Origin of the sequence: Rhizobium sp. WSM1274 (genome assembly GCF_025200775.1) — a bacterium.
GTDB classification, from domain to species: domain Bacteria; phylum Pseudomonadota; class Alphaproteobacteria; order Rhizobiales; family Rhizobiaceae; genus Rhizobium; species Rhizobium leguminosarum_I.
In genome coordinates this window covers 3,063,286-3,119,043 of record NZ_CP104138.1, presented here as the reverse complement: position 1 = coordinate 3,119,043, position 55,758 = coordinate 3,063,286, and the positions used below count along the sequence as shown (strand labels likewise).

The following is a 55,758-nucleotide window of genomic DNA, read 5'->3' as shown; positions in this document are numbered from 1 at the left end:
TGCGGATCGCGGTGGAGGCGGCAAGGCGCAAGGGCTCGGAAGCCGTCATCCTCGTCGGCGACCCGCCCTATTACGGCCCGCTCGGTTTCGAGAAGGTCGCCTACAATGCGCTTTCTTTTCCAGGCCCGGTCGATCCCGGTCGTGTGCTTGTCGTTCCGATTGCCGACGGCGTGCAGGCGCGGCTGAAGGGCACGATCGCTTGGCGTGAATGATTTAGAGCGCTACGCGTCCTTTTCGGACGCACAAAGGACGCTCTAACACTTTGACTCTACGCATCGTGCTTTCCGAAAATCGATTCCGGCTTTCGGGCCGATGCGCCAGAGCAATTCCAGCAAAAGTGCACAGCGTCCAGAATTGCGTGAAAACAAAGAGATAGAGCACTTTCGTGGTTCGACGAAAAACGGAAAGTGCTCTAGAGCGTTTCAGGTTTTGACGGAAGCGTATCCGGCATTGTCGAAGTAGTTGCTGCATTCGCTGGGCTCGATGGTTGTGACGAGGTGTCCGATGTGGCGCCAGGTGTCATCGATGGTTCGCTTCTGAGCCAGGCGCATCCAGTGCTTGATTTTGGCGAAAGCCTGTTCGATCGGATTGAGGTCGGGGGAGTATGGCGGCAAGTACCAGAGCCGAGCACCAGCGTTGCGGATCATCTGACGGATGGCGACCGACTTGTGGGAGCCGAGATTATCCATCACGACGATGTCGCCGGGTTTGAGCACCGGTACGAGTTGCTGCTCGACATAGGCGCGAAAGCACTCACCGTTGATCGGTCCATCGAAGACACAGGGTGCGGTAAGCCGATCGCAGCGCAACGCGCCGAGGAAAGTCAGGGTGCGCCAATGTCCGTGCGGCGCGAAGCTGCGCAGGCGTTTGCCCTTCGGCCCCCACCCTCGAAGCGGCGCCATGTTGGTCTTGATCCAGGTTTCATCGATGAAGACCAGCCGTCTTGGATCGAGGCCAGCCTGCCAGGATCGCCAGCGCTGTCGCCGTCGCGCGACGTCAGCGCGCGCCTGCTCAAGGGCGAACAGTGTTTTTTTGAACCGCAATCCCTCACGTCGCAGGAACTGCCATACCGTATCGTGGGATACCTTCACCCCTCGCGCGGCCAGCTCTTCCTTCAACCTGTGCAGTGACACATGCGGCGTCTGGTTGATCCGCTCCACGATAAACGCCCGATGCGGCTCCAGAACCCGCTTGCGGTGGCCGCCCATCTTCCCAGGCGCGACAGATCCGCTCGAACGATAACGCTGCGACCACTTTACCGCTGAAGACACGGCAATACCGAACCGCGCCGCAACCGACCGGCAGCTCTCACCGGCTTCGATTGCAGCAACAACACGCTCACGAAGATCATTGGAAAGAGGTCGCGTCATTCGATGCTGGCCTCCACTCCAGCCAGCATCTTGAATCACAAAACACACAAAAACGGAATCCCTTCCGATTCAACTAAATCCGGATACGCTCTAGAGACTTTTCCGGAGGAAGCTGCGCGTGCGGCCTTCCGGGAAATCCTCAAGCTCCCCGAAGACCTCATAACCCTGGCTGAGGTAGGCGCGCAGAGCCCGCGGGTTGAACGTGTCGATCCAAGCGCCGCGGCACCCCCGGGCTCTCGCCTCTTCTTCCGCCTTTGCGAGGATATTGCCTGATATACCGGTGCCGCGCAGTGTGTCGGGAATGTAGAGCATCTGGGTGAAAAGCCAGCCCCAGGCGGTAAAACCGGAAAGACCGCCCGTCACCTTGCCGTCGGTATCGCGGATGAGGACCGCAAGCGGCCGGCGATCCGAGGGGCCGACATCGCTGTTGTTGAACGCCGAGAGCGCGTCGGTGATTGCCGCGAGCTCTTCTGTCGAGGGCGCGGCGGTGAGCTCGAATTCCGGCATGAGATTACCGCCCTTCGCGCCACCACATGGCGCCGAAGGCGAGCAGCAGGATGCCGACGCCGGCGAAACCGGCAAAGAGCGGCAGCGTGTTGATGCCCTTCAAGACGGTCTCGCTGGTCATGCGGATCATCATGCGATCGTTGTCGGAGACGCGCACCTGGCCGCGCACCGGCAGGATCGGCGGCACCGAGATCGCGCCATTTGCATTGGAGACGCGGGCGACGAGACCCTTGCTTCTGTCGGCGACCGGTTTCAGCAAATCGGTCGTCGAGATCATCGCCTTGAATTCCGGTGCATCGACGGCGCCGATATGGACAAGCGTCGACAGATTGCCGTTGCGAATTTCGAAGAGACCGATTTCGTCCATCCTCTTCTCGGCCTTGTAGAGGCCCGGCTCGGACTGGGTAAGCGGCAGAGTTTCGGTCTTGCCGGAAGGATAACGCACGGTGGCGTTGCCGGGATTGTCGCCGATCGTCTGGCGCGTGATCTCAAGGGTCCGGCCGGAGGCGCGCGCCGTCAGCGCTTCTTCCTCGAGCGCCGGCTCCTTCATCAGCCAATGGGCGATACGGCGATAGAGCGAAACGTTCGGACCGCCGCCTTCGAAGCCGCGCGCCCAGAGCCAGCCCTGATCGGAAAGCAGCATGGCGACGCGGCCCTGACCAGCCCGGTTCAGAACCAGCAGCGGGTGATTGTCGGCGCCGAGCATGATCGTCTCGCCCTGCGGCCGGTCGACATCGACGCTGCGGAACCAGCGGCCCCAATGCGGCGGGTCCTCGCCCGACCCGTCAAGGCCGCGCGTGACGGGATGTTTGCGGCCTTCCTCGGAGAGGCGGGGATAGAAGGCCTTTTCGATCATCTCTCCAGTCGGCGTTGCCGGCAGGACCGAGGAAAGTGGCGTCAGTGCAATGGAATCGGGGCCAGCGTGCTCGGGACCGGCGGCGATCAGCAGCGCGCCGCCGTTGTCGACATATTGCGTGATGTAATCGTAATAGAGCAGCGGCAGCACGCCGCGGTGTTGGTAGCGATCAAAGATGATCAGGTCGAAATCCTTGATCTTGTCGACGAAGAGCTCACGCGTCGGGAAGGCGATCAGCGACAGCTCGTTGATCGGCGTTCCGTCCTGTTTTTCCGGCGGACGCAGGATGGTGAAGTGGACGAGATCGACCGACGCATCGGATTTCAGCAGGTTGCGCCAGGCGCGCTCGCCGGCATGCGGCTCGCCGGAAACGAGCAGGACGCGGAGATTCTGGCGGATGCCGTCGATGACGTGGACGGCACGGTTGTTGGCGGTGGTGACTTCGCCGGGAAGGGCTGCGACCGAGAATTCGAGCACATTGCTGCCGCCACCCGGCACCTTGAAGGAGAAGGGCGTATCCTGCCCGGGTGTCGCCTGCAGGGTGGCGATCTCGTCACCATTCAGCTTCACCGTGACATCGGCCGTGCCGCCGGGGCTCGGACCGTCGTCGAAGACGCGCAAGATTACCTGCTGCTCTTCGTTGACGATGCCGAAGCGCGGCCCCTTGATGACTTCGATGCGGCGATCGAATTCGTTGGCCTTGCCGGTTACGAGACCATGGATCGGCGCGTCGAAACCGAGCGCCTGATTGGCGGCCGGAACATCATGGACTTCACCGTCGGTCAGCATGATGGCGCCGCCGATACGGGCGGGCGGGACATCGGCAATGTTGGCCGACAGCGGGTCGAACAGGCGCGTGGACGGCACGTCGGAATTGACGTCGCCTTCGACATCGACGAAGCGGGGCTCTATCTGGGGGAAGCGGGCGAGCTGTCCTTTGAGGGCAGCAAGCGCATCGTCGGTCATCTTGACGCGATCGGGCGTCTGCTGGCTCTGGCTTCGATCGACAAGAACGGGGACGATCGTCGACAACTGATCCCTGTCTTCCTGCAGGAGCACAGGATTGGCAAGCGCGGTCAACATGGCGAGTGCTGCCAGCGTTCTGATCCAGGCGCCGCGGATGCCGCGCCAGATCGCGAAGACGGCGACGATCGTGCTGACGGCAGCCAATGCGGCCAAAACAGGCCAAGGCAGGAAGGGCGAAAAGTCGAACGTCATCTCATTGTCCTAACCGTTCGAGGAGGTCGGGAACATGGACCTGGTCGGTCTTGTAGTTGCCGGTCAGCATATACATCATGATGTTGACACCGGAACGGTAGGCATATTCGCGCTGCGTTTCATCCGACGGCACGGTTGGCAGCATCGGTACGCCATTGTCGTCGATCGCCCAAGCGCCGGCGAAATCATTGCCGGTGATCAGGATCGGCGAAACGCCGTCGGCTGTCGCCGCCGATTTTTCGCTCGGCCCCTGACCGCCCTGCCGGGACTCGATCCAAAGCGGGCTGCCGGTATAACGACCGGGAAAGCTCGACAGGAGATAGAAGGACTTCGTCAGCACATGGTCTGATGGTACCGGTTCGAGCGCCGGAATATCGAGATTGGCGAGGATTGTCTGCAGCCTCTCTCCGTTGGCGCTGACATTGCCGCCATTGTCCAATGCGCTGATCTGATCGCGCGTATCGAAAAGCACAGTGCCGCCATTGCGCATATAGGCGTCGATACGGCTGATCGCTGCCGTCGACGGCATCGGCGCAGTCGCCGAAACCGGCCAATAGATGATCGGATAGAAGGAGAGCTCGTCTTTGGTGAGGTCGATGCCCACGGGCGGTGCCGGCTCCAGCGTCGTGCGAAAAGTCAGGAACTGGGTCAGTCCCTCGAGACCGCGCTCGGATATATTGTCTACCTCCTGTTCGCCGGTAACGACATAGGCGAGGTGTGTATTATCAAGCCTCTGCAAGATGAGGTCGTCGCCGGGCCGGGAGTCGTCGGCGTGAAGCGTGCCGGGTTGGATGAGAAAGCCGGCGCCGACGGCGACCGCGATCATCGCTGTGGTGCGGACAGCCGGGCGCAATCGCGAGAATGCGCCATTCATGAACAGAACGATCAGGCTATCGGCCAAGAGCAGCAGAAAGGCTGCGAGAAAGAGTGCGGGTTTTGCCGACCAGCTTTCGCCGCCGATCAGGCCTTCGCGCACGGCATTGGTCCCTGTTGTGTCGAGCGGCGTCAGTTCGGCGTTCTCGGGCAGCACGTTCAGGGAGGTGAAACCGTCCTCCGAACCGTAGAGCCCGGGCGGGTTGTCGAAATTCGCCGTCGGTTCGGCTCCGGCTTGCGGGATGAGCGGCCGCGCCGAACCCGTCTCGGAGACGAGCGTGCCCTTGGCCGTCAGCATACGGAATGGCGGCAGGGTTTCGGAGACACGCGCATTGCCGCGCGCTTCCGAAGTCACGCCGCCCGAGCGCGATATCTGCAGGAGGTGACGCAGCATGTCGACGAAAGTGCCTGAGATCGGCAGATTGGACCAGGTTGCTTCCGCGGTGACGTGAAACAGGACGATCTGGCCGGATGCGAGCTGCTTCATCGTCACGAGCGGCGTGCCGTCAGCCAGGTTCGCCCAGGTGCGTTCGGCAAGATCGGGTGTCGGTTCGGCAAGCACCTGCCGCTTGACGACGACATCGGCAGGACGCGCTATTCGGGCGAAAGGTCCGAAACTTGGAAATTCGGCAAGTGACTGCGGCTCGCTCCAGGACAAAGTGCCGCCCAGCGCCCGTTCTCCCTGGCGCAGGATGACGGGGATCAGCGGATCGTCCGCAGGGGCTGCCGCCATGCGCGGGCCGGCAAAACGCAGGAGCATGCCGCCATTCGATATCCAGCGCGTCAGAGGCTCGTAGGTCTCCTCCGGCAGCCGGCCGATATCGGCCATGATGATGATGGAGGGATTGCTGGCGAGAAGTTTTGGTATTGCGACCGAAAGATCGGAATCGGCGGGTTGGATCAGATCCGCGTAGGGCTGCAGCGCTCGCTGGATATAATAGAGCGGCGAGAGCAGCGGCTGGAACTCATCCCCTCCTTCGCCCGACAGCAAGACGACGCGACGGCGCTTGAATGCATCGTCGAGAAGGTGGACGGCGCCTGCGGTGGCACCGTTGTCGACGCTGACGCGTGCGAAATCGTTGCGCATCTCGAAGGGTGCGGTGATCGAACTCGTCGCGACGCTCTGGCCGGGGCGGAAGTCCACCCTACCGTTGGCGATCGAGCGGCCCTGGGTATCGACGGCGTTCAACGCCACGGATGCGGCATGCGAGGTATTGAGCCGAGTGACCTTTACGGTCATGGCGTCTGCCGCATTGTTGGCGGCGGTGATCGCCACTGTCCGCGCGGCATCGCCTTCGATCAGGCGCAGATCGGCGGGCTGGAGTTCGGCGAGCCTGCGCACCGTCGGGTCGTCTGGCTTGGCGGCGGCGCCGTCGGTCAGGAAGGCGAGGGTACCAGGCTTGATGCCATTCATCGCGGCGCGCAGCGCCTGGAAGGCGCGTTCGCGGTCCGGCACAAGCGGTCGTGGCTCGGCGGCGCGCAGCTTGTCGCGGGCGGCAGCGGCGGTGCCGGGCACGGCGTCGTTGGTCGGATCGGCGGTGAAGGCGATCGACACAGGCGTGCCGGCGGATTCGGCATCGTCTATCAATGCGTCGGCGGTCTGGATGCGGCGCTCCCAGTCCGGTGCCGCCGCCCAGCTGTTGTCGACGAAGAGGACGAGCGGGCCACCTGATGCGAGCGAACTGGTGCGCGGATTGAAAACCGGATCGGCGATCGCAAGGATGATGGCGGCGGCGAGCAGCATGCGCAGCAGCGTCAGCCACCACGGGCTTTGCGCCGGCGTCTCCTCGCGCTTCAGCACGGAGGCGAGGATCTTCAGCGGCGGGAAGACTTCGGTCTTCGGACGTGGCGGCGTCAGCCGCAGCAGCCACCAGATGACGGGCAAGGCAAGGAGCGCGCCTAGAATGGCGGGATAGGCGAAAGCGAAGGGAAGGGCGTTCATAGCTGCCCTCCATGCGTAGCCTTGGCCGGCATGCCGGACAGATACACGTGCACCGCGACCAGCGCCTCCGACGCAAGGTGATCGGTGCGGTGGCTCGCGAAGGTCCAGCCGAGATGGCGCAGCGACTGGCCGAGGCTGTCCCTGCGGGCGAGATAGGCGGTGCGATAGGCCTCGCGGATATGTTCGGCGCGGCCGGAGATAAGCTTGGCGCCGCTCTCCGGATCTGTGAATTCGGTGCGGCCGCTATAGGGGAATATCTCTTCGGCGGGATCTGATATCTCGACCACGTGGCCGCGCAGGCCGCGGCGGGCAAGCGGGCCGAGCCGTTCCATGATTGCCGGCGCATCGTCGAGGAAATCGCCGATGAGGACGAGGTCGCTCCAGCCGCGGATCATCGCCGTTTCCGGCAGGCCGCCGGTCAGCGGTGTGTGCATGAGCGCGGCTGCGAGGCGTTCTGCGGCGTTGCGGGCGGAAGCGGGTTCCATGATGCCGGGGCAGCCGATGCGTTCGCCGGAGCGGGCGAGGATTTCGGCAAGCGCCAGCATGATGACCAGCGCACGGCTTTCCTTAGAGACGCTGCCATAGCTCGACTTGTACATCATCGAGGGCGACATGTCGCACCAGAGCCAGATCGTGTGCGCGGCCTCCCACTCGCGCTCGCGCACGTAGGTATGGTCGTCGCGGGCGGAACGGCGCCAGTCGATGCGGGACAGGCTCTCGCCTTCAGCATAAGGGCGAAACTGCCAGAAATTCTCGCCGATGCCGCGCTTGCGGCGACCATGCCAGCCGGCGATCACAGTGTTGGCGATGCGCTTGGCTTCCACCAGGCAGTCCGGCACCAACGCGGCCCGCTGCCTGGCGCGGGAAAGGGCATCGCTGCCGGGTGTCGGATTGACGATCTGTCCGATAGATGCCACGCGTCCGGCTTCCTTATCCCTTTGCCTGCTTGACCAGTCCGGCGATGACATCGCGCACCGACATGCCTTCGGCGCGGGCGGCGAAAGTCAGCGCCATGCGATGCTGGAGAATGGGTTCGGCGAGCGCGAAGATATCGTCCAGAGACGGTGCGAGACGGCCTTCGTAGAGCGCGCGGGCACGCGCGCAGAGCATCATCGCCTGGCCGGCGCGCGGGCCTGGACCCCAGGCGACGTTCTTGTCGGTCGAGGCATTGCCTTGTCCTGGGCGGGCGGAGCGTACCAGCGCCAGGATGGCATCGACAACCGTGCCGCTCACCGGCATCTGCCGCACCAGGGTCTGGATTTCGATCAGCCGCTGCGCATCGATGATGGCTTCCGGCCGGGTTTCGCCCAAGCCCGTCGTCTCGAGCAGGATCTGGCGCTCGGCCGCAAGTTCGGGGTAGTTGACATCGACTTGCAGCAGGAAGCGGTCGAGCTGGGCTTCGGGCAGAGGATAGGTGCCTTCCTGCTCGAGCGGGTTCTGGGTGGCAAGCACATGGAAGGGCGCGGGCAGGTCATAGCGCTGGCCGGCGATCGTGATGTGATATTCCTGCATGGATTGCAGAAGGGCCGACTGGGTACGCGGTGAGGCGCGGTTGATCTCGTCGGCCATCAGGAGCTGGGCGAAGACCGGACCCTTGACGAAACGGAAGGAGCGGCGTCCACTGTCGTCCTGGTCCATCACCTCGGAGCCGAGAATATCCGAGGGCATCAGATCGGGCGTGAACTGGATGCGGTTGGCGGCAAGGCCGAGCACCTCGCCGAGCGTCGTCACCAGTCTGGTCTTGGCAAGGCCGGGAACGCCGACGAGCAGGGCATGACCGCCGGACAGCACGGCGAGAATGGTGTTCTCGACGACGCTTTCCTGACCGAAGATCACCTTCGAGACTTCCCCGCGGATGGCGGCGATATCGGAGAGCGCTTTTTCGGCGGCGGCGACGATCGCCTTTTCATCGAGGCTGGCTTCGGTCTTCATCATACCCACGGGCATCTCCAACGGCTGAAATCATTCGGCAGCGAATCGGCGGACTTATACATGTGCCTCATACCCGATAGAGTTATGGAGATGTGACGGGCTGACAAGTTCGTTACGAATGACTATCTCATGACTTTACTTCGTTAAGGACAAACCGGGACGGAAGAATGGCAGCCGAGGAAATCAGCGGACAGGCGGATGCGGCGGGACTTGCCGCGCTGATTTTGCGTGCCTCTGAGGAAAATGCCGGCAAAAAACGAGGATTACCGCCAGTCGAACGGTGGAATCCGCCTTTCTGCGGCGATATCGACATGGAAATCCGGGCGGACGGCACCTGGTTCTACATGGGCACGCCGATCGGCCGACCGGCGCTGGTGCGGCTGTTCTCGACGGTTTTGAGGAAAGACGACGACCAGAAGACCTATCTCGTAACTCCTGTGGAAAAGGTCGGTATAAGGGTCGTCGACGCGCCTTTCATCGCCGTGGAGATGAGCGTGACGGAGGGGCAAGGCCAACAGGTGCTGACTTTTCGTACCAATGTCGGCGATGTCGTGGAGGCGGGAGGAGAGCATCGGCTGCGCTTTGCCATTGCGGGCGAGAATGCCGAATTAAAACCCTATCTGCATGTGCGCGGGCGGCTGGAGGCGCTGGTATCGCGTGCAGTGATGTATGAACTGGTCGCGCTCGGCGAGACTTTCAAGGTGGAGGGGCAGACGATGTTTGCGATACGCTCCGCCGGCGAAGTCTTCCCGATTATGCCGGCCGACGAACTGGATGCTCTTTGCCGATGAATGATGCGATCACCCACCGCTACCCGCTGTTTTCCGCAGCCGAATTCCGCCGCCGCGCGCTCAACCAGAATGGCGGGCCGGTCGACCATGCCTGGCGCGATCACGGGGACCACATCCTCAATCCCGATATCGTGGCCGAGGTCGAGACCTTCAAGCTGCGCGACGCCGCCGTGCTCGTGCCCGTCGTCGATGACGGCGAGGAGGCGTATGTGATCTTCACCAAGCGCACGACGACGCTGCGCAAGCATTCCGGGCAGATCGCCTTTCCCGGCGGCTCGATCGACCCCGCCGATATCTCGCCCGAAATGGCAGCGATCCGTGAGACGGAGGAGGAGATCGGCCTGGCCGGTTCTTTCGTCGAAACCGTCGGACGACTGCCGAATTACCTTGCCTCGACGGGCTTCCGCATCACGCCGGTGCTCGGCGTCGTCACGCCGGGCTTTGCGCTGACGCTGAACCCGACCGAGGTGGACGACGTGTTCGAGGTGCCGCTTTCCTTCCTGATGGATCCTGCCAATCACACCCGCGACAGACGTGTCATCGACGGCATCGACCGGCATTTCTACCGCATGCCTTATGAAACCAGAATGATCTGGGGCATCACCGCCGGCATCGTCCGTACGCTTTACGAAAGGCTTTATGCATGACCGGCCTTGCCGACCAAGCATGGTTCCGCGATCCGGCCCTCGGTCGGATCCTAGCGCTTCTCAACGCCGATGGCGGGGAAGGGCGGGTGGTTGGCGGTGCGGTGCGCAACAGCCTGATGGGCCTGCCGGTCAATGATGTCGACATCGCTACGACACTCAGACCGGAGGCGGTGATGGAGCGGGCGGCGGCGGCTGGCATCAAGGCAGTCCCAACCGGCCTGGAGCACGGCACGGTGACGCTCGTCATCGACGGCAAACCTTTCGAGGTGACGACGCTTCGCACCGATGTCGAGACCGACGGGCGGCATGCCAAGGTTGCCTTCAGCACTGACTGGAAGGCAGATGCCGAACGGCGGGATCTGACGATCAACGCGCTTTATGCCGATGCCGAGGGCGAGGTGGTGGATCTCGTTGGCGGACTTGCCGACATTGAGACGCGAAACATCCGCTTCATCGGCGATCCTGCAAGGCGAATTGCCGAGGACCATCTGCGCATCCTGCGTTTCTTCCGCTTCTTTGCCTATTACGGTTCCGGACGGCCGGATGCCGAAGGGCTGAAGGCATGTTCCCTCGCACGTTCGAAACTGAAGACGCTTTCGGCAGAGCGCGTCTGGTCTGAACTCAGAAAGCTGCTTGGCGCCGGCGATCCCGGCCGGGCGCTGCTTTGGATGCGGCAGGTGGCGGTGCTGACGGAAATCCTGCCGGAGTCGGAACGATGGGGGATCGATGCAATCCCTTCGCTGATTACCACCGAAAAGGCGCTCGGCTGGACGCCCGATCCACTGCTGCGCCTTGCGGCGATCGTGCCGCCGGATGCTGCGCGCATGGAGCTGCTTGCAGCCCGGCTCAAGCTCTCGAATGCGGAGACGGCCACCCTCAAGGCCTGGGCAACGGCAGCGCCTGTTAACGACGATATGTCGCCGGCCGCCTTCGAACGGCTGCTTTACCGCAACGGCGCCGACGGCATCACGACGCGGCTGAAGCTGGCGCTTGCGGTTGCGCGCGGCAAGGCCGAAGGTGATTTCGACGAGATGGCGCGGTCGGCGCGGCTCATCAAGCTGCTGGACAAGGCAATGCACTGGAAGAAACCGCAGTTTCCGCTGAACGGCGGCGATGTGATTTCGGCGGGAATCGCGTCCGGTCCGCGTGTCGGCGAGCTGCTTGCCGCTCTGGAAAACCAGTGGGTGGAGGAAAATTTCGTTTCCGACCGGGCGGCGCTGCTCGCCCGGCTGCAGGAGCGCGTGCAATAATCAGGCTGCGTTCACCTCGTCGCGGATGCGAGCCTTGATATTATCCACCATGTTTTCGCGGATCGTGGTTTCGCCGTGAGCATTTTTCAGGTGCTCGACGGCACGGCGGACCACCTCGGCGTCGCTATCCGCCCTTGTATGCCAGGCGCAGCCCGGAACGAGAGTGCCGCATTCGAAAAGTCGCATGATCTTCTCCTCTGTTCGAAACACAATGACGGTCGCGATCGTACGCGGTTTATGAATGTGCGGGGGGAGGGAAGGTTCCGGCCGGCATCGACATGCCGGCCAGCAAAGGCAAAGTCAGTCGGGCATCGCCCAGGCTTTGTAGGTATCCAAGAGATGGCGGGGCATGTTGCTGTTGGCGGCCGCTGCTTCATTCTGCAGCTGTTCCGGCGACTTTCCGCTGGCCAGTTGCAGCTTGACCTGCTCGACGAAGCAGGACAGCGGCAGATCCGAGCCGCTCTTGGCCCGCAGTTTCTCCGCGATGCGCGTTAAAAACTCAGGCGTGTCGATCGCGCGGGATGTTTCCTGGACATCCGTGGACGCAGGCGAGCCACCTTGTATCGTCATGACAATCCTCCTCGATTGTTACGCACATACACATAAAGTTAGGACGCACTGAATTTTCGTGAAGGTCTATCAACTCGAATTTATCGACGAGATCTCACAGTTTCATGGCCAGCGGACGACGGGGGGCAACGATGAGAGAATGGATTCAACGTTGCCGCCGGTCTTCAGGCCGAAGATCGTGCCGCGATCATACAGCAGATTGAATTCGACGTAGCGGCCCCGGCGGATCAATTGTTCGTCGCGGTCGGCCTCCGTCCACAATTTATTGAAATTGGAGCGGACGATCTTTGGATAGACCATGGAGAAGGCCCGGCCGACATCGCGCGTGAAGGCGAAATCGGCATCCCAGCCGCCGGCTTCCTCGCTCGAATGCAGCCAGTCGTAGAAGATGCCGCCGATGCCGCGGGCCTCGTTGCGGTGTTTCAGGAAGAAATATTCGTCGCACCAGGCCTTGTAGGCATCGTAATCGGCGACGGCATGATTGCGGCAGGCGATCTCCATGGCCTTGTGGAAAAGCTGGCTATCCTCATCCTCCTGCGTGCGGCGGCGCGACAGCACCGGCGTCAGGTCGGCTCCGCCGCCGAACCAGTGGCTTGATGTGACCACCATGCGGGTGTTCATATGCACCGCCGGAACGTTTGGGTTGACGGGATGAGCGATCAGGGAAATGCCCGAGGCCCAGAAACGCGGATCGTCCTTGGCGCCAGGTATCTGGCCACGGAAATCCGGAGAGAACTCGCCGTGGACTGTGGAGGTGTGGACGCCGACCTTCTCGAAGACGCGGCCTTCCATCATCGACATTCGGCCACCGCCGCCGGCGCCGTTTTCGCGTGACCAGTCCTTGGCGACGAAGCGGCCAGGCTGCTGGTCGGAAAGCGGCCCTTCCAGCTCATCCTCGATGGCCTCGAAGGAGGCGCAGATCGTATCGCGCAATCCCTCGAACCAATTGCGGGCAGCGGCCTTCTTGTCTTCGATGTCGCCGGGCAAGCCGATCGGCAGTTCAGGTCGTTCCATTTGCGCCTCCGGCGATCGACATCTCCTTCGGAGGCGACTCGCTCATTGTTGATTGCACGCCATAATTAGCAGTTGGTGCTGCATCTCGCCAAGCGTGGCCAATCACCGTCCGTGCGCTTCCAAGATTCGACTCGCAAATCAAGAATTTCGATATTACCTTTTCCAAGGAGGTAAGTTTGATGAAAAAAGTTCCAGGGCCTCCGTCCTTCGACGGCCTGAAGCGCAGGATAGCGAGACATCGGGCGGAAAATCCTCCGCGCAAGAAAGACCATTTCGTGCGTGAGACATATTGCCTCGGCCTCATGGACGCACGCGCCAAGGCGCGCGAATGGTTCGACGAATATCCGAAAGCCGCCTATTGGACCGAGGTGGAGAGTTGGCGTCAGCTCGACGGCGACCAGATCGAATTCACCATGCGCCGCCTGCCTTCGGCCGACTGACCGTCACTTTGCGGTCGCCCGCACGCGGCTTTCGATCAGCAGGCCGCTTTCATCCATGATCGGATGCGCCACCGAGACGATGTGGGCGTTGATGCGCTTCAGGTCGCGCAACATGTCGAGATGGAGCGAACTCGTCTGCAGGCTGTCGGTGCGGCCGTCACGCAGACGTTCGAGATGGCGCTCGGCAGACTGCTTTTCCATGCGGCGCACCTCTACTTTTACCTCCATCATCTGACGCGCGAGATTGAAATCGCGGGTGACGAAGATCGTCTGGGCGACCCGCAGATTGTCGATCGTCAGGTCGAACAGCTTGCGCAGTTCCTGATAACCGTCCTCGGAAAATTTCAGGCCAAGGGAGATCTTCTTCGCCACCTGCTCCGCTAGGCCCTTCTCGATGATATCGCCCATATGTTCGAGGTTGATCGCATAATCGATGACGACGATCGAGCGGCGGGCGTTCTCGTCGCTGAGACCCTCGCGGCCGAGCTTCGAGAGATAGACCTTCACCGCCTGCTGCAGCCGGTCGACGCGCTCTTCGAGGGCGGGAATCTCGGCAAGTTTGGAGGGATCACCGTGTTCGAAGGCTTCGGACACCCGGATCAGCATGCGCTCGATCAGGTCGCCGACGCCGAGCACTTCGCGGGTAGCGCTGGCCAGCGCCACGACCGGCGTCGAAAGCTCCTGCGCATCCAGATATTTCGGAGCGCTGTCGGGCTCGGCTTGATCCGGCACCAGCCGGGCCATCAGGGCAGCGAGCGGCCGGGAGAATGGCCAGGCCAGCGCCGCCAGCAGAAGGTTGAAGGCAAGATGGGCATCGACCGGCAGCTTGGCAGGGCCGAAGGGCAGCATTTGAATGAGTTCCGCGCCATATCCTGCCAGCGGCAGGGCGATAAGGCAGCCGAGCGTGCGGACGGCGAGATTGCCGAGGGTGACGCGCCGCGCCGAAACCGGGCCGGACAATGTCGCGACGACAGGCGGTATTGCGCCGCCGAGATTGGCGCCGAGCACGAGCACGATGACGAGTTCTGCGGAAACCACGCCGGCCGAGGCGAGTGACAGGATGAGCACCACCACCGCAAGGCTCGACGAAGATGCGAAGGCAAGTGCTGCCGAGACGATCATCGCCACGGGCAGGGCGCCGTCCAGCAGGCCGATGAAAGCGGCAAGGGCGGGAGAGGCGCGCATCGGTTCCGTCGCAAGGCCAAGCAGGTGCAGCGACAGCAGCATCAGGCCGATGCCGATCAGCGCTGTGCCACCACCCTGGCTGGCGCTTGAACGGCCGCGGCAAAGCACGATGCCGGCAAGAATCAGGAGAGGAGAGAGCCATTCGATGCCCGTTGCCACGATCCAGGCGGTGATCGCGGTACCGACATTAGCGCCGAGCAGGACGATCTGCGCCATGCGCGGCTTGATCAGGTCACGCTCGACGAAGGAGGCCGTCATCAGTGCCGTTGCCGTCGAGCTCTGCAGCGCGATGGTTGCGACGAGGCCTGACAGGAAAGAACGAAGGCTGCCGCGCGTGCCGGTCGCCAGACCTGTTCTCAGGCGGGCGCCGAAGGCTCTGGATACGCCATCCTTTACCTGCGCGAGGCCGAACAGCAGCAGAGCCACGGCGCCGAACAGGTTGATCATGATAATTGTAGAGTCCATTTTGTTGTTTTATTCTTCTTTCACGTCCTAAGAGCGTGGTTTTTCTAAATAAAACTTTCCAAGCCGTTGGAATCTTAGAGGTCGGGGAGCAGTTTTTATTGTTCGGCTAATAAATATAAACCGGTTTGACGGCTTGGCAATGTCAATTTCCGACAATGCGGAGCTGATTTACGATTGCGCCGGATTATTCTCCGCCAGTCTGATGTGGTTCAAGCCCAGACAGTCTGGCGCATCGCCTCGCCGACGATCATCGCGGCCGAGACTGCGACGTTGATCGAGCGCTGGCCTTCGACCATCGGGATCAGGACGCGCGCATCGGCCCTCTCATGCACCTGATCCGGCACGCCGGCGCTTTCGCGACCGAAAAGCAGGATATCGTCCGTGCGGTAGGCAAGATCGGTATAGCGATCCGCCGCCTTGATCGAGGCGAGGATCAGGCGGCGGCCGGTGATCAGACGCCACGCCTCGAAGCGGTCCCAGCTGACATGGCGGGTGAGGGCGGCAGCGGCGATATAATCCATGCCGGCCCGTTTCAGGTTGCGGTCGGAAATGTCGAAGCCGGCGGGCTCGATCAGATCGACCGCGAAACCAAGGCAGGCGGCAAGGCGCAGGATCGTGCCGGTATTGCCCGGAATATCCGGCTGATAGAGTGCCAGTCTGAGTGAAGTCATGATGCGCCATCTTTCCGCTTTCACCGCCAAAGGCCTAATGCAACTGTGATTTCGAAGCAACATGACGCGTTTGGGCCCGAAAAGATGATTTCTCTGGCAGAATAGGGCTGGAAAATTCGTCGTTTTCGCGTTATCGGTGCATATCTTCAATCGCCAGCAAGGAGCGCCAGAATGAATATTTTGCTGTATGTGCGCCTCCCGGCCGTGATGCCAAGCGGTGCGATTTTCCGCCGATAGTGCGGCTTGCTTCCCTGAATTTCCTTTCTGATCCATTGTGCGGCTGTCTCAGCCTCGCCCCTTGAACGTTCGGTTCCCATGTGTGCTTGCGTAGCGCTGGGATGGCGCGAAGCCGGGAGCCGGAACGCTGACGTTTCGGAGCAATTTCATGTTTGGCTGGTTCGAACAGCGACTCAATCCCTTTCCAAGCGAGGACCCCGTCGTCCCGCCGAAAGGCCTTTTTGCCTTCTGCTGGCACTACAGCAAGCCGGCCGCGCCCTGGCTCGGCCTGATGGCCGTGCTGACCGCACTGATCGCGATCGGCGAAGTGGCGCTCTTCCAGTTCCTCGGTGACATCGTCGACTGGCTGACCAATGCTGACCGCGCCACCTTCCTGGAGAGAGAAGGTCACAAGCTTTTCTGGATGGCGGCGCTGGTGCTGGTCGGCCTGCCGCTGACTGCCGGGCTCGATTCTCTCATCATGCATCAGATGATGCTCGGCAATTATCCGATGATCGCACGCTGGCAGATGCACCGCTTCCTGCTGCGCCACAGCATGTCGTTCTTTGCCAATGAGTTTGCCGGACGCGTCGCGACCAAGGTGATGCAGACGTCGCTTGCGGTGCGCGAAACGGTGATGAAGATCCTCGACGTCTTCGTCTATGTCGTCACCTACTTCCTGACGATGATCGTCGTCATCGCAGCGGCCGACTGGCGGCTGATGATCCCGATCCTCGTCTGGCTGGCGGTCTATATTAGCATCGTCGCCTATTTCGTGCCGCGGCTTCGCAAGATCGCGGCGGCGCAGGCGGATGCGCGCTCGATGATGACGGGACGCGTGGTCGACAGCTATACCAATATCGCGACCGTCAAGCTGTTTTCGCATGCGGGGCGCGAGGAGGTTTACGCCAAGCAGGGCATGGACGAGTTCCTGCAGACCGTGCACAAGCAGATGCGCAAGGTGACGCTCTTCCATATCAGCGTCTACATGAACAACTGCATCGCGCTCTTCGTCATCTCGGGCCTATCGATCTGGTTCTGGCTGAATGGAGCGATCTCGGTCGGCGCCATCGCCATCGCCATCGGTCTTGCCATGCGTGTCAACGGCATGTCGCAATGGATCATGTGGGAAGTCTCGGCACTGTTTGAGAATATCGGCACGGTCTATGACGGCATGGAGATGATGAGCAAACAGCACGACATCGTCGACAAGCCGGGCGCACCCACCCTGACGGCGAAGAAGGGTGCGATCCACTACGACCGGATCCGCTTTCACTACGGCAAGAGCAAGGGCGTCATCGACAATCTTTCGCTCGACATCAAGGCGGGCGAGAAGGTCGGGCTGGTCGGCCGCTCCGGCGCCGGCAAGACGACACTGATGAACCTGCTGCTGCGCTTCTATGATTTGGAGGCCGGCCGCATCACCATCGACGGGCAGGACATCGCCGGCGTTTCGCAGGAAAGCCTGCGCTCGCTGATCGGCGTGGTGACGCAGGACACCTCGCTGCTGCATCGCTCGATCCGCGACAACATCGCCTACGGTCGCCCCGATGCAACGGACGCCGAGGTGATCGAGGCCGCCAAACGCGCGAATGCCTGGGAGTTCATCGAAGGTCTCGTCGACTTGCAGGGCCGCGAAGGGCTGGACGCGCAGGTCGGCGAACGCGGCGTCAAGCTCTCCGGCGGCCAGCGGCAGCGCATCGCGATCGCCCGCGTCTTCCTCAAGGACGCGCCGATCCTGGTGCTCGACGAGGCGACCTCGGCGCTTGATTCGGAAGTTGAGGCGGCGATCCAGGAAAACCTCTTCGCCCTGATGGAGGGCAAGACGGTGATCGCGATCGCCCATCGGCTTTCGACGCTGACGGAGATGGACCGGCTGATCGTGCTCGACAAGGGCCGGATCATCGAGGCCGGTTCGCACAGCGAACTGATCGCGGGAGGCGGCATCTATGCCGACCTCTGGAACCGCCAGTCCGGCGGCTTCCTCTCCGATCATGCCGAGGAAGCGGAAGTAGCGGCGCAATAAGATGCAATGAGGCCCTCTCCACGGAAGTGGGGAGGGCCTCTTGAATTCTTAGGGTGGCTATGAGCTTGCTGGACGGTTGCTGAAGACCTGACCGCGTTTGCTTCTTAGACGTTCAAAGGCTGTCGGCCCAATCAATCGCGCGGTGATGTTCGATGAGGACGATGTTGTTGGCGGCGGCGATCGTGCGCAACGCTGTGATGCGGCGGCGCTCCTCCTGGTCGATCCAGGCGGTGATGGCCTCGGTGACGATTTCATCGCGCGGCAGCGCCAGGTCGATGGCCAGGGCATCCAGCCTTTCTGCAAGCGGAAGCGGAATATGCGCATCGAGCATTTTCGTTTCCATGGACGTTGTCTCCGGTGAAGCGCGATTGTAACGTCAGATTGTGACCGGTTGAGGGGCAGTCAATGCCGATGCCGCCGATGTTATCGATAATTACCAAAATATAACATTCTGTCCGCTTTTCATTCCCTTTGCCGGGTCGGCTAATCCGCCTATATCGCTTCTATGTTGCTGAAGCCCATCCTCCGCCGGTTCGAAACCTGGATCGACCCGTTCCGCCCACGCGCCAATCTCCAACCGCCGCGCTCGACGCTCGGATTCATCTGGTTCTATATCAGCCAGGCGAGGATGCCGTTTATCGCCATGCTCGTTCTCGGTGGGACATCGGCGGCAATCGAGGCTGCACTATTCTGGTTCGTCGGACGCTTGGTCGATATCCTCGGGAGCATCACGCCGGGTGCCGGCTGGAACGGTCTTCTCGCCGCCCATAGCGGCGAATTGTTCGGCATGCTCGCCCTTATCGGGCTCGTACGCTTCGTCGTCGCCTTCCTGATCGCACTCGTCGACCAGCAGGTGATCACACCGGGCTTCTACAATCTCGCTCGCTGGCAATCCTATCTCTACGTCTCCAGGCAGTCATTGTCGTTCTTCCAGAGCGATTTCTCCGGGCGCATCGTCACCAAGGTCTGGTCGGCGGGGCAAGCGACCGGCGATCTCGTCACCTCGCTGATGGAAAGCGTCTGGTTCGTCGGCATTTATGCCGTAACGACGCTCGTGCTCGTCGCCCGGCTGGACTTTTCCCTTGCCGCCGTCGTGCTGTTCTGGCTTGGCGCCTTCAGCCTGCTTGCGCGCCACTTCGTTCCGCGCATCCGCCATCATTCCCGCGAAACGGCGGAAGCCGGATCGATGCTGAACGGCAGGATGGTCGACTCCTACAGCAACATGCAGACGCTAAAGCTGTTTGCGCGCGATGAGGAGAGCGACCGCTATATGCGGCAGGGCTTCGATATCTTTCAGGATACGGTGCTGCGCTTCACGCGGTTCATCACCGGCGTCAGGGCCTCCATGGCGCTGCTCTCCGGCCTGATGATCGTGACGATGGCCGGGCTGAGCGTCGATCTCTGGCTGCGCGGCCTGGTCAGTTCGGGCGCGGTGGCATTCTCTCTGGCACTGGTGCTGAGGTTGAATTTCCTGCTCGGACGGCTGATGACGCAGTTCAACGGCATCATGCGCAATCTAGGCACCATCCAGAACGCCGCCGAACTGATCTCCCAACCTCTAGGGCTCGTCGATCGGCTTGATGCGAAAAACCTGGTGGTCCGGCAGCCGGGTATCCGCTTCGACAATGTTTCCTTCCGCTACGGCAAGGGTCATCAGCCGGTCGTCGAGAATTTCTCCCTGACCATTCGGCCCGGCGAGAAGGTCGGGATCGTCGGTCGTTCGGGCGCGGGGAAATCAACGCTGATGAACCTGCTGCTGCGCCTCTACGATATTCAGGACGGCCGCATTCTGATCGACGGCCAGGATATTGCAGCCGTGACGCAGGAATCGCTCAGGATGCAGATCGGCGTCGTCAGCCAGGACACCTCGTTGCTGCATCGTTCGGTGCGCGACAATATCCTGTTCGGACGGCCGGATGCCGGCGAGGACGGGCTGGTGGAGGCGGCGAGGCGCGCCGAAGCCATCGACTTCATCGCCCGCCTGCAGGATCAGCAGGGCCGTAGAGGTTTCGATGCGCATGTCGGCGAACGCGGCGTCAAACTGTCAGGCGGGCAGCGGCAGCGCATCGCCATTGCCCGCGTCATGCTGAAGGACGCCCCAATCCTCGTTCTCGACGAAGCGACGTCGGCGCTCGATTCGGAAGTGGAGGAAGCGATCCAGTCGAATCTCCATCGAATCATGGAAGGCAAGACGGTGCTTGCGATCGCCCATCGGCTGTCGACGATCGCCGCGCTCGACCGGCTGATCGTCGTCGATCTCGGCCGGATCATCGAGGAAGGCAGTCATGACGAACTGCTTCGTCACGGCGGGCTCTATGCCGAACTTTGGGCGCGCCAGTCCGGCGGCTTCCTCGCTACGGATGAGGACACGGGCTCAAGGATCGACGACAAATTCCGCCATGAGGCCAAAATGATTTGATCCGAAGCCGTTCTCGATGCGGCGCACCGATTTCAGCCGCAGCGGCGCCCGGGTAAAGACGTGATCGATCGGAATACCGAAGGCGCCGGCCCGGATCGGCCATGTCGCGGGCTCCAGCGATACCGTGCCCAAGCTTTGGGTGCGCATGAGATACTGCACGTCTGGCGCCAGAATCGACGTATTGAAATCACCGGAAAGGACGAGCGGTCCCGAAAGGGAAGGGATGATCTCCGCGAGATCCCAGATTTCGAGGCCGTGGAACTCATCGTAATAAGGTTTTGTCAGGTGCGCGGTGAGGAAATTGACCTTCTGGCCGTCGAAATCGATCGTCGAGATCGTCAGCCGATTGCGCCAGAGCAGGCCGAGATTGCGGATGTGGGGTTCGATCAGCGGACGTTTCGACAAGACCAGCGTATCGCATTGCTCCATGCCGACGCCGCATCCGATGTAATAGGGATAGGCCTTCAACAACCGCGGCAGTTCAGACAGCAGCGGTTCGGCCTCCAGGATGTTGACGACATCGGCGCCCGAGGCGATGACCATGTCGGCGATGTCAGGGCCGTTTGCGAAATTATCGTTCTCGATATTGAAGGACATCAGCCTGAACAGGGCCGGGCGGCTCTCCTCGACTGATGGTTCGATGAACTCGCGCATCATCACGACGCCGTGGACGGCAAGGACCACCGATACCGCGAAGGTCAGCAGCGCATACCAATGCCGCTTGACGAGAAGGGCTGCGACGGAGGCCACCACGCCGGCCACCGCCAGATGGACCTGGAAGCTGTAAAAGAACGACAGCAGATAGAAATCGGCAACGTATCGCAGAGAGACGATGGCGAGAACGAGGGTCGTGAGGACGCTGAATACGCAAAAAATCGTGTCTCTCATCCGCTCCGGTCCGGCTCGCTGGCGTGGCTGCGACTGCGCCTATCACGAGGCCGTTTTTGTTGCAATGCAACATAATGGCAAGGGCGTGTTTGCCTTAAAAAATTCCTCCGAAATTTCCCGCGACATTGTGCCCTCATCCCCTTGCCAAGGCTGGACATAATTTGCGATCAAGCATAGAACGCGCCGGATTGCCGGGGAATCTATGGCCGAATTGTGTCCAGAGAGATTCGCCGGTAGAGGGGGCAGGGCGGAATTCCGCGAAAATTGCGCAGAGGATGTTAGCCGTGAGCGAACACGAAACGACAAGCGAGGGCATGGGCGAACCCACTCGCCGTGATTTCCTTTATCTCACCACTGGTATGGCAGGCGCCGTCGGCGCCGTTGCAGTCGCTTGGCCATTCATCGATCAGATGCGTCCTGACGCTTCGACGCTCGCTCTCGCCTCCATCGAAGTCGACGTTGCCAGCCTTGAGCCTGGCATGTCTCTGACGGTCAAATGGCGCGGCAAGCCGATCTTCATCCGCAATCGCACGCCTGAGGAAGTGGAAGCGGCAAACGCCGTCCAGCTTGGCGAGCTGAAGGACCCGATCGCGCGCAATGCAAACCTTCCTGTCGACGCTCAGGCAACGGGTGTTGACCGTTCGGGCGGCAAGGACAAGGAAAACTGGATCGTCATGATCGGCACCTGCACGCATCTCGGCTGCGTGCCGCTCGGCCAGGCCGGTGAATATAATGGTTGGTTCTGTCCCTGCCATGGCTCGGTCTACGACACGGCCGGCCGCATCCGCAAAGGCCCGGCGCCGCAGAACCTGGCGATTCCGACCTTTTCATTTTTGTCCGATACCAAGATCAAGATCGGTTGAGGGGAGACTGATTAATGAGTGGCCATTCCAGCTACGAGCCATCAACCGGCCTCGAGAAATGGGTCGATGCGCGCCTTCCATTGCCGCGCATGGTCTATGACAGCTTCGTCGCCTATCCGGTTCCGCGTAACCTGAATTACGCCTACACCTTCGGCGCCATGCTCGCCGTCATGCTGGTGGTGCAGATCCTGACGGGCGTCACGCTCGCCATGCATTACGCTGCCGAATCGTCGGTCGCCTTCAACTCCGTTGAAAAGATCATGCGCGACGTCAACCACGGCTGGCTGCTGCGCTATATGCATGCCAACGGCGCATCCTTCTTCTTCGTCGCGGTGTACCTGCACATTGCCCGCGGCCTCTATTACGGCTCCTACAAGGCGCCGCGCGAAATCCTCTGGATCCTCGGCGTGGTCATCTACCTCTTGATGATGGCGACCGGCTTCATGGGCTACGTTCTGCCCTGGGGCCAGATGTCCTTCTGGGGCGCCACCGTCATCACCGGCTTCTTCTCGGCCTTCCCGCTGATTGGCGAATGGGTGCAGCAGTTCCTGCTCGGCGGTTTCGCGGTCGAAAACCCGACGCTGAACCGCTTCTTCTCGCTACACTACCTGCTGCCGTTCATGATCGCCGGCGTTGTCATCCTGCACATCTGGGCACTGCACGTCGTCGGCCAGACGAACCCGACGGGCGTCGAGGTCAAGACGAAGACGGACACGGTACGCTTCACGCCTTATGCGACGATGAAGGATGCTCTCGGCGTCTCAATCTTCCTGCTGGTCTATGCCTATTTCGTCTTCTACCTGCCGAACTTCCTCGGCCACGCCGACAACTACATCCCAGCCGACCCATTGAAGACGCCGGCCCATATCGTTCCGGAATGGTACTTCCTGCCGTTCTACGCGATGCTGCGTTCGATCACCTTCAACGTCGGTCCGATCGACTCCAAGCTTGGCGGCGTGCTGGTGATGTTCGGCGCGATCATCGTGCTGTTCTTCCTGCCCTGGCTCGATACGTCGAAGGTCCGTTCGGCCGTTTACCGCCCCTGGTACAAGCTGTTCTACTGGCTGTTCGTGATCAATGCGATCATCCTCGGCTGGCTCGGTTCGCAGCCGGCGGAAGGTGGCTATGTCATGATCTCGCAGTTCTGCACACTCCTCTACTTCGCTTTCTTCCTGGTCGCGATGCCAGTTCTCGGCTTGGTGGAAACGCCGCGCCGCATCCCGAACTCGATCACCGAAGCGGTGCTCGAAAAGCGCAACAAAACAGCTGCAGCCAGTGCGGCGGCCAAAGCGTAAGCGAGCGAAGGAATAGGAATATGAAAAAGCTTGTTGCAAGCATTCTGCCGCTCGCTGTCGCTACCGTTCTCAGCAGCGCCGCCTTTGCCCAGGAAGCGACGCCCGCAAACGGCGCGGCTCCCGCCCATCATGAGGAAAGTGCGACGCCGCACTATCCGCTGAAGGAGCCGAAGGAGGAGGAATGGACTTTTGCCGGTCCGTTCGGCCACTACGACAAGGGTCAGCTTCAGCGCGGCCTCAAGGTTTATACCGAAGTCTGTTCCGCCTGCCATTCGATGAACCTCGTGCCCTTCCGCATGCTCGACGAGCTCGGTTATTCCGAGGCGCAGGTGAAGGCTTTCGCAGCGAATTACGAGGTTCAGGACGGCCCGAACGCTGCCGGTGAAATGTTTACCCGCAAAGCGGTCCCTTCCGATCACTTCCCGGCGCCTTTCCCCAACGCGGAGGCCGCTGCTGCTTCCAACAACGGTGCGGCTCCGCCCGACTTTTCGCTGATTGCAAAGGCTCGCGAAGTCGAGCGCGGCTTCCCGCAATTCGTCTTCGACATCTTCACGCAATATCAGGAAGGTGGCCCGGATTACATCCATTCGCTGCTGACCGGTTATGAAGAGCCGCCAGCCGGTTTCCAGGTGCCGCAGGGCGGCCATTATAACCCTTATTTCCATGCCGCGGCTGTCCTTGCCATGCCGAAGCCGCTCTCCGACGGCCAGGTGACCTATGACGATGGCGCGCCGGCGACGGTCGACCAGTATTCGAAAGACGTCTCCGCCTTCCTGATGTGGGCCGCCGAGCCGCATCTTGAGGAGCGCAAGCGTACGGGCTTCATGGTGATGATCTTCCTCTTGATCTTCACGGTGCTGATCTACCTGACGAAGCGCTCGATCTACGCCAACAAGGAACATTGAGCGGTTCCCGATCGACATTCAAAAGGCGGCCTCGGGCCGCCTTTTCTGTTGGTTCCGCCCCTGGCAATTGATAGGGTGCGGCCAGTTTCATGCCCTCGCAGAATATGGACTTTCCATGGACAATACGATTTCGGAGCTCGCAGCCAGCATCCGCTCCATTTCCGACTATCCCAAGCCCGGCATCATTTTCCGTGACATCACCACGCTGCTCGGCAATCCACGCACTTTCCGCAGGGCGGTTGACGAACTGGTGCAGCCCTATGCGGGCACGAAAATCGACAAGATCGCCGGCATGGAGGCGCGCGGCTTCATTCTGGGCGGTGCGGTGGCCCACCAGCTTTCCTCGGGCTTCGTGCCGATCCGCAAGAAGGGCAAACTGCCGCACGAGACCGTGCGCATCGCCTACAGTCTGGAATATGGCGTCGACGAGATGGAGATGCATCGCGATGCGGTGCAGCCCGGCGAGAAGGTGATCCTGGTCGACGACCTGATCGCCACCGGCGGCACGGCCGTCGGCGCAACGAAGCTGCTGCGCCAGATGGGCGCGGAAGTGGTCGGCGCCTGCTTCGTCATCGACCTGCCGGATCTCGGCGGCCGCAGAAAGCTGGAAGAACTCGGCGTTATCGTGCACACGCTGGTCGAATTCTCCGGCCACTGAGTCTTCCTGCCTGCAGCGTCAGTCGAATTCGAGCACGCCGCTTTCGAAGCGGATAACAGCATCGCCGTTTTGATTGACGCCCTCGCAGAGGATGGTGTTGAGGTGCCATCCCGGTCGTGACGCGAGCGCCCGGCTGGAGAGGAAGGCGACGGAGTAGGTGACGACGTCGCCGACGAAGACCGGCCGCAGCCATTGCAATTTCTGGAAACCAGGCGAGGGGCCGAGGTTCGGCGACGTTAGACCCTTTTGTGCGAGTGCGACACTCTGCCTTTCCCAGAAGGCGAGGAAGGTTCGCATCCAGGCGGCGGTGGTGTGCCAGCCCGAGGCGCAGAGATCGCCGAAGAGGGTGTCTTTGGCGGCTTCTTTGTCGACATGGAAACGCTGCGGATCGTATCGCGTCGCGAAACGGATGATGTTTTCTTCGGTAAAAGTGTAGCTGCCGATCTCGGCCTTCTCGCCAACCGCGTAAAGATCGGACATCCTCATGCTGACGTCTCCGGGCTTATGCCGATATCTGCGGGACGGGCACGCATGCCGAACATGACCGAATTCTCCGAGACGCAGACAAGTTCGCCGCGCTGGTTTTCCACCTCATGGCGGAATTTGACGATGCCCATGCCGGGGCGTGAGCGCATCGGCCGGGCTTCGAGCACGGTCGAATGGCCTGACAGCGTGTCGCCGGCAAGCACCGGCTTTCGCCATTCCATCAGATCGACGCCCGGCGCACCTTCGCAGAGCGAATGCAGCACATAGCTGTCGGCCATCATGCGCATGAACATCGAAGAGGTGTGCCAGCCGGAGGCAGCAAGCCCGCCGAGAATGCTGGCGCGGCCGGCAGCCTCATCGAGATGCATCGGCTGCGGATCGAATTCCCTTGCAAACTCAATGATTTCTTCGGCGATGACCAGCTTCGGGCCAAGCGCGAAGCGGCAGCCGGGCCGGAAATCCTCGAAGGAAAGTTTTTCTGCCGACATTCGTTCCTCCCGCCATATGCAGCGCACAATGCTTACAATAGCATCCGCGCGGGCTCAATGATTCCGGGGAGATAAACGGGTATGACGGAACTGAGATCGATACTCGACGAAGCTGCACACCAGGGGCTGATTTCGCCGGAGGCAGGCGGGCGGCTTTTGCCGTTTCTGGCCGAGCGCGGCGTCACCGTCATAGAGGCGCGGCCGGTAATCGCAGCGCAGGAAGAGCAGGCTTGGTCGGATACCGAGACACCGCGTTTCGTGCGCGGCTTTCACGATGTGCTGATCACGATCGGTGTCGTCGTGGCGCTCGGCGGCCTCTGGGGGCTTGCCGCACTTTATGCCGTGCTGCCTGCGATCATTGTGCTTTCGGAGATCCTGGTGCGCCGGCAGCGGCTTGCTCTGCCGGCAGTCAGCCTGACGATCGCGCTGTTCTGCTGGACATTCCTGCTGATGTCCTACTTTTTCAAGCCGATAACACCCGCTTTCAACGGGGCGGAGGCGACGAAGTTCGTTGCCGGCTTCCCTATCATTCTCGGCGCCTATTATGTCCGCTATCGTGTGCCGTTGGCGTTGGCGCTCTGCATCATGTCGGCGCTTGCATTCGTCCTCACCCTGCTTTTGCGGCTCATGCAATGGGCGAGCGGGGATCCGCAATTCTTCGCCAACCATCCCGTCTTGCTCGCGATGGTCTGCCTCGTTTGCGCTCTCGGGCTGTTCGCAACGGCGCTGTATTTCGACCTTGGCGATCGGATGCGCCGGACGACACGCTCCGATATCGCCTTCTGGCTTCATCTGGGTGCTGCACCGGCGCTGCTCTTCAGCGTCCGCCTGCTGATTTCGTTCGACGGCAATTTGCTGGATGTTGCCCAGACGGTTTCGATCAAGACGCCGATCATCGTTATCAGCGTTGCGGTGCTGATGCTGATCGGCCTTGTCATCGACCGGCGGGCCTTCGTCACGTCTGGACTGCTGTCGCTCGGCTTTGCGATTTACGGCATTTTCCGGCAGGGAAGTGCGACGGTTGATACCTATATCTTCACCACGCTGATCGTCGTCGGGGTGATCGTGCTCGTTATCGGAACGGGCTGGATGCCGCTGCGCCGCATTGTGCTGCGGGCGCTGCCGGCCGCCATTTCGCAAAGACTGCCGCCGGCCGTCTTAGAGGCAACTCCGTAAATCTTACGATTTCGCCCAAACCGCTGAGCGATTTGGGCGAAATGAATCGATCGGGATAGCGGCAGTATCCGTTCAGGTGTTGAAGCGGAAGTGGATGACGTCGCCGTCCTGGACGACATATTCCTTGCCTTCGTCGCGAGCTTTGCCGGCATCCTTGGCGCCGACTTCACCGTTATATTTGATGTAGTCGTCATAGGCGATGGTGTTGGCGCGGATGAAGCCGCGTTCGAAATCCGAATGGATGACGCCGGCGGCCTGCGGCGCCTTGGTGCCGCGCTCGATCGTCCAGGCGCGTGTTTCCTTCGGGCCGACGGTGAAATAGGTGATGAGGTGGAGCAGCTTGTAGCCGGCGCGGATCAGCCGGTCGAGGCCCGCCTCGTCGAGGTCGAGGGCGGAGAGGAATTCCTTGGCCTCCTCCTCGGGAAGCTGGGCGACCTCAGACTCGATCGCCGCCGAGATCGTGACGGTTTCGGCACCCTGCTCCTTTGCCATCACCGCGACGGCCTCGGTGAATTCGTTGCCGGTCGAGGCATCGCCTTCGGCGACGTTGCAGACGTAGAGCACGGGATGCGAAGTCAGAAGATTGAGGCTCTTGAGGATGACGCTTTCTTCCGCGTCGAGCGTCGACAGCAGCGTGCGAACCGGCTTGCCTTCGTTGAGCAGCTTCAGCGAGGCTTCCATGATCGGCAGCATCGCCACCGAATCCTTGTCCTTGCCGGTGGCGCGCTTGCGGGTCTGCTCGGTGCGGCGCTCCAGGCTCTCGAGATCGGCAAGCATCAGCTCGGTCTCGATCGTCTCAGCATCGGCGACCGGGTTGATGCGGCCCTCGACATGGGTGATGTCGCTGTCTTCGAAGCAGCGCAGCACATGCACGATAGCATCGACCTCGCGGATATTGGCGAGAAACTGGTTGCCGAGGCCTTCACCCTTCGAGGCGCCGCGCACCAGGCCGGCGATATCGACGAAGGAGATGCGGGTCGGGATCAATTCCTTCGACTTGGCGACGTCGGCAAGCTTGCGCATGCGCGGATCGGGAACGGCGACTTCGCCGGTGTTCGGCTCGATGGTGCAGAAGGGATAATTCGCCGCCTGTGCGGCGGCCGTCTTGGTGAGCGCGTTGAAGAGGGTCGATTTGCCGACATTCGGCAGCCCGACGATACCGCATTTGAAGCCCATGGCTGAAACCTGCTGTTCTTGAATTCCTTGCTGGTGCCTATGAGATAAAGGAGCAATGTGGTCAAGTCTTAGAGAGCTTTTAGCGTACCTCACTTGCCGACGGATCGGTGCTGGCCTATTCTTGAATACCGATGGAGATTTCGACGTATTGCTGATTTCATCAGAATGCCGGTCGCTGTTCGTATAGAGGCAGTGGCCCTATCGGTGTCGAAGCCGGCGACAAGCTCTTGCCTGTTTGGGGCGGGGAGCCGGCCGGCCGGCTGTCGAAAATTCGTCATCGACAATGATTAGATGGTTTTGAAGATTCCTGATCCCATGTCATCAACGGGTGGATTTTTCCGATGAGTGACAGTGACATTGCCGTGAAACCGAAGACCAAGGTGAAGCCGAAGCTGGACAAGCCGAAGCTCTACAAGGTCATCCTCGTCAATGATGACTATACCCCGCGCGAGTTCGTCATCATGGTCCTTAAGGCCGTCTTCCGCATGAGCGAGGAGACCGGCTACCGGGTGATGATGACGGCGCACAAGCTCGGTTCCTGCGTGGTCGTGGTCTGCGCCAGAGATATCGCCGAGACCAAGGCCAAGGAAGGCATCGACCTTGCCAAGGGCATGGGCTTTCCGCTGATGTTCACCACCGAACCGGAAGAATAGGTGCTGCCTGAGGGCCGCCTCTAAAACGGGATCAAAGCCGGCGAATCTGATAGCCGGTCTTCTCCTGCACGAAGCCGCAATTCTCATAGAAGCGCAATGTTGCCAGATTTTTGGAGCCGGTGAGCAGCATCACCTTGTAGCAGCCGGCGCTCCAGGCGTCTGCAACCGCATGGGCGATGACGGCGCGGGCATAACCGCGCTTGCGATGATCGGCATGGGTGACGACGTTTTCGATGAGCGCATAGGAGGCGCCGTTCCGCGTCAGGTTCGGCACGACGACGAGAGTGACGGTGGCGATGGCTACGTTACCCGCGACACCGATGAAGACGGTCATGCCCGGCTGAGCCAGGATGGCGGAAAAGCGTTTCTCGGCACTGGCCTCGTCAAGAACCGGATCGGTGGGGTTCAGCTGTCGGTAGAGGGCCAGGAGACCGGGAAGATCGCCGCGGACGGCAGGCCGGATGATGACGTCTCCATCCGGCATCAATCTCAATCGCCCTTGTTGCCGAACATCTTTTTCAGCATGTCGGCCATCGGGCCGGTCACCGGCAGCTTCGGCTGGTTGTGGCCGCGAGCCTGCTGGATATGCGACTGGCCGGCCGGCTTCTTCTCGGCGTCCTTTTTTTCCTTGGCTGGCTTCTCCTCCTCGGCCTTGCCGCCGAGCGCCAGCGCGATCTTGTTCATCAACTGCGAATCCTCGTTTCGCACCAGCATGTCGGCATTGTCGGCGAGCGTGTCCAGAAGCGGCTCCACCCAGGCCTTGTCGGCCTTGGTGAAATCGCCGAGCACGTGGCTCTGAACCATCTCCTTGACGCCGGGATGGCCGATGCCGAGGCGCAACCGCCGGTACTCCTTGCCGCAATGGGCGTCGAGCGACTTGATGCCGTTGTGGCCGTTGTGGCCGCCACCGGTCTTCAGCCGCGCCTTGCCCTGGGGAAGGTCGAGTTCGTCGTAGATCGCCACGAGATCGGCCGGCTGGAGCTTGTAGAAACGCATCGCTTCGCCGACGGACTCGCCGGAAAGATTCATGAAGGTCTGCGGCTTGATCAGCAGCACCTTCTCGCCGCCGAGCTCGCCCTCGGCGATCTCGGCCCTGAACTTCTTCGACCAGGGCGAAAAGCTGTGGCGCCGATGAATGGCGTCGACGGCCATGAAGCCGATATTGTGGCGGTTGCCGGCGTACTTGCCGCCGGGATTGCCGAGACCCGCGATGATCAGCATGGTCTGTTTTTCCTTGCTAGAACTTCCAGCCGTTCACCACCGCGAAACGAAAGCAAAGTCAAGCGGAAAGGGCAGCGGTCTGTCGGCCAAGGTCACTCAGATAGGGTCAGTCCGACAGGTTCATGCCGTATTTCAGGAAGATCTGCTTTTGGTCGCCATCGGCGATCAGCTTGTCGAGGGCAGTCTGCATCCTGGCGAGCAGATCGGCCGGAAAGTTCTTCTCGCAGGCGATGCCCATCGGCTGGGAGGAGAGCACGGTCACCATCTCCACCGGCTGCTCGGCCTGCAGCTTTTCGAAATAGAGTTCGGAGATCGGCATCATGTCGATGCGCCCGCCAAGCAGTTTGCGCAGCGTCGCGTTGAAGTCGCTGGCGACATCGAGCTTGGTGAAGCCCTTCTCCTTCAGAATCGTCTCGGTGTAATCCTCGCGCTGAGTGCCGACCGTGTATTTCTTCGCCTCGTCCAGATTGCTGGCGGTGACATCAGAACCCTTGCGGGTGATCAGGATGTTACGGTCGACGAGCAGCGGCTCGACCCATTTAAATAACGGGTCACGCGCGCCATTGTGGGCGGTCGCGAAGACACAGGTCATCGGCGCCGTGCGGGCAAGGCTGAAAGCGCGCGCCCAGGGCATGATTTCGATCGTGTAGTCGACGCCGATCGCGGCCATTATCTTTTCGACCTGCTCGACGGTCGCGCCCTTGATCTCCTTGCCTTCGCGATAGTTGAAGGGGGCATAATCCTCGGTCGCGAAGGTCACCGTTTGCGCATGGGCGGTGCATGGCAGCGCCAGGCATGCGAGAAGCAGGAGCTTTTTCATCGGCATCATCTCCTTCGTTCTTCGTTTACGAGGCGCGTGCGATGGCCGATTGCGAGGCCATCAGTTCCTCGATCAGCGTGGCGGCGTGCTGCGGACGGTGGAAGAGGTAGCCCTGGCCATAGTCAAGCCCCATCTGGTGGAGCGTGCGGCACTCCTCTTCGGTCTCGATGCCTTCGGCAATAACGGTGCAGTCCATCTTGTGGGAGAGCGTGGTGATGCCTTCGATCAGCATCCGGCTTTTCTGGCGCACGTCGTCATCGCCATCGTTGATCGCGCGGGTGAAAGACTGGTCGATCTTGATGATGTCGACAGGGAAGCGGTTCAGGTAGCTCAGCGACGAATAGCCGGTGCCGAAATCGTCAAGCGCGATACGGCAGCCGAAGCGACGAAGCTCGGTGACGATCATGCGGATCTCAGGGTTGTCGTGCATCAGCACAGCCTCGGTGATCTCGACGACGATGCGCTCGGGACGGATGCCGTGGCGACCGACGATGGCGGCAAGACGGGCCGGCAGCGCCGGCTCGAACTGCAGCGGCGAGAAGTTGATGGCGAGATAGGTATCCTGCATACCGGGGATGCGGGAGATCTCCGCGAGGTTGGCGACCGCCTTTTCCATGATGACGTTGCCGACGCGGACAATTTTTGCCGTCTCCTCGGCGACACTGATGATCTCGGCCGGCGGCATCAAGCCCTTCTGTGGATGGTTGAGGCGCATTAGCGCCTCGAAACCTGATATGCCGCGACCGTTCAGGTTGACGATCGGCTGCAGGAAGGCCTCGAACCAGTTGTCGACGAGGCCGGCTTCGATATTGGCTTCGATCTCGGCGCGGCGGCGGGCACGGTCGAGCATGGCATTGTCGAAGAGCTGCGCGCCGTTTTTGCCGTCGCGTTTCTTGGCATACATCGCCATGTCGGATTTCTGCAGCAGTTCGGCCGCGGTTGCGGCATGATGCGGATAGATGGCGATGCCGACGGAAGCGCTCAGATGCATGTCCGGGGCGAATGGCGTTTCGAAGAGCGTGGCAATCTGCTCGCACATTGCCTTGGCGCGTTTTTCGGCGTCCTTTGCCGGCAGCAAGATGGCAAATTCGTCGCCGCCGAGACGGGCTGCCTCGTCGCAGGGGGCAAGATGGGTTTTCAGGCGCTCGACGAGCTCGACCAGCGCCATGTCGCCGGCGGCATGGCCCATATTGTCGTTGATCCACTTGAAGCGGTCGAGATCGACGAAGAGACAGGCGAGCTCCTGGCCGGCGGCGTCGGCGGCGGCGATCTTGTTGTCGAGGACGGCCTCGAAGCCCTGGCGATTAAGAAGCCCGGTCAGGTGATCGGTGATTGCCTGGCGGTGGTTGCGGTCCTCGGAGGCCTTGAGTTCGGTGACATCGGTCATGACCGATAGCGAGAGGCGGTCGTGAGCGCCGGCTCCCGCCTCTGATTCCATGATCAGGACGTCCATGGTGCGACCGTCCAGGCAGACAAACTTGACGGTGACGGTCATGCCGCTTTCGGCCCGGCGGCGCTTGACGAATTTGTCACGGGTGGCGGAAGTGACGAGATCGGCGAAGTTGCGGCCGATGACGGCGGCGCGGTCATAACCTGTGGCAAGCAGCCAATAATCACTGACGGCGGTGATGCGGTCTTCCTCATCGAGTGAGAAGAGCATAGCGGGCGTCAGATTGTAGATGTCGGTGGCGCGGCGGTGGGCGAGCTTCAGCTCCTTTTCCTCGCTTTCGAGCTTGGTCTGCATCTCGTTAAAGCTATGGGCAAGCCGTCCCATCTCGTCGTTCGACTGCCAGTCGACATGATGGCGGGAGCCCAGCTGGCGGGTGGCCTCGATCGCCGCCGTCAGCCGCATCAGCGGCTGGATGACGAAGAAACGGTTGCCGATCAGCGCCGTGCCGAAAACGGTCAGCACCGCGAAGATGAAGATCGAGATGAAGACGACCTCTTCCTGTTTCAGGCCGGAAAACAGGCCGAGTGCGGGATAATAGACGCTGATGCTGCCGAGGTTCTTCGGACCGTCGACAGTGTTGTAGATGATGGCGCGCGACACCTGCACCAGCTTTCCGTCGAAGGAGCGTGGAATGGTAGACTGGCTGACATCGAGCTGGCCTGACTGGTCACGCACTTCGACCTTGACGATGGCGCCTTGGGAAACGACTGTCGCGCTGATCTGGGTAACGCTCTCCTCATCGAGGTCCCACAGCGGTTTGGCAAGCGCCTGGGCATTGGCGACGAGAAGAACGGAGATGTGATCACGTATTTCCTTGTCGGCCCGTTCTGAGGAAAGAAAAAGGAAGAGAACAAAGAGGGGAGCGACAAAAACAAGCAGCGCTCCGCAAACTATCGCAAAAAATCTGTTCTCAACGGAATTGTTCATGTTTCCGTCTACTCCCCCAGGCCGCCACATTTGCCGTCGCGCATTAAGGCGGGCTTCTTCGCAGCTGACGGAACATGCTTTCACGAATTTGTTAAATGTTGCTGAAACGGGGCCTTACGGGGCAATGAAAAGCCCGCTTTCCCTGTGAATTGGCCTCCGAAAGTTGGACGACAACCTTCGGGGGCCAGTTCACTGGGGAAAGCGGGCCATATGCTTTACAAATTGATCGAAGCGATCAGGCTTCGGCTTCGCCTTCCGCGGCGCTCTCGTCGATGCCGGCAGCCGGAGCGATAATCGTCGCGATCGTGAAGTCGCGGTCAATGACCGGGGTGACGCCCTTCGGCAGAGTGACTTCCGCGATATGGACGCTGTCGCCGATCTTCTTGCCGCTGAGATCAATGTTGAAGAACTCAGGGATCGCATCGGCCGGGCAATGAACTTCGACTTCATGGCGAACGATGTTCAGAACGCCGCCGACCTTGAGGCCCGGGGACTTCTCTTCGTTGATGAAGTGAACCGGGATTTCGACGGTCACCTGGGTGTTGCCGGAGACGCGCAGGAAATCGACATGCATGGTGAAGTCACGGACCGGATCGAGCTGGTAGTCCTTCGGCAGAACCTTGTGTTTCTTGCCGTCGACGTCGATCGTCGCCACGGTGGTCATGAAAGCACCGGCGTGAATTCGCTTCGTCACCTCATTGGTGTTGAGAGCGATGGAAATGGGGGCCTGCTTGTCACCATAGATGACAGCGGGAATCAAACCGTTGCGGCGAAGTTCACGGGCGGACCCCTTACCAACCCGTTCGCGCGCCTCGGCCTTGAGCTCGTAAGTTTCCTGGCTCATGGCTATTCCTTTCGAGGTTATTTGGAGAGTTCGGCGGCGGGCAAAAGCCTTGTTCCGACGAACCGGAGGCGGTATGACCCGACCTCATCCGCGTTGCCTCCAAGGGTGTCTACACGGACCGGTGGCCTATATTATAAGTCGATCGGAAACGCAAGTTGCGGATTTGGCTGTTTTCTACACGCTTCGGCAAACCGATCGTCACGGTGAGCCGAGTGCCGCACACGAGGAGGCGATGTTCTCGCCCGTCCGAAATACGCGGCCGTACGAACGGCAAAATCGCTATTCTCTTCCACAGCTGAGGTTGACATCGGCGCGCTTCGCATCTTTGGATGGCCGCATTCACAAAGGGGCTGAGGAGAAATCGGACTATGCGTCTCAAACTTGTCACGGCAACGAGCTTGCTGGCACTTTGCCTTGTCACCACGGCCCAGGGCGTCGAGATCAATCAGGATGGCGCCAATGCGGTCGAGGACAATCTGACGAAGCTGCTTCCCGAGGATCTGGCGAAGAGCGGCATGGTCACCGTCAATCCGGCGGGCACACGCTACGAGATCATCTACGATCTGGCGAAGCTGCTTGCCAAGGCCGATCCAGCGACATTTGCGATCAGCGGGCTGACGCCGTTCTCGATGTTCGCTACGCCGCTCGATAGCGGGCTCTGGAACGTTGAGGGTGACAACAACCTCAATGTCTCCGGCCATTTCAAAGGCCCAGACCAGAAGCCGACGGATTTCTCCTACTCCATCGCTTCGCTTGTCTATACCGGCGTCTTCGACCCGGCGATCAGCTACCTGCGCTCCGGCACCTTCACCGCCAAGGACATCAAAGTCGCCAGCAAGTCCGACACCGAGGAAGCCCATGCCAGCTTTGCCGGGATGGACCAAAAGCTGACCTCGACGGACAGCGCAGGCGGCAATGGGCGTATCGATTTTGCGGGCGGCGGCTCCATGTCGACTTTCGTCGAGCAGGTTTCCGGCCTGCAAATGCCGCCTGTTGAAATCCGTGCCGACTCGATCGATTTCGATGCCAAGGTGAACGGTCTGCCGGCCAAGCAAATCCGCGAGATCTTCCTTTTCATTCTCGACCATCTCGAGGAGAAAGAATTAAGCCCGGAAAACAGCGACAAGATAAAGGGAATGCTGAAGCAAGCCTTTCCGATTCTTGCCTCGTTCAGTGAGACGATCGGGGTCAATAATCTGACGGTCAGCAACCAGATGGGCAATGGCGGCGTCAAGGCATTCGGTTACAACCTGGTTATGGATGGGCCGAGCGACGCCATGCGTTTCGGCTTCGGCATCGATGCGAAGGACATCAGCCTCGACAGTCCGGCAATGCCGGCAAGTTATTCGCCCTTCGTGCCGACCAATTTCGATCTGCAGCTCGCCATTCCGAATCTGGATTTCGCCACCTTCGGCGACGCGCTCATGGCGATGGATTTCAATGCCAAGCCGCCAGAGCAAAGCGGCGACGAGATGGCGAAAAAGCTCTTCCGCGATGGCCGGCTCACCATCGAGTTTCCGAAGGTCAGCGCCAAGTCCGATGTCTACGACGTCGACATGACGGGCAAGATCGAGGGACGGGTCGATACCCAGAAGGACTATTCGATGGAGGCGACGATCCTTGCCCGCGATCTCGACAAGACGATTGCCGCGGTTCAGGAGCTTGCCAAGACGGATCCCGACCTCAACCAAGTCTCCTTCGGCATGATGATGGTGAAGGGCTTCGCCAAGACCGATGCAGATGGCCGTTCGCGCTGGGACATCAGCATCGGCCGCGACGGCGCGATCACCGTTAACGGCCAAGTGGTCAAGGAAGCGGACCAGGAAACGGTCCAGCCGCAATAGCGTATCCCAGGGTCTTTCGACCGAAGAGCAGATGCGCCGGCTAGGGTATCACCCTTTGCGGCGCAGCAGCGCCGTTGCCATGTCGAGGAAAGCGCGCAACTTCAGCTGCGTCTGCGAGCGGGCGGGGAAATAGGCAAAGAGACCGGGCGTGGTCGGCAAGAAGGGATCGAGCACGCGTTCGAGCCGCCCTGATGTCACGGCCTCGCCGACGGAAATATCCGGCAAATAGGCAAGACCGAGCCCGGCCTCGGCGAGCTCGAGCAGCAGCAGGAAGTCGTTGACCATCAGGCTGCCCGGCGCATCGACGGAGAAGTCGTGGCCGTCTCGCTCGAATTCCCAGCGATAGATGACGCCTGACGTCGGATAGCGGTAGCGGATCGCCTGATGGCGGGTGAGGTCCTCCGGCGTCACCGGCCGACCATATCGGGCGAAATAGCCGGGCGAGCCGACGACCGTCCAGATGATGTCAGATGTCAGCCGCATGACGATCGTGTCCTTTTCGATCGCCTCGCCGATGCGGATGCCGGCGTCGAAACCGCGTTCGGTGATATCGATTGCCGCATCATCGACCGAGATCTCGACGGAGATATCGGGATAGGCGTTGCGAAATTGCGGCAGCAGCGGCGTCACGATCAGCGGCACGGCCATGCGCGGCACGGTGAGGCGCAGGTGCCCGAGCGGGCGGTCGCGGAAGCCACCCAGCATGTCGAAGGCATCTGATATATCGGCAGCAGCCGGACGGACGCGCTGGAAGAGCGCGGCACCGGCTTCGGTGAGCGCGACGCGCCGCGTGGTGCGGACAAAGAGCGGCACGCCGAGCCTCGCCTCGAGCGCGCGGATCGTCTGGCTGACGGCAGTCGGCGTGACGCCGAGCGATGCGGCGGCAGCGGTGAAGCTCCTGGCGTCGGCGACGGCCAGGAATTCCGTCAAACCGTTGAAGGGGTCGGGCGCCATCGGTCTATTATGAAGTTAAACTTCATAAGCCTTATCGATTCGGCGGATTTTTCGCAATAATGTTTTGAGGCATTATCTTTCCATCCGATCACGACAATCCAATGGATGGAGGATGACATGCAATATACGACCCTCGGCCGGACCGGCCTTGCCGTTTCCAGGCTTGCCTTCGGCGCGATGACCTTCACATCGGGCGACCGCAGCTTAGGCGCGATCTACAAGACCGATGCCGATGTTGCCGATGCGCTTGTCGGACAGGCACTTGATGCCGGCATCAACTTCTTCGATACGGCAAACGCCTACGCATCCGGCCAGTCGGAAACGATCCTCGGACAGGTGCTGATGGCGCGGCGCAGCGAGGTGGTTATTGCCACCAAGGTCGGCTTCCGCACCGGTACGCCTCTCGGCCAGGCCGGGCTCTCCCGCCGCCACATCCTCTGGTCGGTCGAGGAAAGCCTGAAACGGCTCAGAACGGACTGGATCGACGTCTATATCGTCCACAAGGAGGATCCGTTCACGCCGCTCGAAGAGACGCTCGCGGCGCTCGATGCCGTGGTGCGCTCCGGCAAGGTGCGTTATATCGGCTTTTCCAACTGGTCGGCCTGGAAGGTGGCGGCGGCGCTTGAAATCCAGAAGGCGAACGGGCTGGCGCCCTTCACGCATGGACAGATGTATTATTCGCTGCTTGGCCGCGACGTCGAGCGCGACATTCTTCCCATGATGCAGCGTTACGGCCTCGGGCTGACCGTCTGGAGCCCGCTCGCCTCCGGCTTTCTTTCCGGCAAGTACACCCGCGAAACGCTCAGCGATCCCGACAACCGCTATTCCGGTTTCGATATCCTGCCCTTCGACAAGGAACGGGGATTCGCGCTGGTCGAGCGCATGCGGGTGATCGCCGCCGCGCATGGGGCGAGCGTCGCCCAGGTGGCGATCACCTGGCTGCTTACGAAAAAGACGGTCTCAAGCGTGTTGCTCGGCGCCTCGAAACCGCATCAACTGGCCGACAATCTCGGTGCGGCAGAGCTGGTGCTTGATGAAGGCGACCTTGCAGCGCTCGATGCGGCGACTGAGCCGGCGCCGGTCTATCCGAACTGGTTCATCGACAATCTCGTCGACCAGCCGCAGAAAGCGGCCTTCGGTCACTGATCGCCGATAGGGGATTTGTCGCAAGAGGCGCGTCGCCACGCCACTGGGTCGAACTGACGTCGAGCCGGGGGCTCCGGCATTCCTCATCGCATTGATTAGTCATAAAATAACTAGTAATACTATGACTATGACAATCAAACGCTCTCCAACCGCGCTCGCTGTTCTTGGAATGCTCATGGAGGAGCCGCTGCACCCTTACCGGATGCAGCGGCTCATCAAGGAGCGCGGCAAGGACGAGGTGATCAATGTCACGCAGAGGGCGAGCCTCTATCAAACGATCCAGCGGCTCGAACGCGAGGGTTTGATCACTCCGCAGAAAACGGTCCGGGATGACAAGCGTCCCGAGCGGACCGTGTACGAGATAACCGAGAAGGGCCGCGACATCGCGCTGGAATGGATGCGCGAGATGTTGTCGACCGTGACGCGGGAATATCCGGAATTCCCCGCAGCCATATCATTTCTTCCTCTGCTCACACCGAATGATGTGTTGGGTCGGCTTGAGCACAGGGCAAAGACCATCGAGTCAGAGCTCCGCCGGATCGACGGAGTCCTACGGGAGGCGCAGGCCGTACCAAGGCTCTTCCTTCTGGAGATGGAATATCTCCGGGCGCTTCACGCAACCGAATTGTCTTGGGTCAACGGCGTTGTCGAGGACCTCAGCGCCGAGCGCATCACCTGGACAGACGAGTGGCTGAGGCAAATCGCCGCGAAGTTCTCGATCGACCCCAACCTTGACCCGGACTAGTACCATGAAAGTTTTGATTATCGGCGCCGGGACCGGCGGTTTGGCACTCGCCCACCTGCTTAAGCAGGCTGGGGTTTGCATAGCGGTGTATGAGCGCGACTTCGCGCCGAATGCCGACACCGGTGGCTATCGCGTCGGCATCAGCCCGGCTGGAAGCCGAGCGCTAAAAGCCTGTATCCCCGGCGAACTCTACGACCTCTATGTCGCCACCTGCGCCAGGTCGCCGCGCTATTTCAACATGCTCACGGAACAGCTGAGCGAAGTGCTGAGCTTCGACGTCGATGCTGCAGACCCGAACGCTCTCGACGGTGAAAAGAACGTGGTTCGAAAAACGCTGAGGCGGGTTCTGCTCCGGGGACTTGAAGACGACGTGTTCTTTGGGAAGGCGCTTCAAGGTTACACAAGTAACGCGGACGGGTCCGTCACCGCGTGCTTTCAGGATGGAAGCCTCGCGACGGGAGATGTCCTGGTGGGTGCTGACGGCACGAGTTCCACCGTATGCAAGCAACGCTTGCCGGATGCGCGCCTGGAAGACACTGGGATCGTGTCGCTCGGGGGCAAAATTCCTATGACAGTCGAGACGAAAGCTCTGCTGTCGGACAAAATGTTCAAAGGCATGTCACTGATTACGGCACCGATGGGCTTTGGCGCAATCATTCACTCGCTCGAGTTCGCCGACAGCCGAAGTGACCGCGGGTTTGCTGCGCGTTGGCCGGATTTCGTCGAAGCACTCGACGAGGACAGCATCGGCTGGGGTATCTGGGGCGCTCGGCAGAATTGTCCGCGGGATCCGTCCGGCCTGAACGGTGAACAATTGAGAGAGCTGGGCTTGGAGCTCGCTCGAGACTGGCATCCGCACCTACGTGCTCTCATCCATATGACGGAGCCCTCGACGATCCACGATGTCAAGGTCAGGACCTCCGTCCCGCTGACGCCTTGGACAAGTTCGAATGTCACGCTGCTCGGTGACGCCGTCCATACGATGACACCCGGACGAGGCGCGGGTGCCAACACCGCACTTCGCGATGCCGCTCTGCTTGGACGCATGCTGGTCGAAGCGAACCAAAGGCGAAGGCCGCTCGTCGAAGCCATACACGCCTACGAAGTCGAGATGCTTCGCTACAGTACCGAAGCAGTCCAAGAATCGAAAAAGCAGATGAATGCCGGCGATCTGGCCCATCGGCCGATTGTCGGCACAGTTCAGCTCGCTTTCATGCGCAGCACAATGCGCATCGTCAACGCAATACCTGCACTAAAGCGGCGCGCCTTTCGGCAGATGATGCGAGTTCGCGGCGAAAACTAGATAGTCGCTGACAATCAGCAAAATCCGGAAGTTCGTCGGATGCCTGATGTTTTCAGTCAAACAGGCTGGAGACGGACTCTTCCTGGGCCGTTCGGCTGATGGCTTCGCCGATCAGCGGCGCTGTCGTTACGACGCGGATATTGTGTGCCGAAAGCACGGCCGTGGTCGGCTGGATCGAATCCGTGATGACGAGTTCGCGCAGCTTCGAGGAGGTGACGCGGGTGACCGCGCCGCCGGAGAGAACGCCGTGGGTGATATAGGCGGTGACGCTGGACGCGCCCTTGGCCAGCATCGCGTCGGCCGCGTTGCAGAGCGTGCCGCCGGAATCGACGATATCGTCAATCAGCAGGCAGTCCTTGCCGGCAATGTCGCCGATGATGTTCATGACTTCGGAGTCACCCGGCCGATCGCGGCGCTTGTCGACGATCGCCAGAAGACAGTCCAGGCGCTTCGCGAGCGCGCGGGCGCGAACCACGCCGCCGACGTCGGGCGAGACGACCACGACGTTGCTGAGGTCATAGTGGCTCTTGATGTCGCGGGTCAGCACGGGCATGGCAAAGAGGTTGTCGGTGGGTATATCGAAGAAGCCCTGGATCTGCCCGGCATGGAGATCGAGCGTCATGACGCGGTCAGCGCCGGCCTCTGTAATGAGGTTTGCGACCAGCTTGGCGGAGATCGGCGTACGGCCGGAAGCCCGGCGGTCCTGACGGGCATAGCCGAAATAGGGTAGGACGGCGGTGATGCGGCGAGCTGACGAACGACGCATGGCGTCGATCATGATCAGCAGTTCCATCAGATGATCGTTGGCGGGAAAGGCGGTCGGTTGCACGAGGAAAACATCCTCACCGCGCACATTTTCCTGGATCTCCACGAAGATTTCCTGATCGGCAAACCTTCGAACACTGGCTTTCCCCAAGGGAACATTGAGATAGTTGCAGATCGCTTCGGCGAGTTGCCGGTTCGAATTGCCTGCGAAAACCTTCATTTTGGTCCGCCTGTTATGCGCTGATAGCCGCGCTTTTTAGTCAGCTTCCCCGTGAATGCAAGGGCAAAGGCGCCACAGGCTTCCATATTTGCAAAAAGTTTGTGACTAACCACCCTGAGTCTGCCGCCAGGAGGAGAATTCCGCGATCGTTTTTGAGCCGATCTGCTGCATCACCGAGGCCGGAACGCCCGCCCAGGGATCGGTCGCAGCCGTCGGCACGCTTTCTTGCCCCTGGATGCGGTGCAGGCGACCCCCGCCGCTGTCGAGAATATCCCAGACATAGACCACGGTGACCTTGCCATCATCGCTGAAGGCGGAGAGATAGCCTTTGAGGATGTAATCGCTGCTCGCGTCGTTGGAACTTTTGATGGAAAGGCCATGCGCGCGTGCCTCGGCGCCGAGCTGGCGCGAGAGCGGGGTCACGGCCTGCACCGGCGCGCCGATGATCGGCAGGAAGCGCACGGTTTTGCCCCGGGCGGAGGAGGGGGGCGGGGCTGAGGGCGGCGGTCTGTTGCGGCTGTTGCGTCTCGGCCGGTTCAGCCGACTGTGCGGGGAGCCTACCACTGGCCGCCGGCGGTGGCAGCGATTGTCCCTCGATCGGGGTGGAAGCGGCCCGCGAGGAGCCGCTCCTCGATAGGGCGTTTGCCTGCTCCTGCATCGTCGTCGGTGGCGCGCCGGTGCCGGATCGATAGGCCTGCTGCGACTGATCATAGGCTGGATGGTAGCCGCCCGGCTGCCGATTTCCCGCGAAACTCGGCTGGCGGCTACCCGCCAAACGCTCGGCCTCGCTCTGCGTCACCGGACTCGAAGGTGCCGTCCCTGAGGAATCGCCGATATCGACCTGCGGGGTCAGCGCATCGGTGGTATTGCAGGCGGTCAGCAGAGCCATGACGAATAGGAGCGTGGGCACAATCGCAGCTCGCGTCATCCCTTGATCCGTCCTTCCCACAATCGCAATCAGCCCCACCCGAATTTATGCGGGTGGGGACGGTCGTCTGTCAATTCCGGATTCTCACCGGTCAGAGGCCGATGAAATCGAGCGGATGGCGGGACAGCGCGCGCGGCGCATCCGTTGTCGTCAAATAAGTTTGGCCGAGCGTCATCGCCGTGCCCGTATCGGAATCGGCGATGATCATGTGCACGAAGAGCGACATGTTCGGCTCGATCGGCTGCGGATTGCCGACATGGAACATCTGATGCTCCATCCAGGAGGGCGAGAAGCGGGCGCCGAGCGAATAACCGCAGGCATTCAGCCGGTGGCGGGCCAGGCCGCGCTCGTCGATGATCTTGGCATGCATGTCGAAGACATCGCCAAAGGTCTGGCCGGGCTTCAGCACGGTCTCGATCGCCTCGATGGTTTCGCGGCAGGCGTTGTAGAGCTCGCGGTGGCGGTGCGTCGGCGCGCCGATGACGATCGTGCGCATCATGGCGGCGTGGTAATGCGCATAGGCGCCGGCCCATTCGAGCGTCAGCTGGTCGCTGGCGTCGAGCTTGCGGCGGCCGGCCTTGTAGCGGCAGAGCAGCGCGTCGGCGCCGGAGCCGATGATGAACTCGTTGGCGGGGTAGTCGCCGCCGCCGGAAAAGACCGCGCCCTGCATGGCAGCAAGGATATCGGCCTCGTCGGCGCCGGGTTTCGTCAGCCGGATCGCCGCATCGAGCGCATCGTCGGCGAGAACGGCGGCGCGCTCGACATAGGCGACCTCCGTCGGGCTCTTGATCAGGCGCAGGCGGCTGACGAGGTAGGAAGCGTCGACGATCTGGCCGAAGGTGGTCAATTGCGCGTCGAGCAGACGGGCGACGCGGCCGGTCATGCCGTGCGTATCGTATTCGACACCGATGCGGGCGCCAAGCAGATCCATCTCGACCAGCAGGTTCTTCAGGTCGAGCGTCGGATCGGCATTGACCCGGTCGACCCAGATATGGATGTCATCGAGGATCGAGGTATGCCTCGCCTGGCGAAGATCGGCCGAGCGGGTCATCAGCGCCATGGTGCCGTCGCTCTTGACGACCAGCGTCTGGAAGAAGCAGTAGCCGAAGGTGTCGTAGCCGGTCAGCCAGTACATGCTTTCCTGGGCGAAGAGCAGCAAGGCGTCGAGCTTTTCTTCCTTCATCTTCTCGGTGAGGCGCGCAAGCCGGCTTGCGAATTCGGCCTTTTCGAAATGCAGTGCCATTCTGCTCAAGTCTCCCTGATTGATATCGCGGAAATCTGGCGGCCGTAGTCCGGCTCCTTGCGATGTGTCGTCCTGCGGTAGGAAAAGAAGCGCTCGCTATCCGGATAGGTGCAGAGGCCGAGGCTTTCGGCGCGCACGCCGGCTTTCGTCAGTCGGTCGACGGTCAACGCCGGCAGGTTGAACATGGCATGGCCGGGCGTTGCGGAAGGCACAAAAAAGCTTACGTCCTCCGGGTTTTCGGCGACGAAACGCTCGACGAACTCGGGACCGACCTCATAACTTGCCTGGCTGATCGAGGGGCCGAGGCAGGCGACGATGCGAGCGCGGTCCGCACCGAGCGCCTCCATGGCGGCGATGGTATTTTCGATCACGCCCGTCAGCGCGCCCTTCCAGCCGGCGTGGGCTGCGCCGATGACGCGGTTATCGGGATCGGCAAAGAGGATCGGCCCGCAATCGGCGGCGAGCACGCCAAGCGCGATTCCCGGGGTGCGCGTTACCATCGCATCGGCGTCAGGGCGGGCGCCGTCATAATCGGCACCGACCATCACGACATCGGGAGAATGGACCTGATGCACGGTTGCCAGCCGCTCGACCGGCAGGCCGAACCAGGCGGCGACGCGACGGCGGTTTTCGAGGACCTTGTCGCGTTCGTCGCTGGAGCCGAGGCCGACATTGAGGCCGCGATACAGCCCTTCGGAAACGCCGCCGGCCCGCGTGAAATAACCGTGCCGGATAGTGCTGCCCGCCGCTTCGTTCAGCAGCGCGCTTTCGATCGGTGCGGGAGAGGCCGCGTCCTGCATCTGTGATTCCGGGGTTTTCGAGGGGTTTGTCATTGTCCCAAGCGCATCGCATATGCGGCGCGCTTCAAGTTCTTGTTTCGGGCCGATGTTGACCAGCCGCGTGCGCCCTGTCAATCCACCGGACGAAAAGGCATGAGATCGATGGCGGGATGGGAGACCGCCATCACCTTGAAGAGTTCGCCCATCCGGCCTTCACCGGCGCCGGCAAGCCTTTCGACTGCCGCCTGGATGACCTGCTGGGTTTGCGGCTCGCGATCCCGACCGAGGGCCGCCGCACGTTCGAGAATGCCGAGGCCACTTAGAAAATCACCTTGATGCAGGGCGCCGTTCAGATGGACGCCGGCCGCAAGCGCCGTTTCGGCGAGCTGCTGGAAATCGACATGACTTGTCAGATCGGCTTCACCGGGATGGGCGAGCGGCGGGTCGAATTCATGCATGCGCACGGCCTGCAGCGTATCGCCGAAGCCGGTTACGAGATGGCCGTAATCGACCGTAAGCGCCGTGCCGCCGAAGACGCGCAGCCGCTCGCAGATTGCGATCATCACCGCCTGGCGGGCCGGCGAGATTTCAAAGAGGGTGCCGACCGGAACGTTCTGCACCGGTTCGGGAAGAAGCGCGGGATCGAGACCGGCGACGCCGGCGGCAAAGGTCAGCTCGCCATCGGCGTCGATGCCGACCATGCGCTCGCGGAAACCCGTCGGCATGCGGACGAACTGGCGGATCGGGATGGCGTCGAAGAGTTCGTTGGCGGCAATCAGCGTGAAGCCGGGCGGCACTTCGTCGAAGCCATTATGCCAGGCGATTTTCTCGCCGTAATGCTCGAGTGTCTGGCTCTGGACGTCACGCAGGCGCTCGCTGGTTTCGACGAGATGCACGCTCATAGCGTCCAGGAGTGGCGGGGCGATGCGGGAGATGACGCGGAGCATGTCAGCCATCATCGTGCCGCGGCCGGGGCCGATCTCGACGAGGCGCACACCCGTCGGTGCGCCGTGGCGCTGCCAGGCATGGACGATGAAAACGCCGATCATCTCGCCGAAGATCTGGCTGACCTCGGGCGCGGTGACGAAATCGCCGGAACGGCCGAAGGGCTCGCGCGTCCGGTAATAGCCGTGTTCGGGATCGGCGAGGCACAGTGAGAAATAATCGGTGACGCTGATCGGGCCGTTGGCCTGGATGATTGCCTTGATCTTTTTGCCTAGAGCGGTGGTCATGTCGCGCGTCCTGCCGTTTTCAAAGCTGCAGTGCAGCCTGGCGGCGGGCCCGCAGCATCGCCCAGAGGCCGAGCAGGATCATCGGGGAGGAGAGCACCATACCCATGGTCAGCCAGTTCGTGCCCAGGAGGTAGCCGAGTTGGGCGTCGGGCTCGCGGAAGAATTCGACGAAGATGCGTGACAGCGCATAGCCGCAGACGAAGACGCCTGTGATGAAGCCGGGGCTTTTCAGCGCGCGCATACCGTAGAGCAAGGCGGCTAGCACCACGAGCAGAACAATGCCTTCGAGGCCGGCTTCATAAAGCTGGCTTGGGTGGCGGGCGAAGGGACCGCCGGTCGGAAAGACCACGGCCCAGGGCACGTCGGTCAACCGGCCCCACAGCTCGCCATTGATGAAATTGGCGATGCGGCCGAAAAACAGACCGAAGGGAACGACAGTGGCGACGATGTCGAACAGGCTCCAGATCGGTATGGCATTGCGGCGCGCAAAGAGGATCATGGCAATCGTCGTGCCGGTCAGGCCGCCATGGAAGGACATGCCACCATTCCAGATCTCGAGCGCCCGGACCGGACTGCGCAGGACGGCGGGGAGATCATAGAAGAAAATATAGCCGAGACGACCGCCGAGGACGACCCCAAGCGCTGCCCAGACGATGAAATCGTCGAGCTGCGTCTTTGATATCGGCGAGACGTTGCCGGGCCAGAGACTGTCATTGGCGGCGATGCGGCGCGCATAGGCCCAGCCGAGCAGGATGCCGGCGACGTAGGCGAGACCGTACCAGTGAATCGCCAGCGGACCGATCGAAAAGGCGATCGGATCGATATCCGGGAAAGGCATGATGGCAAGGAGATCGGCTGCTATCGGCAAGGTTTTCCACCTGTTGAGTTGCGCGGAACATGCCGCTGCGATCCCGGACGGTCAAGTCCATTGTTCGTGATGGCTCGTTCCTGGCCGGTGCCGGCAAGCTTATCCCGTGCAAAGCGCTTGCATCGTCGGTGGCGAAGCCCTACCTCAATCCTCGAGGCCCTGACGGGCTGAATTCACCTCATGCGAAGGGAGAAAAACGCCATGACGACCGGAACGAACCGCATCATGGACGAATTCGCCAAGCTGATGACCGATGCGGCCGGTGCCGCCCAGGGCGTCCGCAAGGAGATCGAAACCGCCTTCAACGCCCAGGCCGAGCGTTGGCTGAACAGCATGGACATCGTCAAGCGCGAGGAGTTCGAGGCCGTGCGCGAGATGGCGATCAAGGCACGCGACGAGAACGAGGCGCTTGCCGCCCGCATCGCCGTGCTCGAGGCGAAACTTGCCGGCGAGGGCGCTTAAGTCCCGATACGACACAGATGCGGCGTTGCCTTCGTGCCACACGCCGCATCTTCCGTAAAAAAACCAGGTGAGTTTTCCACCTGTGGACACTGCCAAAAAAGCCAATTCGCAGAGTCGCTTATTCTCCCTTCTGAATTGAATTTCGAAGAGCCTTTCCACAGTGGCCGGTCCTATTTTCCGTTCGGGGGGCTGGCAGGGGGCAAGGGGCGCTATACACTGATTTTAAATGATGATTCGAAGCGACTTGGTAAGCTCCGGGCAGGTTATCTGCGTTAAGTCTGGCAGCGGTTCAACGATCATCCGAGTGGTGGGTCCGGTATTTTGCGTGTGTCTTTCTTGTGTTCGTACACGAAGTTAGGTCGCATTCGTTCCGGTCAAGAAGGTGCTGCATGAACCTGATGGAATTGGAAGTCGAGCGTCAGTCGAACCCGGTCGATATGATCGAGTACGTTGCCTCCAACAACGACTGGTCGTTCGAACGGTCCGGCGAGGACGAGATCGCGATGACGGTTGAGGGCCGCTGGACGGACTATCACATCTCCTTCTCCTGGATGGAGGAGTTCGAGGCGCTGCATCTTGGCTGCGCCTTCGATATCAAAGTTCCCGACATCAGGGTCAACGAGGTTGTCAAGCTGCTCTCGGCGATCAACGGGCAGGTGCTGATGGGTCATTTCGACCTCTGGCGTCAGGAAGATGTGGTCATTTTCCGCCAATCGCTGCTGCTTGCCGGCGGTGCCGAGCCTACCAATCGCCAGGTGGAGGTGCTGCTTTCCAGTGCGCTCGACACCTGCGAAGCCTATTTCCAGGCATTCCAGTTCGTCGTATGGTCCGGCATGGAAGCGACGAAGGCGATGGAAGCCGTGCTGTTTGAAACGGTCGGCGAGGCATAAGATGCCAACGACTCCTTTCTCCTCGACACATCCCGTCGTCCTGATCGGCGCCGGAAACATGGGTGGGGCGATGCTGTCCGGCTGGCTGAAAAGCGGGGTTCCGGGCTCGGCCGTCATTGTCGTCGATCCTGGCCCGTCGCCGGCGATGCTGGCGGCGATCAACGAGGCCGGCGCGACCCATCTGACTGCGCTTCCCATGGATTTGAAGGCAAGCGTGCTGTTCCTGGCGGTCAAGCCGCAGGTGATGGAAACTGTGCTACCCGCGGTGAAAAGTGCGGTCGGGTCGGGCACGGTCGTCGTCTCGGTCGCAGCCGGCAAGACGCTCGGTTTCCTCGAGAGACATCTCGGCAAGGCCGCCATGGTGCGCGCCATGCCGAACACGCCGGCCATGGTCGGGCGCGGCATCACCGGCGCCTTTGCCAATTCAGGGGTCAGCGATCAGCAGCGCAAACGCGTCCATTCTCTTCTGCGCGTCTCGGGCCCGGTCGAATGGGTGCCGGCGGAAGCCGATATCGATGCCGTGACGGCGCTTTCGGGCAGCGGTCCGGCCTACGTATTCTATCTCGTCGAATGTATGGCGGAGGCAGGCCGCAAACTCGGTCTGCAGGCGGACCTCGCCATGCGTCTCGCGCGGGAAACAGTCGCGGGGGCTGGTGAACTCATGCACCAGTCCCCCGACGACGCTTCGCGGCTGCGAGAGAACGTGACTTCTCCCGGCGGCACAACGGCGGCGGCGCTCGCCGTGCTGATGGCCGAGAATGGCATGCAGCCTCTGTTCGACGCAGCCCTTGCGGCGGCGCGCAAGCGGGCCGAGGAACTGGCCGGCTGACGGAGACCATATGGCAGAAGAGATCAACTACGCCGATTTCGAGCGGGTCGACATTCGTGTCGGCACGATCATCGAGGCCAGTCCCTTTCCGGAAGCGCGCAAGCCGGCAATCAAGCTGGTGATCGATTTCGGCCCGGAGATCGGCGTTAAAAAATCCTCGGCACAGATCACCGTGCATTATACGCCGGAAAGCCTGCTGGGCCGGCAAGTGCTCGGCGTCGTCAATTTCCCGCCGCGCCAGATCGGGCCGTTCCGCTCGGAAGTGCTGACGCTGGGATTCGAAGACGAGAACGGCGCGATCGTACTTGCTGCGGTCGAACAGCCGGTGCCAAACGGCCGAAAGATGATGTGAGCGCGAGCTCACACTTAAAGCGCTCGCGTCGAATCGGATTCAGGCGATCCGCTTTAAGTCTTTATGCAAGTCGTTATCCCAAAACCGCTGCGCATTTGTCGACATGCATTAGATCAGGGTGATTTTAGGCCTGATCGGCCTAAAATCACCCAGATCTAAATCAAAGAAATAGAGCATGATGTCGTCCGAAAACCGCGCACACTTTTCGGCATCATGCTCTAGTTGTTCGGGGCTTCGCCCGATGCGCCGGCATCGGATCCTCCACGAGATCTGATTTCCTGCAGAAATGGATTGCTTCGCCGCTCGTCGCCGATGCGGCTGCCCGGGCCGTGGCCGCAAATGAATCCGACCTCATCGCCGAGCGGCAATACCTTGTCGCGGATCGAATCGAGAAGCTGCTGATGATCGCCGCCGGGCAGGTCGGTGCGACCGATCGAGCCGTTGAAGAGGACATCGCCGAGATGGGCGAAATTCTGCGCACGGTTGAAATAGATGACGTGGCCGGGGGCATGGCCGGGTGTGTGATAGACCTCGAATTCATGGGCGCCGAAAGAGATCTTGTCGCCATCCTTCAGCCACCGGTCGGGCACGACGTTACGCAATCCTGATATGCCGTATTTCGCGGCCTGGGTCTCGATCCGCTGCAGCAGCGGCAGGTCGTCCTGATGCGGGCCGACCACGTCGATGCCGAGAGCTTCCTTCAGTTCGCGGGCACCGCCGGCATGGTCGAGATGGCCGTGCGTCAGCCAGATTTCCTTGATGGTCAGGCCGTTCTGGGCAATCGCCTGCAGAATGAGCGGCACGTCGCCGCCGGGATCGACGACGACGCCTTCCTTGGTATCGGGATCGAAGAAGATCGTGCAATTCTGCTGGAAGGGTGTCACCGGAATGATGCCGGCCTGGAGCATGCCCATAAGTGCCTCGCTTGGTGTCTCTACTGCGTGGGGTATAGTCCGAAACCGTGGCAAGGGCAGCCGGAATCTTCCGCGATTGCGGTCCGCCTCACGGCAAAACGACGGACTGCAACAAGAATTTACGCCCCTCTCCGCCATTGTAATAGAGCGGAAAAATTGAAGTTTGTTCAATTCTTCGAAGCACTTGGATGAAATCCCCCATAAGCCGCATTTCGCTCGGCGGAGCGCATGGGAACATCGTGGAACCCCACGCGTTGTCAGCCCATCGAAACCAAGGAGACGCTCACATGACCTTGAAGAGAAACATTCTGTTGGCTGGAGCCGTGCTCCTGGCGAGCGGCGGTGTCGCGCAGGCTGAGATTATAGCGACGACGGTCAACGATCTCAACGTCCGCGCCGGTCCGGGTCCGCAATATCCGGCAGTCGGCCTTGCTACCCGCGGCTCGACAGCGGTCCTCGACGGCTGCATCGAAGGCAGCCGCTGGTGCCGTGTCGACGTCAACGGCATGCGCGGTTGGGTCTATGCCGATTATCTGCAGGTCGATCAAGGCGGCAGTCCTGTCATCGTCGAGCAGCACCGTGCCGAGATCGGCGTACCTAGCGTGACTTATGAGTCGACCGCGAGTGTCGTGCCGGCCGAGCCACAGCCGGCACCTGGCGACGAGTTGCTCGGCCCCGTCGGAGCGGTCGAGACCATCACCCCGCCGGAGACGGTCCGCACTTATATCGAAACCAATCCGGGCCAGACGGTGCAGCTCGGCGGCGATGTCGTCGTCGGCGCTGAGGTGCCTGACGATGTCACCTTCCAGACGATCCCGGACTACGAGTATCGATACACCAGGATCAACGACCGGCCCGTGCTGGTGGATCCGGGGACCCGCCGGATCGTCTACGTCTATCAGTGACGCACTCAGCGAAGTGCAAACGGGGCGGCCATCAGGTCGCCTCGCTTTTCGCAGGTTCTCCGCCTACCTTCCCGCCAGTATGGTTGATTTTTATAACCTTTTCCTCCCAAATATAATGAAATCTGATGCGCAGATCGGCGTAGCTGGGCGATTGGGAGATCGCCGAGTCTTCGGATCGGGACGGCGATATTCGGCGATATAGAGGCGGATCAGTACGTGGATCTTAGCGTCTTTCCCAGGCGACGAACTCGCCGTTGAACTAGATTTCGCCGTCCAGCTGGTCGAAAGGAACTGAAGCCCTCCCTAAACTCCTCCGGTGCTTGAGCGCCATGCCTGTTGATTGTTGTCACCATTACGTTTTATCCACAGACGCAAGGGGAAATCGCCTATTGCGTCGGAGTGCCGGACGGGCCTTGGTTTCCAGGAGAATGCGAGACCGTGCGGCGCTCGCGCAGAGTTCAGGAAAGTTAGCAGCGACGCAAATTTATCTCAGTAAAGATGACAGAGAGAAGGAAGTGCCGAGTGCCACGACAGACCGGCCCGAAAGCAAGCAAGCCAGAGCCGCTGGCCACGCCGATGGAAGATACGGGGATTATCGATTTCGAGATCATCGAGCTGTTCTTCTTCGCCTATCGCGATTTCGTTTCCGATCCTGACGCCATCCTCGAAAAGAGCGGCTTCGGCCGGGCGCACCATCGCGTCGTGCATTTCGTCAACCGCAACCCCGGCATGACGGTTGCCGATCTTCTCGATACCTTAAAGATCACCAAGCAGAGCCTCGCAAGGGTGCTGAAACAGCTGATCGATTCAGGCTATATTCGCCAAGTGGCCGGCCCTGAGGATCGGCGGCAGCGCAAGCTTTATCCGACGAAATCGGGACGAGAGCTGGCGCTTGCCCTTGCTGAGCCGCAATCGCGCCGCATTGAGCGGGCATTCGAAGGGGCTTCTGCGGAGGTGCGGGAGGGCGTAAAAGCTTTCCTCAGCGGAATGCGGGATAGACAAAGGGCGGATTGAATGGCAGTCAAGACAGGTATTTCCGACGATGCGGCGCATTTGCTGGTGGTCGATGACGACTCCCGCATCCGCGCGCTGCTCAATCGTTATCTCGCCGAGAACGGCTTCCGCGTTACTGTCGCCGCCGACGGCGCCGAGGCGCAGCGCAAGCTCACCGGTCTGGATTTCGACCTCATCATCATGGACGTGATGATGCCCGGCGAATCCGGAATCGTTGTCACCCGCGGGCTTCGCGCCATCAAGAACGTCCCGATCATCATGCTGACGGCGCTGGCGGAATCGGGCAACCGCATCGAAGGCCTCGAAGCCGGCGCCGACGACTATCTCTCCAAACCCTTCGATCCGCGCGAGCTGGTGCTGCGCATCAACAATATCCTGCGCCGCAACGCCAACGGCGAGGGGCTGAAGATCGAACAGGTTATGTTTGGGCCTTACACTTTCTCCTTGACCCGCAAGGAGCTGAAGAAAGCCAGCGAGGTGATCCGGCTCACCGACCGCGAGCAGGAGATCATGCTGCTCTTTGCACGGCGTGCCGGCGACACGATCCCCCGCCATGAACTGATCGGCAACGACACCGAAGTCGGCGAACGGACGATCGACGTGCAGATCAACCGGCTGCGGCGTAAGATCGAGGATGATCCCGCCAATCCCGTCTGGCTGCAGACCGTGCGCGGTATCGGATACAGGCTGAGCATCGACTAACTCAAGGTTCGGGACCGGCGCTGATGGTGACGATCGACAGCTTGCGGCGGGAAGACCGCACTTCTGCGCCGGGCTGGCGCTGGGTCGTCCGCTGGCTGCGCCGCCGGCTGCCGACCGGACTTTACGCGCGCTCGTTGCTGATCATCATCATTCCGATGGTGCTCTTGCAATCCGTCGTCGCCGCCGTCTTCATGGAGCGCCATTGGCAAATGGTGACGGAGCGGCTGTCGCTTGCCGTCACCCGTGACATCGCCGCGATCATCGAGATCATCGAGACCTATCCGCAAAATTCGGATTATAGCGAGATCATCCGTATCGCCCGCGACCAGCTCAGCCTGCAGATCTCGATCGAGCCGGACGGCGACCTGCCGCCACCGCGCGTCAAGCCGTTCTTCTCGATCCTCGACGGCATCCTCAGCGACGAGATCACCGACGAGATTCACCGGCCCTTCTGGATCGACACGGTCGGCAACTCGAACCTCGTCGAGATCCGCATCAAACTCGACAACAAGATCCTGCGGGTGCTGACCAAGCGCAGCCAGACCTATGCGTCGAACACCCATATCTTCATCGTCTGGATGGTCGGCACCTCACTGGTGCTGATCGGCATCTCGATCCTCTTCCTGCGCGGGCAGATCCGGCCGATCCTCACCTTGGCGCGAGCGGCTGAAAGTTTCGGCAAGGGGCAGAAGCCTGATGATTTCTATCCGCGCGGCGCCGACGAGGTCAGGCGTGCCGGTCTTGCCTTCATCCTGATGCGCGAGCGAATCGAACGGCAGATCGAGCAGCGCACCGCGATGCTCTCCGGTGTCAGCCATGATCTGCGCACCATCCTCACCCGCTTCAAGCTGCAATTGGCGCTCGCCGGCGACAATCCCGACCTGCATGGTTTGAATGACGACGTCAACGACATGCAGACCATGCTGGAAGCCTATATGGCCTTTGCGCGCGGCGAGGTCGAAGAGGATGTCGGCGAACTCAAACTCAGCGAGATCTTTGCGAAGCTGGAATCCGATTTCGCCCTGCATGGTAAAAAATTCAGCTATTCCATCGAAGGCGATGACGACATATCCGTCCGGCCGAACGCCTTCATGCGTCTCGTCACCAACCTGGCTTCGAACGCGCGTCGCTACGCGGATAGGCTCGACATCGAGGCCAAGCACAATGCCAAATGGCTGACCGTCATCTTCGACGATGACGGGCCGGGCATTCCGGAAAAGAATCGCGAGGACGTGTTCAAGCCATTCTTCCGGCTGGATACGGCGCGCAATCTCGATGCGTCGGGCACCGGCCTCGGCCTTGCGATTGCTCGCGACATCGCCCGCAGCCATGGCGGCAACGTCACGCTCGGCGACAGCCCGCTCGGTGGACTGAGGGCAACGGTCCGCATTCCGGCCTAAACATGTCGCGCAAAACTGTGCAGCGGTTTGAAAGATGGCGACGCGCTTCAGGCACGGGCCGCCGTCAGCTTCACGGCTTTGCGTGCATCGAAATCGTCCAGGTGTTCGACGATCCAGCGCCAGAGCGCGGCGACTTGCATGAGAAGGTCGCGTCCGAGCGGCGTCAACTCATATTCGACGCGCGGCGGCACTTCGGGATAGAGTGTGCGGATGATGAGGCCATCTCTTTCGAGGGTGCGCAGCGTCTGCGTCAGCACTTTCTGGCTGATGCCCTCGACCCTCTCCATGAGGCGCGAGAAGCGCAGGGGTGCGCCGGCATCGGAGAGCACATGCAGGATGCGCAGCGGCCATTTCGCCGCCGCCCGCTCGATCAGTTCGCGGGCCCGAGCATCCTGCTCGTCCGTCATGCTGCTGCAGAAATCGAAGATGTCGCTGCTCACGTCAGTTACCTCAAGGTGTGTATAGATCGTCTGGGTACCTTCTTTCGATCGGATACAGTAGACCATACATCAGCCGGGAACCAAAGAAGGAGGGTTTCCGATGTCCAGAGTCTGGTTGATAACAGGGAGTTCGCGCGGTCTCGGCCGGGCGCTGGCGGAGGCGGTTCTGGCCTCCGGCGACAATCTGGTGGCGACGGCGCGCGATCCCGGCCAGCTTGCCGATCTTTCCGAGCAGTATGGCGATCAGGTGCTGACGCTGGCGCTTGACGTGACCGACGAGGTAGCGGCAGCGGCGGCAATCGAGGCGGGTGTGAAGCGGTTCGGGCGCATCGACATGCTTGTCAACAATGCCGGCTACGGCAATGTGGGCTCGATCGAGGATACCAGCCTTGCCGATTTTCGCGCCCAGATCGAGACCAACCTGTTCGGCACGATCATCATGACCAAGGCAGTCATCGCCCTGATGCGCGGACAGGGAGCGGGGCACATCATCCAGTTCTCATCCGTCGGCGGCCGGATCGGACCTGCCGGGCGCGGCGCCTATTCGGCGGCGAAATTCGGTGTTGAGGGCTTTTCCGAGGTGCTGGCGAAGGAGGTCGCGCCATTCGGGATCAAGGTGACGGTGATCGAGCCCGGCGGCTTCAGGACCGATTTCGCCGGCTCCTCGACGGTGCTTGCCGAAGGGCGGCAGGACTATGCGGAGACGGTCGGTGCTACGGCGCGCTTCCAGCGTGCGTATAACGGCCGCCAACCCGGCGATCCCGCCAAAGCGGCTGCGGTCGTCATCCACATTGCCGGTCTGGACGAGCCGCCGTTCCGGCTGCTGCTCGGCAGCGATGCCGTGCGCAATGTCGAGAAAGCGGATGCGGCGCGTATCGAGGCCGATCGTGAATGGCGCGCCGTCAGCGTCTCGACCGATTTTGAGCCGGATGCCGAGGCAGGACCGATGCCTTGGGAAAAGAAAGCCGGCTGACGAGGCAAAAAACAAAAGCGCCGCTGAGAAGCGGCGCTTTGTAGCAAGGATTGCCGTGCAATCAGCCGGCGGTGCAGAAGTGGCTGCGGCCGTCATCGCCGATATAGGTGCCACTGCGCGGATCAAAGGAGCGGTAGCGGTAAGAGCAGTAGCGCTCCCATTGCGGCGACCAGGGTTCTACCGCCGTGCGAACCGGCGCATAGTATCGCGGCTGCTCGACATATTGCGGTTGCTCGACATAAACACGACGCGGGGCGCGATAGACCGGAGCGGGCTCGTAGTAATCAGGCTCATAGGCCGGATCGATGTAGCGGCGCTCTTCGTAGCCCGGACCGTTATTAGCATTGGCGATGGCAGAGCCGACGATCAGGCCGGTGGCCAGCCCAACGGCGCCGCCGACCCACGCATCGTTGTTGCCGTGATGATTATCGTGGCGCCAGTGGCGGTCACCGGCCGACGCTTCACCAATGGCGGAAAGCGTGAGTGCAGCAGCGGTTGCCGTCAGCAGAAGGGTCTTGGCGAGCCTGTTCATAAGTGTAAATCCTAATCCCGGGAACCGAAAGCCGGTCCCTTTCTCGATGGTCACAGTCGTACAGATTTGTAGCTGA

The 55,758-nt window shown here is 61.1% G+C and carries 56 protein-coding genes and 1 pseudogene (1 of these 57 only partly in view); 26 read left to right on the top strand and 31 right to left on the bottom strand.

Translation table 11 applies throughout. The annotated features are described in order from the left end of the window. Positions 1-212, top strand: partial view of a GNAT family N-acetyltransferase gene (locus N2600_RS15735; RefSeq protein ID WP_162116502.1) — the 3' portion only. 352 nt of this gene lie to the left of the window's left edge; only the last 212 of its 564 coding nucleotides appear in the window; its start codon lies beyond the left edge, outside the window; the stop codon is at positions 210-212. A 210-nt stretch (positions 213-422) separates the two neighbouring features. Here the strand turns inward: N2600_RS15735 and N2600_RS15730 are convergent, their stop codons facing one another. The 6 genes from N2600_RS15730 to N2600_RS15705 all read right to left on the bottom strand — a co-directional run bounded on the left by N2600_RS15730 (position 423) and on the right by N2600_RS15705 (position 8,707). Then, positions 423-1,370: an IS630 family transposase gene (locus N2600_RS15730; RefSeq protein WP_162115351.1), complete on the bottom strand. Its 948-nt coding sequence runs from the start codon at positions 1,368-1,370 to the stop codon at positions 423-425. Positions 1,371-1,460: 90 nt separating this feature from the next. After that, positions 1,461-1,877, bottom strand: coding sequence for a GNAT family N-acetyltransferase (locus tag N2600_RS15725; RefSeq protein WP_260109159.1), 417 nt, complete (start codon positions 1,875-1,877; stop codon positions 1,461-1,463). Positions 1,878-1,881: 4 nt separating this feature from the next. Further along, positions 1,882-3,951 carry a hypothetical protein gene (locus N2600_RS15720; RefSeq protein WP_260296745.1) on the bottom strand — a complete coding sequence of 690 codons (2,070 nt, stop codon included), beginning with the start codon at positions 3,949-3,951 and terminating at the stop codon, positions 1,882-1,884. 1 nt (position 3,952) lies between these two features. Then, positions 3,953-6,766 (bottom strand): DUF4159 domain-containing protein, encoded by a 2,814-nt coding sequence (locus N2600_RS15715; RefSeq protein WP_260109157.1) that lies wholly within the window; start codon positions 6,764-6,766, stop codon positions 3,953-3,955. Further along, the gene (locus N2600_RS15710; RefSeq protein ID WP_162116506.1) at positions 6,763-7,683 is read right to left on the bottom strand and encodes a DUF58 domain-containing protein; all 921 of its coding nucleotides are present in this window, start codon (positions 7,681-7,683) and stop codon (positions 6,763-6,765) included. Before N2600_RS15710 ends, N2600_RS15715 begins: the two co-directional genes overlap by 4 nt. Before the next feature lie 13 nt (positions 7,684-7,696). Then, on the bottom strand, positions 7,697-8,707 hold the full coding sequence (locus tag N2600_RS15705; RefSeq protein WP_017965351.1) for an AAA family ATPase: 1,011 nt from the start codon (positions 8,705-8,707) through the stop codon (positions 7,697-7,699). Between the two features lie 158 nt (positions 8,708-8,865). On the opposite strand from N2600_RS15705, the gene N2600_RS15700 reads away from it, so the two are divergent. From N2600_RS15700 to N2600_RS15690, 3 genes are read left to right on the top strand one after another with little or no spacing between them, the layout of a single operon-like run. Then, positions 8,866-9,489 (top strand): DUF1285 domain-containing protein, encoded by a 624-nt coding sequence (locus N2600_RS15700; RefSeq protein WP_017965350.1) that lies wholly within the window; start codon positions 8,866-8,868, stop codon positions 9,487-9,489. Beyond that, positions 9,486-10,136 carry a CoA pyrophosphatase gene (locus N2600_RS15695; protein WP_017965349.1) on the top strand — a complete coding sequence of 217 codons (651 nt, stop codon included), beginning with the start codon at positions 9,486-9,488 and terminating at the stop codon, positions 10,134-10,136. The genes N2600_RS15700 and N2600_RS15695 overlap by 4 nt, the downstream gene beginning before the upstream one ends. Next, on the top strand, positions 10,133-11,386 hold the full coding sequence (locus tag N2600_RS15690) for a CCA tRNA nucleotidyltransferase (protein WP_260296744.1): 1,254 nt from the start codon (positions 10,133-10,135) through the stop codon (positions 11,384-11,386). Before N2600_RS15695 ends, N2600_RS15690 begins: the two co-directional genes overlap by 4 nt. Here the strand turns inward: N2600_RS15690 and N2600_RS15685 are convergent, their stop codons facing one another. The 3 genes from N2600_RS15685 to hemF all read right to left on the bottom strand — a co-directional run bounded on the left by N2600_RS15685 (position 11,387) and on the right by hemF (position 12,970). Beyond that, positions 11,387-11,572, bottom strand: coding sequence for a DUF1059 domain-containing protein (locus tag N2600_RS15685; RefSeq protein ID WP_003565542.1), 186 nt, complete (start codon positions 11,570-11,572; stop codon positions 11,387-11,389). It abuts the gene before it with no gap. A 114-nt stretch (positions 11,573-11,686) separates the two neighbouring features. Continuing rightward, positions 11,687-11,956 (bottom strand): hypothetical protein, encoded by a 270-nt coding sequence (locus N2600_RS15680; RefSeq protein WP_017965347.1) that lies wholly within the window; start codon positions 11,954-11,956, stop codon positions 11,687-11,689. 102 nt (positions 11,957-12,058) lie between these two features. Beyond that, positions 12,059-12,970, bottom strand: coding sequence for an oxygen-dependent coproporphyrinogen oxidase (hemF, locus tag N2600_RS15675; protein ID WP_260109155.1), 912 nt, complete (start codon positions 12,968-12,970; stop codon positions 12,059-12,061). Between the two features lie 179 nt (positions 12,971-13,149). Here hemF and N2600_RS15670 point away from each other — a divergent pair, with 179 nt between their 5' ends. Continuing rightward, positions 13,150-13,410 (top strand): hypothetical protein, encoded by a 261-nt coding sequence (locus N2600_RS15670; protein ID WP_017965345.1) that lies wholly within the window; start codon positions 13,150-13,152, stop codon positions 13,408-13,410. Positions 13,411-13,413: 3 nt separating this feature from the next. On the opposite strand, the gene N2600_RS15665 is transcribed toward N2600_RS15670, so the two are convergent. Both N2600_RS15665 and N2600_RS15660 read right to left on the bottom strand, forming a co-directional pair. Continuing rightward, on the bottom strand, positions 13,414-15,060 hold the full coding sequence (locus N2600_RS15665; RefSeq protein ID WP_222386574.1) for a Na/Pi cotransporter family protein: 1,647 nt from the start codon (positions 15,058-15,060) through the stop codon (positions 13,414-13,416). A 209-nt stretch (positions 15,061-15,269) separates the two neighbouring features. After that, positions 15,270-15,731, bottom strand: a complete 462-nt coding sequence (locus N2600_RS15660; protein ID WP_260296742.1) for a tRNA (cytidine(34)-2'-O)-methyltransferase — start codon at positions 15,729-15,731, stop codon at positions 15,270-15,272. Between the two features lie 385 nt (positions 15,732-16,116). Here N2600_RS15660 and N2600_RS15655 point away from each other — a divergent pair, with 385 nt between their 5' ends. Continuing rightward, complete coding sequence (locus N2600_RS15655; RefSeq protein ID WP_017965342.1) at positions 16,117-17,973, top strand: ABC transporter ATP-binding protein; 1,857 nt, start codon at positions 16,117-16,119, stop codon at positions 17,971-17,973. A gap of 112 nt (positions 17,974-18,085) precedes the next feature. Here N2600_RS15655 and N2600_RS15650 read toward each other — a convergent pair whose 3' ends face one another. Continuing rightward, complete coding sequence (locus tag N2600_RS15650; protein WP_026154255.1) at positions 18,086-18,316, bottom strand: ribbon-helix-helix protein, CopG family; 231 nt, start codon at positions 18,314-18,316, stop codon at positions 18,086-18,088. A gap of 162 nt (positions 18,317-18,478) precedes the next feature. Here N2600_RS15650 and N2600_RS15645 point away from each other — a divergent pair, with 162 nt between their 5' ends. Then, entirely contained in the window at positions 18,479-20,392 is a 1,914-nt protein-coding gene (locus tag N2600_RS15645; RefSeq protein WP_260296741.1) for an ABC transporter ATP-binding protein, read from the top strand. Here the strand turns inward: N2600_RS15645 and N2600_RS15640 are convergent. Continuing rightward, entirely contained in the window at positions 20,348-21,280 is a 933-nt protein-coding gene (locus N2600_RS15640) for an endonuclease/exonuclease/phosphatase family protein (protein ID WP_260296740.1), read from the bottom strand. The genes N2600_RS15645 and N2600_RS15640 overlap by 45 nt on opposite strands. 284 nt (positions 21,281-21,564) lie before the next feature. Here N2600_RS15640 and petA point away from each other — a divergent pair, with 284 nt between their 5' ends. The 4 genes from petA (at position 21,565) to N2600_RS15620 (ending at position 25,001) form a co-directional block, all read left to right on the top strand. Beyond that, complete coding sequence (petA, locus tag N2600_RS15635; RefSeq protein WP_260296739.1) at positions 21,565-22,143, top strand: ubiquinol-cytochrome c reductase iron-sulfur subunit; 579 nt, start codon at positions 21,565-21,567, stop codon at positions 22,141-22,143. A gap of 14 nt (positions 22,144-22,157) precedes the next feature. After that, positions 22,158-23,438: a cytochrome b gene (locus N2600_RS15630; RefSeq protein ID WP_017965338.1), complete on the top strand. Its 1,281-nt coding sequence runs from the start codon at positions 22,158-22,160 to the stop codon at positions 23,436-23,438. A 20-nt stretch (positions 23,439-23,458) separates the two neighbouring features. Next, on the top strand, positions 23,459-24,343 hold the full coding sequence (locus tag N2600_RS15625; protein ID WP_017965337.1) for a cytochrome c1: 885 nt from the start codon (positions 23,459-23,461) through the stop codon (positions 24,341-24,343). 115 nt (positions 24,344-24,458) lie between these two features. Next, positions 24,459-25,001: an adenine phosphoribosyltransferase gene (locus N2600_RS15620; RefSeq protein WP_017965336.1), complete on the top strand. Its 543-nt coding sequence runs from the start codon at positions 24,459-24,461 to the stop codon at positions 24,999-25,001. Between the two features lie 18 nt (positions 25,002-25,019). Here N2600_RS15620 and N2600_RS15615 read toward each other — a convergent pair whose 3' ends face one another. Further along, positions 25,020-25,487: a MaoC family dehydratase gene (locus N2600_RS15615; RefSeq protein ID WP_017965335.1), complete on the bottom strand. Its 468-nt coding sequence runs from the start codon at positions 25,485-25,487 to the stop codon at positions 25,020-25,022. Beyond that, positions 25,484-25,975 (bottom strand): MaoC family dehydratase, encoded by a 492-nt coding sequence (locus N2600_RS15610; protein ID WP_260296737.1) that lies wholly within the window; start codon positions 25,973-25,975, stop codon positions 25,484-25,486. The genes N2600_RS15615 and N2600_RS15610 overlap by 4 nt, the downstream gene beginning before the upstream one ends. Before the next feature lie 81 nt (positions 25,976-26,056). Between N2600_RS15610 and N2600_RS15605 the strand changes: the two genes are divergently transcribed. Then, a complete protein-coding gene (locus N2600_RS15605; protein WP_260296736.1) occupies positions 26,057-27,151 on the top strand; it encodes a hypothetical protein in 1,095 nt (364 codons plus the stop codon). Between the two features lie 72 nt (positions 27,152-27,223). Here N2600_RS15605 and ychF read toward each other — a convergent pair whose 3' ends face one another. Beyond that, positions 27,224-28,327 carry a redox-regulated ATPase YchF gene (gene ychF, locus N2600_RS15600; RefSeq protein WP_260296735.1) on the bottom strand — a complete coding sequence of 368 codons (1,104 nt, stop codon included), beginning with the start codon at positions 28,325-28,327 and terminating at the stop codon, positions 27,224-27,226. Between the two features lie 341 nt (positions 28,328-28,668). On the opposite strand from ychF, the gene clpS reads away from it, so the two are divergent. Then, complete coding sequence (clpS, locus tag N2600_RS15595; protein WP_162116518.1) at positions 28,669-28,980, top strand: ATP-dependent Clp protease adapter ClpS; 312 nt, start codon at positions 28,669-28,671, stop codon at positions 28,978-28,980. A 31-nt stretch (positions 28,981-29,011) separates the two neighbouring features. Here the strand turns inward: clpS and N2600_RS15590 are convergent, their stop codons facing one another. From N2600_RS15590 to N2600_RS15570, 5 genes are all read right to left on the bottom strand, one after another. Then, positions 29,012-29,464: a GNAT family N-acetyltransferase gene (locus tag N2600_RS15590; RefSeq protein WP_445944929.1), complete on the bottom strand. Its 453-nt coding sequence runs from the start codon at positions 29,462-29,464 to the stop codon at positions 29,012-29,014. 5 nt (positions 29,465-29,469) lie between these two features. Further along, a complete protein-coding gene (pth, locus tag N2600_RS15585) occupies positions 29,470-30,201 on the bottom strand; it encodes an aminoacyl-tRNA hydrolase (protein ID WP_260296731.1) in 732 nt (243 codons plus the stop codon). Between the two features lie 106 nt (positions 30,202-30,307). Then, positions 30,308-31,021: a substrate-binding periplasmic protein gene (locus N2600_RS15580; protein ID WP_026154253.1), complete on the bottom strand. Its 714-nt coding sequence runs from the start codon at positions 31,019-31,021 to the stop codon at positions 30,308-30,310. Positions 31,022-31,046: 25 nt separating this feature from the next. After that, positions 31,047-33,398, bottom strand: a complete 2,352-nt coding sequence (locus tag N2600_RS15575) for an EAL domain-containing protein (RefSeq protein WP_017965327.1) — start codon at positions 33,396-33,398, stop codon at positions 31,047-31,049. A 235-nt stretch (positions 33,399-33,633) separates the two neighbouring features. Then, on the bottom strand, positions 33,634-34,242 hold the full coding sequence (locus N2600_RS15570; protein WP_017965326.1) for a 50S ribosomal protein L25/general stress protein Ctc: 609 nt from the start codon (positions 34,240-34,242) through the stop codon (positions 33,634-33,636). Between the two features lie 368 nt (positions 34,243-34,610). Here N2600_RS15570 and N2600_RS15565 point away from each other — a divergent pair, with 368 nt between their 5' ends. Further along, positions 34,611-36,086, top strand: a complete 1,476-nt coding sequence (locus N2600_RS15565; RefSeq protein ID WP_260296729.1) for a hypothetical protein — start codon at positions 34,611-34,613, stop codon at positions 36,084-36,086. Positions 36,087-36,134: 48 nt separating this feature from the next. Here N2600_RS15565 and N2600_RS15560 read toward each other — a convergent pair whose 3' ends face one another. Then, a complete protein-coding gene (locus tag N2600_RS15560; protein ID WP_260296728.1) occupies positions 36,135-37,040 on the bottom strand; it encodes a LysR family transcriptional regulator in 906 nt (301 codons plus the stop codon). 117 nt (positions 37,041-37,157) lie between these two features. On the opposite strand from N2600_RS15560, the gene N2600_RS15555 reads away from it, so the two are divergent. The 3 genes from N2600_RS15555 (at position 37,158) to N2600_RS15545 (ending at position 40,234) form a co-directional block, all read left to right on the top strand. Then, the gene (locus tag N2600_RS15555; protein WP_260296727.1) at positions 37,158-38,186 is read left to right on the top strand and encodes an aldo/keto reductase; all 1,029 of its coding nucleotides are present in this window, start codon (positions 37,158-37,160) and stop codon (positions 38,184-38,186) included. Between the two features lie 175 nt (positions 38,187-38,361). Further along, positions 38,362-38,931, top strand: a complete 570-nt coding sequence (locus N2600_RS15550) for a PadR family transcriptional regulator (protein WP_170260673.1) — start codon at positions 38,362-38,364, stop codon at positions 38,929-38,931. Between the two features lie 4 nt (positions 38,932-38,935). Continuing rightward, positions 38,936-40,234 carry an FAD-dependent oxidoreductase gene (locus N2600_RS15545; RefSeq protein WP_260296726.1) on the top strand — a complete coding sequence of 433 codons (1,299 nt, stop codon included), beginning with the start codon at positions 38,936-38,938 and terminating at the stop codon, positions 40,232-40,234. 52 nt (positions 40,235-40,286) lie between these two features. Here the strand turns inward: N2600_RS15545 and N2600_RS15540 are convergent, their stop codons facing one another. From N2600_RS15540 to lgt, 6 genes and pseudogenes are all read right to left on the bottom strand, one after another. Next, positions 40,287-41,219 (bottom strand): ribose-phosphate pyrophosphokinase, encoded by a 933-nt coding sequence (locus tag N2600_RS15540; RefSeq protein ID WP_017965321.1) that lies wholly within the window; start codon positions 41,217-41,219, stop codon positions 40,287-40,289. A gap of 105 nt (positions 41,220-41,324) precedes the next feature. Further along, a pseudogene (locus tag N2600_RS15535) lies at positions 41,325-42,147 on the bottom strand (hypothetical protein). Between the two features lie 91 nt (positions 42,148-42,238). Further along, entirely contained in the window at positions 42,239-43,390 is a 1,152-nt protein-coding gene (locus N2600_RS15530; RefSeq protein ID WP_260296725.1) for a M24 family metallopeptidase, read from the bottom strand. Positions 43,391-43,395: 5 nt separating this feature from the next. After that, the gene (gene pgeF, locus N2600_RS15525) at positions 43,396-44,190 is read right to left on the bottom strand and encodes a peptidoglycan editing factor PgeF (RefSeq protein ID WP_222312681.1); all 795 of its coding nucleotides are present in this window, start codon (positions 44,188-44,190) and stop codon (positions 43,396-43,398) included. Between the two features lie 110 nt (positions 44,191-44,300). Beyond that, positions 44,301-45,401 (bottom strand): class I SAM-dependent methyltransferase, encoded by a 1,101-nt coding sequence (locus N2600_RS15520; protein ID WP_260296723.1) that lies wholly within the window; start codon positions 45,399-45,401, stop codon positions 44,301-44,303. A gap of 19 nt (positions 45,402-45,420) precedes the next feature. Next, positions 45,421-46,269, bottom strand: coding sequence for a prolipoprotein diacylglyceryl transferase (gene lgt, locus N2600_RS15515; protein ID WP_260109137.1), 849 nt, complete (start codon positions 46,267-46,269; stop codon positions 45,421-45,423). Positions 46,270-46,470: 201 nt separating this feature from the next. On the opposite strand from lgt, the gene N2600_RS15510 reads away from it, so the two are divergent. The 4 genes from N2600_RS15510 to N2600_RS15495 all read left to right on the top strand — a co-directional run bounded on the left by N2600_RS15510 (position 46,471) and on the right by N2600_RS15495 (position 48,802). After that, positions 46,471-46,731: an accessory factor UbiK family protein gene (locus N2600_RS15510; protein WP_003561307.1), complete on the top strand. Its 261-nt coding sequence runs from the start codon at positions 46,471-46,473 to the stop codon at positions 46,729-46,731. A gap of 389 nt (positions 46,732-47,120) precedes the next feature. Further along, positions 47,121-47,621 (top strand): YbjN domain-containing protein, encoded by a 501-nt coding sequence (locus N2600_RS15505; protein WP_017965314.1) that lies wholly within the window; start codon positions 47,121-47,123, stop codon positions 47,619-47,621. 1 nt (position 47,622) lies between these two features. Beyond that, positions 47,623-48,450 carry a pyrroline-5-carboxylate reductase gene (gene proC / locus N2600_RS15500; RefSeq protein WP_222279915.1) on the top strand — a complete coding sequence of 276 codons (828 nt, stop codon included), beginning with the start codon at positions 47,623-47,625 and terminating at the stop codon, positions 48,448-48,450. Positions 48,451-48,460: 10 nt separating this feature from the next. Beyond that, positions 48,461-48,802 (top strand): tRNA-binding protein, encoded by a 342-nt coding sequence (locus tag N2600_RS15495; RefSeq protein WP_130744750.1) that lies wholly within the window; start codon positions 48,461-48,463, stop codon positions 48,800-48,802. Between the two features lie 218 nt (positions 48,803-49,020). Here the strand turns inward: N2600_RS15495 and N2600_RS15490 are convergent, their stop codons facing one another. After that, positions 49,021-49,716 (bottom strand): MBL fold metallo-hydrolase, encoded by a 696-nt coding sequence (locus tag N2600_RS15490; protein ID WP_162116534.1) that lies wholly within the window; start codon positions 49,714-49,716, stop codon positions 49,021-49,023. A 287-nt stretch (positions 49,717-50,003) separates the two neighbouring features. Between N2600_RS15490 and N2600_RS15485 the strand changes: the two genes are divergently transcribed. From N2600_RS15485 to N2600_RS15470, 4 genes are all read left to right on the top strand, one after another. Next, positions 50,004-50,621 carry a DUF1236 domain-containing protein gene (locus N2600_RS15485; protein ID WP_260056485.1) on the top strand — a complete coding sequence of 206 codons (618 nt, stop codon included), beginning with the start codon at positions 50,004-50,006 and terminating at the stop codon, positions 50,619-50,621. Positions 50,622-51,143: 522 nt separating this feature from the next. Then, entirely contained in the window at positions 51,144-51,635 is a 492-nt protein-coding gene (locus N2600_RS15480; protein ID WP_017965308.1) for a MarR family winged helix-turn-helix transcriptional regulator, read from the top strand. After that, positions 51,636-52,337: a response regulator gene (locus N2600_RS15475; RefSeq protein WP_260056483.1), complete on the top strand. Its 702-nt coding sequence runs from the start codon at positions 51,636-51,638 to the stop codon at positions 52,335-52,337. It abuts the gene before it with no gap. Between the two features lie 23 nt (positions 52,338-52,360). Beyond that, positions 52,361-53,737, top strand: a complete 1,377-nt coding sequence (locus N2600_RS15470) for an ATP-binding protein (protein WP_017965306.1) — start codon at positions 52,361-52,363, stop codon at positions 53,735-53,737. Between the two features lie 47 nt (positions 53,738-53,784). On the opposite strand, the gene N2600_RS15465 is transcribed toward N2600_RS15470, so the two are convergent. Then, on the bottom strand, positions 53,785-54,243 hold the full coding sequence (locus tag N2600_RS15465) for a winged helix-turn-helix transcriptional regulator (protein ID WP_260296718.1): 459 nt from the start codon (positions 54,241-54,243) through the stop codon (positions 53,785-53,787). Between the two features lie 34 nt (positions 54,244-54,277). On the opposite strand from N2600_RS15465, the gene N2600_RS15460 reads away from it, so the two are divergent. Further along, positions 54,278-55,150 carry an oxidoreductase gene (locus N2600_RS15460; protein ID WP_260109133.1) on the top strand — a complete coding sequence of 291 codons (873 nt, stop codon included), beginning with the start codon at positions 54,278-54,280 and terminating at the stop codon, positions 55,148-55,150. A 61-nt stretch (positions 55,151-55,211) separates the two neighbouring features. Here the strand turns inward: N2600_RS15460 and N2600_RS15455 are convergent, their stop codons facing one another. Next, the gene (locus N2600_RS15455) at positions 55,212-55,682 is read right to left on the bottom strand and encodes a BA14K family protein (RefSeq protein WP_260109132.1); all 471 of its coding nucleotides are present in this window, start codon (positions 55,680-55,682) and stop codon (positions 55,212-55,214) included. Positions 55,683-55,758: the final 76 nt, after the last annotated feature.

Coding starts and splice junctions, on each gene's coding strand:
- N2600_RS15730 (WP_162115351.1), bottom strand. CDS start 1,370: ATGACGCGACCTCTTTCCAATGATCTTCGTGAGCGTGTTGTTGCTGCA.
- N2600_RS15725 (WP_260109159.1), bottom strand. CDS start 1,877: ATGCCGGAATTCGAGCTCACCGCCGCGCCCTCGACAGAAGAGCTCGCG.
- N2600_RS15720 (WP_260296745.1), bottom strand. CDS start 3,951: ATGACGTTCGACTTTTCGCCCTTCCTGCCTTGGCCTGTTTTGGCCGCA.
- N2600_RS15715 (WP_260109157.1), bottom strand. CDS start 6,766: ATGAACGCCCTTCCCTTCGCTTTCGCCTATCCCGCCATTCTAGGCGCG.
- N2600_RS15700 (WP_017965350.1), top strand. CDS start 8,866: ATGGCAGCCGAGGAAATCAGCGGACAGGCGGATGCGGCGGGACTTGCC.
- N2600_RS15695 (WP_017965349.1), top strand. CDS start 9,486: ATGAATGATGCGATCACCCACCGCTACCCGCTGTTTTCCGCAGCCGAA.
- N2600_RS15690 (WP_260296744.1), top strand. CDS start 10,133: ATGACCGGCCTTGCCGACCAAGCATGGTTCCGCGATCCGGCCCTCGGT.
- N2600_RS15685 (WP_003565542.1), bottom strand. CDS start 11,572: ATGCGACTTTTCGAATGCGGCACTCTCGTTCCGGGCTGCGCCTGGCAT.
- N2600_RS15680 (WP_017965347.1), bottom strand. CDS start 11,956: ATGACGATACAAGGTGGCTCGCCTGCGTCCACGGATGTCCAGGAAACA.
- hemF (WP_260109155.1), bottom strand. CDS start 12,970: ATGGAACGACCTGAACTGCCGATCGGCTTGCCCGGCGACATCGAAGAC.
- N2600_RS15670 (WP_017965345.1), top strand. CDS start 13,150: ATGAAAAAAGTTCCAGGGCCTCCGTCCTTCGACGGCCTGAAGCGCAGG.
- N2600_RS15665 (WP_222386574.1), bottom strand. CDS start 15,060: ATGGACTCTACAATTATCATGATCAACCTGTTCGGCGCCGTGGCTCTG.
- N2600_RS15660 (WP_260296742.1), bottom strand. CDS start 15,731: ATGACTTCACTCAGACTGGCACTCTATCAGCCGGATATTCCGGGCAAT.
- N2600_RS15655 (WP_017965342.1), top strand. CDS start 16,117: ATGTTTGGCTGGTTCGAACAGCGACTCAATCCCTTTCCAAGCGAGGAC.
- N2600_RS15650 (WP_026154255.1), bottom strand. CDS start 18,316: ATGGAAACGAAAATGCTCGATGCGCATATTCCGCTTCCGCTTGCAGAA.
- N2600_RS15645 (WP_260296741.1), top strand. CDS start 18,479: ATGTTGCTGAAGCCCATCCTCCGCCGGTTCGAAACCTGGATCGACCCG.
- N2600_RS15640 (WP_260296740.1), bottom strand. CDS start 21,280: ATGAGAGACACGATTTTTTGCGTATTCAGCGTCCTCACGACCCTCGTT.
- N2600_RS15630 (WP_017965338.1), top strand. CDS start 22,158: ATGAGTGGCCATTCCAGCTACGAGCCATCAACCGGCCTCGAGAAATGG.
- N2600_RS15625 (WP_017965337.1), top strand. CDS start 23,459: ATGAAAAAGCTTGTTGCAAGCATTCTGCCGCTCGCTGTCGCTACCGTT.
- N2600_RS15620 (WP_017965336.1), top strand. CDS start 24,459: ATGGACAATACGATTTCGGAGCTCGCAGCCAGCATCCGCTCCATTTCC.
- N2600_RS15615 (WP_017965335.1), bottom strand. CDS start 25,487: ATGAGGATGTCCGATCTTTACGCGGTTGGCGAGAAGGCCGAGATCGGC.
- N2600_RS15610 (WP_260296737.1), bottom strand. CDS start 25,975: ATGTCGGCAGAAAAACTTTCCTTCGAGGATTTCCGGCCCGGCTGCCGC.
- N2600_RS15605 (WP_260296736.1), top strand. CDS start 26,057: ATGACGGAACTGAGATCGATACTCGACGAAGCTGCACACCAGGGGCTG.
- ychF (WP_260296735.1), bottom strand. CDS start 28,327: ATGGGCTTCAAATGCGGTATCGTCGGGCTGCCGAATGTCGGCAAATCG.
- clpS (WP_162116518.1), top strand. CDS start 28,669: ATGAGTGACAGTGACATTGCCGTGAAACCGAAGACCAAGGTGAAGCCG.
- N2600_RS15590 (WP_445944929.1), bottom strand. CDS start 29,464: ATGCCGGATGGAGACGTCATCATCCGGCCTGCCGTCCGCGGCGATCTT.
- pth (WP_260296731.1), bottom strand. CDS start 30,201: ATGCTGATCATCGCGGGTCTCGGCAATCCCGGCGGCAAGTACGCCGGC.
- N2600_RS15580 (WP_026154253.1), bottom strand. CDS start 31,021: ATGAAAAAGCTCCTGCTTCTCGCATGCCTGGCGCTGCCATGCACCGCC.
- N2600_RS15575 (WP_017965327.1), bottom strand. CDS start 33,398: ATGAACAATTCCGTTGAGAACAGATTTTTTGCGATAGTTTGCGGAGCG.
- N2600_RS15570 (WP_017965326.1), bottom strand. CDS start 34,242: ATGAGCCAGGAAACTTACGAGCTCAAGGCCGAGGCGCGCGAACGGGTT.
- N2600_RS15565 (WP_260296729.1), top strand. CDS start 34,611: ATGCGTCTCAAACTTGTCACGGCAACGAGCTTGCTGGCACTTTGCCTT.
- N2600_RS15560 (WP_260296728.1), bottom strand. CDS start 37,040: ATGGCGCCCGACCCCTTCAACGGTTTGACGGAATTCCTGGCCGTCGCC.
- N2600_RS15555 (WP_260296727.1), top strand. CDS start 37,158: ATGCAATATACGACCCTCGGCCGGACCGGCCTTGCCGTTTCCAGGCTT.
- N2600_RS15550 (WP_170260673.1), top strand. CDS start 38,362: ATGGAGGAGCCGCTGCACCCTTACCGGATGCAGCGGCTCATCAAGGAG.
- N2600_RS15545 (WP_260296726.1), top strand. CDS start 38,936: ATGAAAGTTTTGATTATCGGCGCCGGGACCGGCGGTTTGGCACTCGCC.
- N2600_RS15540 (WP_017965321.1), bottom strand. CDS start 41,219: ATGAAGGTTTTCGCAGGCAATTCGAACCGGCAACTCGCCGAAGCGATC.
- N2600_RS15530 (WP_260296725.1), bottom strand. CDS start 43,390: ATGGCACTGCATTTCGAAAAGGCCGAATTCGCAAGCCGGCTTGCGCGC.
- pgeF (WP_222312681.1), bottom strand. CDS start 44,190: ATGCAGGACGCGGCCTCTCCCGCACCGATCGAAAGCGCGCTGCTGAAC.
- N2600_RS15520 (WP_260296723.1), bottom strand. CDS start 45,401: ATGACCACCGCTCTAGGCAAAAAGATCAAGGCAATCATCCAGGCCAAC.
- N2600_RS15510 (WP_003561307.1), top strand. CDS start 46,471: ATGACGACCGGAACGAACCGCATCATGGACGAATTCGCCAAGCTGATG.
- N2600_RS15505 (WP_017965314.1), top strand. CDS start 47,121: ATGAACCTGATGGAATTGGAAGTCGAGCGTCAGTCGAACCCGGTCGAT.
- proC (WP_222279915.1), top strand. CDS start 47,623: ATGCCAACGACTCCTTTCTCCTCGACACATCCCGTCGTCCTGATCGGC.
- N2600_RS15495 (WP_130744750.1), top strand. CDS start 48,461: ATGGCAGAAGAGATCAACTACGCCGATTTCGAGCGGGTCGACATTCGT.
- N2600_RS15490 (WP_162116534.1), bottom strand. CDS start 49,716: ATGGGCATGCTCCAGGCCGGCATCATTCCGGTGACACCCTTCCAGCAG.
- N2600_RS15485 (WP_260056485.1), top strand. CDS start 50,004: ATGACCTTGAAGAGAAACATTCTGTTGGCTGGAGCCGTGCTCCTGGCG.
- N2600_RS15475 (WP_260056483.1), top strand. CDS start 51,636: ATGGCAGTCAAGACAGGTATTTCCGACGATGCGGCGCATTTGCTGGTG.
- N2600_RS15470 (WP_017965306.1), top strand. CDS start 52,361: ATGGTGACGATCGACAGCTTGCGGCGGGAAGACCGCACTTCTGCGCCG.
- N2600_RS15465 (WP_260296718.1), bottom strand. CDS start 54,243: ATGGTCTACTGTATCCGATCGAAAGAAGGTACCCAGACGATCTATACA.
- N2600_RS15460 (WP_260109133.1), top strand. CDS start 54,278: ATGTCCAGAGTCTGGTTGATAACAGGGAGTTCGCGCGGTCTCGGCCGG.
- N2600_RS15455 (WP_260109132.1), bottom strand. CDS start 55,682: ATGAACAGGCTCGCCAAGACCCTTCTGCTGACGGCAACCGCTGCTGCA.